This window comes from Melghirimyces profundicolus, assembly GCF_003054245.1.
GTDB lineage: Bacteria > Bacillota > Bacilli > Thermoactinomycetales > DSM-45169 > Melghirimyces > Melghirimyces profundicolus.
In genome coordinates this window covers 170,567-228,237 of record NZ_QBKR01000003.1, presented here as the reverse complement: position 1 = coordinate 228,237, position 57,671 = coordinate 170,567, and the positions used below count along the sequence as shown (strand labels likewise).

General features: G+C 54.8%; 45 protein-coding genes and 1 pseudogene (2 of these 46 running past the window's edge). 15 read left to right on the top strand and 31 right to left on the bottom strand.

Going from position 1 to position 57,671, the window contains the following annotated elements:
* From galT to C8P63_RS03710, 7 genes are all read right to left on the bottom strand, one after another.
* Window positions 1–847 carry the 5' portion of a galactose-1-phosphate uridylyltransferase gene (gene galT, locus C8P63_RS03740; protein ID WP_108021985.1) on the bottom strand. 137 nt of this gene lie to the left of the window's left edge, so the window shows 847 of its 984 coding nt (coding positions 1–847); the start codon lies at window positions 845–847; its stop codon lies beyond the left edge, outside the window.
* A gap of 102 nt (window positions 848–949) precedes the next feature.
* Entirely contained in the window at window positions 950–2,224 is a 1,275-nt protein-coding gene (locus C8P63_RS03735; RefSeq protein WP_108021984.1) for a family 1 glycosylhydrolase, read from the bottom strand.
* 39 nt (window positions 2,225–2,263) lie between these two features.
* On the bottom strand, window positions 2,264–4,012 hold the full coding sequence (locus tag C8P63_RS03730; protein WP_108022014.1) for a glycoside hydrolase family 2 protein: 1,749 nt from the start codon (window positions 4,010–4,012) through the stop codon (window positions 2,264–2,266).
* Window positions 4,013–4,268: 256 nt separating this feature from the next.
* Window positions 4,269–4,937, bottom strand: coding sequence for a YesL family protein (locus tag C8P63_RS03725; RefSeq protein WP_108021983.1), 669 nt, complete (start codon window positions 4,935–4,937; stop codon window positions 4,269–4,271).
* A gap of 34 nt (window positions 4,938–4,971) precedes the next feature.
* Complete coding sequence (locus tag C8P63_RS03720) at window positions 4,972–5,811, bottom strand: carbohydrate ABC transporter permease (RefSeq protein WP_108021982.1); 840 nt, start codon at window positions 5,809–5,811, stop codon at window positions 4,972–4,974.
* A 26-nt stretch (window positions 5,812–5,837) separates the two neighbouring features.
* Window positions 5,838–6,806: a carbohydrate ABC transporter permease gene (locus C8P63_RS03715; protein ID WP_108021981.1), complete on the bottom strand. Its 969-nt coding sequence runs from the start codon at window positions 6,804–6,806 to the stop codon at window positions 5,838–5,840.
* A 50-nt stretch (window positions 6,807–6,856) separates the two neighbouring features.
* Window positions 6,857–8,134 (bottom strand): ABC transporter substrate-binding protein, encoded by a 1,278-nt coding sequence (locus tag C8P63_RS03710; protein WP_108021980.1) that lies wholly within the window; start codon window positions 8,132–8,134, stop codon window positions 6,857–6,859.
* Window positions 8,135–9,088: 954 nt separating this feature from the next.
* Between C8P63_RS03710 and C8P63_RS03705 the strand changes: the two genes are divergently transcribed.
* Window positions 9,089–9,760: a glycoside hydrolase family 43 protein gene (locus tag C8P63_RS03705; RefSeq protein WP_108021979.1), complete on the top strand. Its 672-nt coding sequence runs from the start codon at window positions 9,089–9,091 to the stop codon at window positions 9,758–9,760.
* Window positions 9,753–10,163 (top strand): family 43 glycosylhydrolase, encoded by a 411-nt coding sequence (locus C8P63_RS19960; RefSeq protein ID WP_170109478.1) that lies wholly within the window; start codon window positions 9,753–9,755, stop codon window positions 10,161–10,163. The genes C8P63_RS03705 and C8P63_RS19960 overlap by 8 nt, the downstream gene beginning before the upstream one ends.
* A gap of 154 nt (window positions 10,164–10,317) precedes the next feature.
* On the opposite strand, the gene C8P63_RS03695 is transcribed toward C8P63_RS19960, so the two are convergent.
* Window positions 10,318–10,584: a hypothetical protein gene (locus tag C8P63_RS03695; RefSeq protein ID WP_108021977.1), complete on the bottom strand. Its 267-nt coding sequence runs from the start codon at window positions 10,582–10,584 to the stop codon at window positions 10,318–10,320.
* A gap of 534 nt (window positions 10,585–11,118) precedes the next feature.
* On the opposite strand from C8P63_RS03695, the gene C8P63_RS03690 reads away from it, so the two are divergent.
* From C8P63_RS03690 to tapA, 3 genes are all read left to right on the top strand, one after another.
* Window positions 11,119–12,507 (top strand): amino acid permease, encoded by a 1,389-nt coding sequence (locus tag C8P63_RS03690; protein WP_245920658.1) that lies wholly within the window; start codon window positions 11,119–11,121, stop codon window positions 12,505–12,507.
* 380 nt (window positions 12,508–12,887) lie between these two features.
* On the top strand, window positions 12,888–14,057 hold the full coding sequence (locus C8P63_RS03685; RefSeq protein WP_108021975.1) for an iron-containing alcohol dehydrogenase: 1,170 nt from the start codon (window positions 12,888–12,890) through the stop codon (window positions 14,055–14,057).
* A gap of 616 nt (window positions 14,058–14,673) precedes the next feature.
* Entirely contained in the window at window positions 14,674–15,687 is a 1,014-nt protein-coding gene (gene tapA / locus C8P63_RS03680) for an amyloid fiber anchoring/assembly protein TapA (RefSeq protein WP_108021974.1), read from the top strand.
* A gap of 113 nt (window positions 15,688–15,800) precedes the next feature.
* Here the strand turns inward: tapA and C8P63_RS03675 are convergent, their stop codons facing one another.
* The 5 genes from C8P63_RS03675 to C8P63_RS03655 all read right to left on the bottom strand — a co-directional run bounded on the left by C8P63_RS03675 (window position 15,801) and on the right by C8P63_RS03655 (window position 27,802).
* Window positions 15,801–16,670 (bottom strand): aldo/keto reductase, encoded by an 870-nt coding sequence (locus C8P63_RS03675; protein ID WP_108022013.1) that lies wholly within the window; start codon window positions 16,668–16,670, stop codon window positions 15,801–15,803.
* Between the two features lie 126 nt (window positions 16,671–16,796).
* The gene (locus C8P63_RS03670; protein ID WP_108021973.1) at window positions 16,797–20,342 is read right to left on the bottom strand and encodes a UvrD-helicase domain-containing protein; all 3,546 of its coding nucleotides are present in this window, start codon (window positions 20,340–20,342) and stop codon (window positions 16,797–16,799) included.
* Window positions 20,339–23,572: a PD-(D/E)XK nuclease family protein gene (locus C8P63_RS03665; protein ID WP_170109477.1), complete on the bottom strand. Its 3,234-nt coding sequence runs from the start codon at window positions 23,570–23,572 to the stop codon at window positions 20,339–20,341. The genes C8P63_RS03670 and C8P63_RS03665 overlap by 4 nt, the downstream gene beginning before the upstream one ends.
* Window positions 23,573–23,792: 220 nt before the next feature.
* Window positions 23,793–26,675, bottom strand: coding sequence for an AAA family ATPase (locus tag C8P63_RS03660; RefSeq protein WP_108021971.1), 2,883 nt, complete (start codon window positions 26,673–26,675; stop codon window positions 23,793–23,795).
* Complete coding sequence (locus tag C8P63_RS03655) at window positions 26,672–27,802, bottom strand: metallophosphoesterase family protein (RefSeq protein WP_108021970.1); 1,131 nt, start codon at window positions 27,800–27,802, stop codon at window positions 26,672–26,674. The genes C8P63_RS03660 and C8P63_RS03655 overlap by 4 nt, the downstream gene beginning before the upstream one ends.
* 218 nt (window positions 27,803–28,020) lie before the next feature.
* On the opposite strand from C8P63_RS03655, the gene C8P63_RS03650 reads away from it, so the two are divergent.
* The 4 genes from C8P63_RS03650 (at window position 28,021) to C8P63_RS03640 (ending at window position 32,259) form a co-directional block, all read left to right on the top strand.
* Complete coding sequence (locus C8P63_RS03650; protein ID WP_108021969.1) at window positions 28,021–28,317, top strand: hypothetical protein; 297 nt, start codon at window positions 28,021–28,023, stop codon at window positions 28,315–28,317.
* Window positions 28,314–28,445 (top strand): M1 family metallopeptidase, encoded by a 132-nt coding sequence (locus C8P63_RS19700; protein WP_146172103.1) that lies wholly within the window; start codon window positions 28,314–28,316, stop codon window positions 28,443–28,445. The genes C8P63_RS03650 and C8P63_RS19700 overlap by 4 nt, the downstream gene beginning before the upstream one ends.
* Window positions 28,446–28,668: 223 nt before the next feature.
* Window positions 28,669–31,053, top strand: a complete 2,385-nt coding sequence (locus C8P63_RS03645) for a M14 family metallopeptidase (RefSeq protein WP_108021968.1) — start codon at window positions 28,669–28,671, stop codon at window positions 31,051–31,053.
* Window positions 31,054–31,344: 291 nt separating this feature from the next.
* Complete coding sequence (locus C8P63_RS03640) at window positions 31,345–32,259, top strand: LLM class oxidoreductase (RefSeq protein ID WP_245920657.1); 915 nt, start codon at window positions 31,345–31,347, stop codon at window positions 32,257–32,259.
* Between the two features lie 403 nt (window positions 32,260–32,662).
* Here the strand turns inward: C8P63_RS03640 and C8P63_RS03630 are convergent, their stop codons facing one another.
* The 6 genes from C8P63_RS03630 to C8P63_RS03605 form a co-directional block, all read right to left on the bottom strand.
* Complete coding sequence (locus tag C8P63_RS03630; RefSeq protein ID WP_108021965.1) at window positions 32,663–34,117, bottom strand: sugar porter family MFS transporter; 1,455 nt, start codon at window positions 34,115–34,117, stop codon at window positions 32,663–32,665.
* Between the two features lie 54 nt (window positions 34,118–34,171).
* Complete coding sequence (locus tag C8P63_RS03625) at window positions 34,172–34,909, bottom strand: GntR family transcriptional regulator (protein ID WP_108021964.1); 738 nt, start codon at window positions 34,907–34,909, stop codon at window positions 34,172–34,174.
* A 6-nt stretch (window positions 34,910–34,915) separates the two neighbouring features.
* The gene (locus tag C8P63_RS03620; RefSeq protein ID WP_108021963.1) at window positions 34,916–35,476 is read right to left on the bottom strand and encodes a glucose-6-phosphate isomerase family protein; all 561 of its coding nucleotides are present in this window, start codon (window positions 35,474–35,476) and stop codon (window positions 34,916–34,918) included.
* 30 nt (window positions 35,477–35,506) lie between these two features.
* A complete protein-coding gene (locus C8P63_RS03615) occupies window positions 35,507–36,292 on the bottom strand; it encodes a glucose-6-phosphate isomerase family protein (protein WP_108021962.1) in 786 nt (261 codons plus the stop codon).
* A 154-nt stretch (window positions 36,293–36,446) separates the two neighbouring features.
* The gene (locus C8P63_RS03610) at window positions 36,447–37,385 is read right to left on the bottom strand and encodes an ROK family protein (protein WP_108021961.1); all 939 of its coding nucleotides are present in this window, start codon (window positions 37,383–37,385) and stop codon (window positions 36,447–36,449) included.
* A 47-nt stretch (window positions 37,386–37,432) separates the two neighbouring features.
* Window positions 37,433–39,247: a class I mannose-6-phosphate isomerase gene (locus C8P63_RS03605; RefSeq protein WP_245920656.1), complete on the bottom strand. Its 1,815-nt coding sequence runs from the start codon at window positions 39,245–39,247 to the stop codon at window positions 37,433–37,435.
* A gap of 390 nt (window positions 39,248–39,637) precedes the next feature.
* Here C8P63_RS03605 and C8P63_RS03600 point away from each other — a divergent pair, with 390 nt between their 5' ends.
* The 3 genes from C8P63_RS03600 to C8P63_RS03590 all read left to right on the top strand — a co-directional run bounded on the left by C8P63_RS03600 (window position 39,638) and on the right by C8P63_RS03590 (window position 42,689).
* Window positions 39,638–40,219, top strand: a complete 582-nt coding sequence (locus tag C8P63_RS03600) for a hypothetical protein (RefSeq protein ID WP_108021960.1) — start codon at window positions 39,638–39,640, stop codon at window positions 40,217–40,219.
* A gap of 40 nt (window positions 40,220–40,259) precedes the next feature.
* Window positions 40,260–40,775, top strand: coding sequence for a hypothetical protein (locus C8P63_RS03595; RefSeq protein ID WP_108021959.1), 516 nt, complete (start codon window positions 40,260–40,262; stop codon window positions 40,773–40,775).
* A 207-nt stretch (window positions 40,776–40,982) separates the two neighbouring features.
* Complete coding sequence (locus C8P63_RS03590) at window positions 40,983–42,689, top strand: S8 family serine peptidase (RefSeq protein ID WP_108021958.1); 1,707 nt, start codon at window positions 40,983–40,985, stop codon at window positions 42,687–42,689.
* Window positions 42,690–43,873: 1,184 nt separating this feature from the next.
* Here the strand turns inward: C8P63_RS03590 and C8P63_RS03580 are convergent.
* On the bottom strand, window positions 43,874–44,407 hold the full coding sequence (locus C8P63_RS03580) for a class I SAM-dependent methyltransferase (RefSeq protein ID WP_245920655.1): 534 nt from the start codon (window positions 44,405–44,407) through the stop codon (window positions 43,874–43,876).
* Between the two features lie 382 nt (window positions 44,408–44,789).
* On the opposite strand from C8P63_RS03580, the gene C8P63_RS03575 reads away from it, so the two are divergent.
* From C8P63_RS03575 to C8P63_RS03565, 3 genes are all read left to right on the top strand, one after another.
* Window positions 44,790–45,341, top strand: coding sequence for a MauE/DoxX family redox-associated membrane protein (locus C8P63_RS03575; RefSeq protein WP_108021956.1), 552 nt, complete (start codon window positions 44,790–44,792; stop codon window positions 45,339–45,341).
* Between the two features lie 16 nt (window positions 45,342–45,357).
* A complete protein-coding gene (locus C8P63_RS03570; RefSeq protein WP_108021955.1) occupies window positions 45,358–45,912 on the top strand; it encodes a TlpA family protein disulfide reductase in 555 nt (184 codons plus the stop codon).
* A gap of 571 nt (window positions 45,913–46,483) precedes the next feature.
* Complete coding sequence (locus tag C8P63_RS03565; protein WP_146172102.1) at window positions 46,484–47,074, top strand: hypothetical protein; 591 nt, start codon at window positions 46,484–46,486, stop codon at window positions 47,072–47,074.
* Here C8P63_RS03565 and C8P63_RS03560 read toward each other — a convergent pair.
* The 11 genes and pseudogenes from C8P63_RS03560 to C8P63_RS03515 form a co-directional block, all read right to left on the bottom strand.
* Window positions 47,065–48,402, bottom strand: coding sequence for an MmgE/PrpD family protein (locus C8P63_RS03560; RefSeq protein ID WP_108021953.1), 1,338 nt, complete (start codon window positions 48,400–48,402; stop codon window positions 47,065–47,067). The genes C8P63_RS03565 and C8P63_RS03560 overlap by 10 nt on opposite strands.
* A gap of 63 nt (window positions 48,403–48,465) precedes the next feature.
* On the bottom strand, window positions 48,466–49,800 hold the full coding sequence (locus C8P63_RS03555; RefSeq protein ID WP_108021952.1) for a (Fe-S)-binding protein: 1,335 nt from the start codon (window positions 49,798–49,800) through the stop codon (window positions 48,466–48,468).
* Window positions 49,793–51,187: an FAD-binding oxidoreductase gene (locus C8P63_RS03550; protein ID WP_108022010.1), complete on the bottom strand. Its 1,395-nt coding sequence runs from the start codon at window positions 51,185–51,187 to the stop codon at window positions 49,793–49,795. The genes C8P63_RS03555 and C8P63_RS03550 overlap by 8 nt, the downstream gene beginning before the upstream one ends.
* A gap of 30 nt (window positions 51,188–51,217) precedes the next feature.
* Window positions 51,218–52,144, bottom strand: coding sequence for a DUF6282 family protein (locus C8P63_RS03545; RefSeq protein ID WP_108021951.1), 927 nt, complete (start codon window positions 52,142–52,144; stop codon window positions 51,218–51,220).
* A 14-nt stretch (window positions 52,145–52,158) separates the two neighbouring features.
* A pseudogene (locus C8P63_RS03540) lies at window positions 52,159–53,088 on the bottom strand (alpha/beta hydrolase); the annotation flags it as partial.
* A gap of 80 nt (window positions 53,089–53,168) precedes the next feature.
* Complete coding sequence (locus tag C8P63_RS03535; protein ID WP_245920654.1) at window positions 53,169–54,095, bottom strand: glycine betaine ABC transporter substrate-binding protein; 927 nt, start codon at window positions 54,093–54,095, stop codon at window positions 53,169–53,171.
* Window positions 54,096–54,114: 19 nt separating this feature from the next.
* Window positions 54,115–54,846, bottom strand: coding sequence for an ABC transporter permease (locus C8P63_RS03530; protein WP_108021949.1), 732 nt, complete (start codon window positions 54,844–54,846; stop codon window positions 54,115–54,117).
* A 26-nt stretch (window positions 54,847–54,872) separates the two neighbouring features.
* Complete coding sequence (locus C8P63_RS03525) at window positions 54,873–55,883, bottom strand: ABC transporter ATP-binding protein (protein ID WP_108021948.1); 1,011 nt, start codon at window positions 55,881–55,883, stop codon at window positions 54,873–54,875.
* A gap of 17 nt (window positions 55,884–55,900) precedes the next feature.
* Window positions 55,901–56,554, bottom strand: a complete 654-nt coding sequence (locus C8P63_RS03520) for an ABC transporter permease (protein ID WP_281258668.1) — start codon at window positions 56,552–56,554, stop codon at window positions 55,901–55,903.
* Window positions 56,555–56,776: 222 nt separating this feature from the next.
* The gene (locus C8P63_RS18950; RefSeq protein ID WP_170109475.1) at window positions 56,777–56,932 is read right to left on the bottom strand and encodes a hypothetical protein; all 156 of its coding nucleotides are present in this window, start codon (window positions 56,930–56,932) and stop codon (window positions 56,777–56,779) included.
* Window positions 56,919–57,671, bottom strand: partial view of a nitrilase-related carbon-nitrogen hydrolase gene (locus C8P63_RS03515; RefSeq protein ID WP_108021947.1) — the 3' portion only. It continues 1,041 nt past the right edge of the window; only the last 753 of its 1,794 coding nucleotides appear in the window; its start codon lies off the right edge, out of view; it ends in the stop codon at window positions 56,919–56,921. Before C8P63_RS03515 ends, C8P63_RS18950 begins: the two co-directional genes overlap by 14 nt.

The following is a 57,671-nucleotide window of genomic DNA, read 5'->3' as shown; positions in this document are numbered from 1 at the left end:
CCCGCTCCCTGAGAGGTGGATAGAACTCGATGTGGAAATGGTAGTAATCCTCTACATCCTCCCCGGTCACCGGCCGCTGGTGCAGCACCATCATGTAGGGAAAAGGCCGGTCGAACAGGGTGTCCATCGCCCCGGTCATCCGCTTCAGAATGTCGGCGAGGGCACGCTTCTCCCCGCGGCTGAAATCGCTCAAAGCCGTCCGATGGCTCTTGCTCGCGATAAACAGGCCGTAGGGATAGTCGGTAAAAAAGGGAATGTAGGCGAGAAAATGGTCGTTCTCCACGATCACGCGCTCTTTAAATTCCTGTTCCTCCTGGTTCATATCGCAGATGAGACAGGACCCCGTCCGCTCATGATGCTTTTTGCAGTTGGAAAGCTCCATCCGGATCTTGAGCGGCATCCGGGAATAGGCGTAGATCTGACCGTGGGGGTGGGGCATCGTCACCCCCACTTCCTCCCCCCGGTTCTCAAAGATGAGCACGTATTCATGACGGGAGTCCTTCTCCAGTTGCACAAACCGTTCCGTCCACAGGTCGACCAGTTTTTCAATGTGGTCCACGGGGAGTTCCGGCAGGGTGGCCGTGTGGCTGGGGGAGTAGAGGATCACTTCGCACTTCCCCACCGCCTTTTCCGTCCGGTACAGATCGGATCCGACCGGGTCCGGTTCCGGCGGCTCCGGCATCAGCGCCGGAAAATCATTGTCGTACTTCAGTACGTCATACACGTCAGGAACTTTACCCGACCCTGGGCAAAAAGGACAATCCGTTTTCGGCATGTTGGGCCGTTTTTTCCGGTTGGATGCCACCATCGTCCAATCGTCCAACAGCGGGTTATATCGCAACTCCACGGAACGGTTCACCTCTTTTTCAATTACTTAAATTAATTAATTATTTAACTTCATTATACAGAATTGGTCTTCTTTTTTCAAAAGATTCCTTGTCTTTTTTTATCACGAAAAATCCAGTTTTCTCATCATGACCGGGGGAAATTCAGCGGAACGGACCACCTCCTTAAACGCACTGACCACCCCCAGTGGTTTTCGGACCCACAAACCACTTTCTTCTTCAAGGGACCACAGCCCCATCGGCTCGATATACTCCGCCATCGATGCGTCTCCTTCCCGGTAATCCCAATTGACGAGGTCGTACAGGGGCCACCAGGTGTAACCGATCACCGGAATCCCTTCCTCACGCAGCTCCCGTATCGCTTGAACCGACTCCGACAACCACCGCTCCCGGCTGGCCACTTTCTCGTTGGTGCTGGTCTCGGTGAGGAAAATTGGCCGACGGTAGCGGTTGTAGTAGGCGCTGATGGTGGTTTTCAACCCCTCCGTCCCGCCCCAGACCGGCTTCAGGGTGACTGTGCCGTCTTCCTCGATCACTTTGAAGACGGAAAGTTCCGGGTAGTAGTTCACCCCGACGATATCCAGGGAGATCGCGTGCCGCCGGAACCATTCCAGCTCTTCCCGGACAAGGCCGTTGGCGGCCAACCAGCCGGACAGAATGTGTCCCTCGTCCACTCTCCCCGAGATCAGATCAAAACAGAGTAGCCGTTTGTGGAACAGATGATCCGCCTTTTCGGCCAGCTCGGGACTCCCCGGGTAAAACCAGCCGGTGGCATCCACATGGACCATCACCGAATCGGGATCGACGGAACGGATTCCTCGTACCGTCTTGATGATCCCCCGGCACAGGTTTCTCATGATCGCGACGAAGCCCCTTTCTCCTTCCAGACAGGGAGGCCACCGCTTGATTTCACCGCAGAACTCCGCGTTGACATAGGGCTCATTCAAGGGGGTGTAATACCGGACCAGACCGCGGTACCGTTCGGCGAACTTCATGGCATACTCCGAGACCCGGTCCTCATAGTCCGGATGAATGAACTGGTCTTCCAGCCACAAGGGGGTACCGTAATGCATCAGATCGACAATGGGGACGATGCCCTTTTCTTGGACCATGTATTCCAACACCCGATCCATCCACCCCCAGTCGAACACGCCGGGCGCGGGGTTGACCCGATACCAGGGGACGCCGTACCGCATCATCGACACGCCCAGCTCCGCCGCCCGGTCGAGGTCCTTTCTCCATTGGTTGTAGTGATCGGTCAGTTCATACTCGTCCAACGCCCGTTTCCCGGGCCCCGATTGGGGGATGAAGGTATCTTCGATTCCTGTCGCCCAGAAAAAGGCGTTCCCTCCCGACTGTAACAGATCGTTCTTTTTCAATGGGTATCCCCCTCTCTTTGCAACAGAAAGGCCGCAGCATCAACCACGGCCTTCGTTTATGCTGCGGATCCTCTCCGGATCGACTTTTGGTTTGCGGTCGTAGGTGAGTAGCCCGTTGATCTCCTGCTCCACGTCCGTCAACTGGGTATAGCAGAACCCCTGGATCATGGGGGATTCCAGCATGGCGGAGACCACATCCCGGTAGCGATTGACGAAATCTTCGTCATCGCAAGCCCCGGAATAACCCCACCCCTCCCAGTCACTCTTCTTATAGGCGATGCCCCCGAACTCCGTCACCAGAATCGGCTCTCCCCGATACGGATAACCGGGGACATAGAGCAACCGGTTTCCAGGCATGGACGAAAGGATGCGGTCCTGATCGGCGTACCGTTCCTTCAGCACGTCTTTTCGTGCTTCGTAATCGTGAATGGTGAACAGGTCCGACCGGGTATGTTCCCACCCGTCATTGGAGATGACCAATCGCGTCGGGTCCAGGGATTTGGTCAACCAGTACAGGGCCAGGGAATGGGCTTGCTGCCTCGGATCGGTGAGCAACTGCGGGACTCCCCAACTCTCATTGAGCGGCACCCAGGCCACAATTGACGGGTGGTTGTAATCCCGCTCGATCGCTTCCTGCCATTCGGCTGTCATCCGTCTGACCGCTTGGTCGGAGTAGGTGTAGCAGTTGGCCATTTCCCCCCACACCAGCAGCCCGAGCTTGTCGGCCCAGTACAAGTAGCGGGGATCTTCCACCTTTTGGTGCTTGCGCGCCCCATTGAAGCCCATCGCTTTCGTCAGTTCCACGTCGCGACGAAGGGCTTCGTCGGATGGAGGCGTCAAAATGCCGTCGGGAAAATATCCCTGATCTAAGACCAATTTCATATAGTAAGGCCGGTTATTTAAAAAGACCTGCCCGTTTTCGATCGAAATTTTCCGCATGCCGAAGTAGCTCGTCACTTCGTCCATCACCCGGTCGTCCCGGCGCAATGTGAACGTCACATCGTAGAGGTTGGGATGTTCGGGGGACCAAAGCCTCCCGGGACCATGGACATGAAAATCGTTGAGATGGATGCGTCGCCGTGAACGGGCTTGCCGGAGAAGAACCGTTTCTTCCGCAACCGGCTCCCCGTCGAAAGAAATCCCGATCACCAACCGGTCGCCGGGACGGGGATGCTTCACCCAGTATTCGATCGCGATCTCGTCACGGTCGATATCGGGGGTCATTTTCACTTTTTCAAGGTGTGTTTCGGACACCGCTTCCAACCATACCGTCTGCCAGATCCCGGTCGTCCGCGTATAGAAGATGGACTCCGATTGTTCCTTCCAGTACTGTTTGCCGCGCGGTTGGTCCAACGCCCCTGAAGGGTCCTCCGCCTTGACCACGACTTCGTTCGAACCGTCTTTCAGGTGTGGGGTAATGTCCGCGTGAAAAGGGACGTGTCCCCCTTCGTGAAACGCTACGAACATCCCGTTCACCCATACCCAGGCCCGGTAATCCACCGCGCCGAAATGCAATAGGATCGTTTTCCCGGACATTTCATCCGGCAGCTCAAATCGTCTCTTATACCAAACGAGATCATGAAACCGGGTTTCCCCGATCCCGCTTAACCGGCTCTGATAGGAAAAGGGAACGGTGATCGTGCGTGAAAAATCCTTCCCCGCGTACCATTTTTCCCGGGTGCCCACATTGTTGTCGTCAAATTCGAACTGCCACTCGCCGTTTAAATTGATCCACAGATCCCGTCGAAAATGCGGTCGCGGATATTCGGGGCGGGGCATGCGGCTCATATCCAACCACTCCTTTTGGCTCATTTGTTTAATCGGTTCATTTGACCCCCCACCAAGAGGCAATCCGGCGAAGGGATAATAGTCCCGGTCCGCTTCGGCCAGCGCTTGCACGATAACCATCGAAATTGTATTTCGGACGGAAACCCAGTCCCTTTTTGGCCTTGTCGATCGGCCAGTAGGTCCTCCCCCACATGCCCATGAGGCTGGTCGGAGATGTGGATCAAGCCACCATCACCGCCGAGACTGATGAAACGGCCTACTGCAGCCAGGGCTTCAATACCAACCGCCAGTCGACATGCCAATCGATATTCGACAGCATCGGATGATCCCGGGGCATCAGATATAGGCAACTGTAGTACATCATCCACCCGGCGGCCCCCGCCCAGACCGTGACCAACAGCAGCGGGATCCACAAGCAAACTGCGGTCATCAAGCCGATCCCGATTAAGACCGCAATGCTGAAAAAGGGGCGTTTTCCGACCAGCAAAAAGGTATCTCGGAGGAGGCCGCCCACATCCGTCCGGTTTTGGATCACCATCAGCGGATAACAAAAGCCTTGCACCAGTGCCCCCATCAACATCAAGTACAAGAGTGCCCCGGACAGCAATCGGGTGATCAGGGTCGGTTCGGCCTGTGTCAACAAGACAAAATAGATCAGGGCCGGCGCCCAAAAAAGCCCGCTCAGCAGAAACAGGAAAATTGTCGGTTTGTAAAACCGCTTGATCCCCTGCAGAAAGTCGTCGAAATGAAAAGCATCCGCCGTTTTTTTCCTGTGAATCGTATAAAACATTCCCGCGGTGACGGGCCCGGCCGTGACGATCGGGAGGATTCCGACCATCCAGATCAACGAGACGCCGATGGTGACGCTCAAGTTCTGGTAAGCATCGAACAGCGATTTTCCGAACACTCTGGCTGCACCGCGCATCCGTCTCCCTCCATTCGGTCTGATTCTCACCCGGTCAGCCTTTAATCCCAGTCATGGTGGCACCCTTGACAAAGAACCGCTGAGCAAACAGGAACAGGACGAGTACGGGGAGAGCGGAAAGAACAGTCGCCGCCATCAGCTTGGCATATTGGATATTGAAGCTTCCTTGCAATATGGAGAGACCCACCGGCAGGGTCCGCATTTCCACACTGTTGGTTACGATCAACGGCCAAAAGAAATCGTTCCAGTTGCTCATAAACGTAAACAGAGCCACCGTCACCAGCGCTGGCTTTGCCAGCGGAAGAATGATACGGAAGAAAATTTGAAACGCTCCGGCACCATCGATCCGCGCCGCTTCTTCTAGTTCATACGGGATACCCAGAAAGAACTGGCGAAGCAGAAAGATGCCGAACACACCGCCCAATCCCGGAATGATCATGGCCCAGGGCGTGTCCACCCACCCCAGCTTATCCACAATGGAATACAAAGGGATGTACGTAATCACTGGAGGGATCATCATCGTTGTCATCAGGATCCAAAACAGGACGTCTCTTCCTTTAAAGCGCATTCGCGCATAAGCGTAAGCGGCCATCGAATCGACGATGAGGATGAAGAACGTATGCAGGGAAGCGATCAGTAGGCTATTGCCGAACCAGCGAATCACCGGGGTGCTCGCACTCCCCAATATGATGAAGTAGTTTTCAAATGTAAGCGTTTCCGGTATCCAGCGAAGCGGCCAGGAAATCGCCTGGCTTTCGGGTTTGAGCGAAGTTGACAAAACCCATACCATCGGCGCCAGCCACACAACAGCAGCGATCACGAGAAAGACAAACGTGAACCGCTGGGTCCTCCGTTCCTCCGATTTGAGAGCCATCATCTACCCTCCGATCCGTGTTCAATTTAACGGGGGCCCCTGATTTGCCCGCGATTCATCACGGCAAATTGAACCATGCTAATCAACAGCAGGGAGAAGCCCATGATAAGCGCCATCGCCGCAGCGCTGCCCATCCGGAAATCGGCAAACCCAACCTGGCGGATCAGCATCATCAGCACTTCGGTTTCTTCTCCCGGTCCACCTTGCGTCGTCATATAAGGCTGACCGAACAAGTTAAACGATTCAATCGTCGTCATGACAACACAGAACAGCATCGGGCCGCGGATCCCGGGAAGAATGATGTGGAAAAACCGTGACAACCGGCCGGCCCCGTCGATTTTGGCGGCCTCATGCAACTCCTCCGGAATATCCTGCAACCCGGCCAAAAAAATGATCATGTTCCTGCCGATCGTCCACCAAACCGTCATTACGACGAGGGCAATCCACGCCCACGGCATTTTGCTCAACCAAGGAACAGTTTCCCCACCAAATTTATTTAGATAAAAGTTAACGATCCCGGCATTGGTGTCCAGAATCCACAGCCAGATCAACGAGACGGTCGCTACCGAAAGCAGGGAGGGCGCATAAAAAACCGCGCGGAAGAAATGAGTGCCCCATGTTTTGGTATCCACCGCAACGGCCAGCACCAGCGGAACGACAATCAGCACCGGAACTGCGAAAACCACAAATTGAACCGTATTCCAAAAGGCGTTCCAAAACTCGACATAGTCGATGCTCGTCGGGTTGAGAAAGATGTTCCTATAATGCTGCAGTCCCACAAATTCCGGCGGAGTCAGATAATCCCATTCATGCAAGCTGATATAAATCCCGTAACCGATCGGAACGATGAGAAAGATAATGAAGAAAACGAGGTGCGGTGCGATAAAAAGATAAGGGGTCGCATTCTGTATCGCGGATCCTTTGGTTTTCCCATCCCCAATCGGGACATTGGTCCCGGTAAATGAGGTTGAATGTTTTTCAATCCGGGGATCCATGCCGGCCTCCTCCTTCCGTTAAAAAAAGGGAGGGAGCCCCTCCCCCATTACTACTTTTGTGCTTCCGCCATTTTCTCCCCTTTTTTGGCTGCTTGATTCAAGGCTTCCTCCGGCTCTTTCTGACCGAGGAGCACTTTGTTAATCGCTTGTTCGGTCGGACTCCAAACATCCACAAACGTCGGGGTAGGGTTATGGAACTTTAGGTAATCCACTTGTTTGGCAAATTGGCTCTGTTCTTTCAAGGCTTTGAACTCGTCGCTTTCACGTACGGAGTTGCGGGCGGGAATCTGCCCCGCTTTTGCCCAAGCCAGGCTGTTTTCCGTTACGTAATCGACAAAGGTCATCGCCGCTTCGGTTTTTTTCGGGTCCTCATCACGCTGTTTGGGAAGCACTAAATTGTGGGAACTAGCCCAGGTCGCCTTCTGGTCGCCGAACTGGGGAAGTGGCGCCGCAGCAAACTTTAGACCCTTCTGTTCCTTCAACCCGTTGATCATCCAAATGCCATTAATATGCATCGCCATCTTCCCTTGGCGAAAGAGGGTATTTTCTCCATCCTGTTGGATGTTTTTCGGCGAAACCTTGTATTTGAAGATCATGTCTTTCATTAATTGAAGCGTTTTTTCGCCTTCTTCCGAATTATAAAGGGCTTTCGTTCCGTCTGAACTGACCGCCTCTCCGCCAAACTGATGCAGATTGGAGAAGAAAATCATCTGAGCGGGCCACAACGTCGGCATCCCAAATCCCCACTGATCGATCTTTCCGTCGCCATCGGTATCCTTAGTTGTCGCTTTCGCCACTTCGAGAAACTCTTTCAGGTTGGTCGGCGGCTTGTCAAAGCCGGCCTCTTTCAACAACTCGACATTGTAATAGAGACCGATCGGGTGAACGTCAAGGGGAATTCCATACCGTTTGTCTTCATAGACGCCTGCTTCCCATACCTCAGGAAGAAAATCTTCTTTCTTCAAATCGACTTTTTCAAGGTGCCCGTCAAGAGGGGTCAGCACACCTTTATTGGCCATTCTCGGGACCTGGTCCAGGTGCATCGCCGCTACATCGGGAGCTTTTCCCGAGGCGACCACGGTGCGGATTTTGTCATAAAAATTATCCCAGGGTATGGCCTCCATTTTGACATGGATTTTTCCTTTGTGTTCTTTGTTGAACTGATCTACGATCTCCTTCATGTTTTTACCGTCCGGACCCGTGAAACCGTTCCAGAATGTCAAGGTAACCGTTCCGCTGTCCCCGGATGTTTCCCCTCCGCAGGCCGTTAAGAGCGAAATGCTCAACAGAAGTGCCAATCCCGCGTGAAGCCATTTTTTTGACCACATCAAACCTTCCTCCTTCATTTGTTTGTTTTCCCTTCAATAAGATAATTTTAAGTATTCAAATTTCAGTTCAACTAACTTCATTAATTGAATTAATTATTTGAACCTATTATATGAAAGGGCTTTCTTTTTGTCAACATAAAAGGTTCTCAATCCACTATAAAACGCCCCATTCCCTTTTTTCGCGAAGGTTGAAGGTGGTTTCATTCGTGGCCCCGCTCCTGAGCCTTGGTGAGCTCTTCCCCTCTCTTCATCCAATCTCACCGATCTTTCCACCTTTGAGTGAAACTTGTGGCGGTCACTCTCCTCCAAGGCCCTGCCTCTTGCCGAAGCATCAGCTATAAGATGCTTCAAGTTAGATGCACTGTTTAGTCCTCCAGCTGAAAAAGTGGAGAGGAACCTCTCCCTTGAAGTAGGCCCAAATGTCGAAATCCAAGACCCAGTCGTAACGCCAGTAGCCGGCGGGCCCGTTGGGGACCTGTGCCCTTCAGACCCTCTGGGATTCCGGAAGACAGTTTACAACAGGAACCTCGAGCTTTTCCGTCTATTTCACCGTTTTGGAAGGTGTTGTAGGAAGTTTGAGCAAACCGTTTTACCGGAGTCAAAGGATCTCCGTAACAACTAAGGCCGTTGATGATCAATCCGCGATCCACCACGTCTTTTTTAAATGCTTTCAGTTTAGTCTCGTCCTCCGGTAGCACAACCGGATCGCAATGGGGATTTCCGAGGTGCGCGAATTATAAGCGATTGGGAACAGGGAGTTAATACCCAAACTGGCATGAAATATTCGATCTCAGTGGGGTGCCCGATGGTTTGTTTCTTATTAGATTTTCCAAAGGGAGAAACAACGTTTAAGGGTCCCCTCTTATCGTCATCGCAGGGGGTTGATTTTTATTAATTTAATTAATAATATCAATGTGATAATAATCAAAATATTAAGGTTTAAGGGGGATGTAAATGACTATCATCAAGCAAATGGTAACGCTCTTGTTACTGGTTTCCCTGTGGTGCGTTCCGGTAGCGATGGCCAAGGGTGGGGATGGATGCCAACGTTGTGGCCCGCCAAGTGGAACCTTTACCAACCCCATTGTGGACGAGGATACACCCGACCCGTGGGTGGTTTACAAAGACGGTTTCTATTATATGACCTTTACCCATTATGGAAAGGATATTGTCGTATGGAAAACCCGTTCTCTGACCGACATGCGGAACGCGAAGAAAGTGACGGTCTGGAAGCCCCCCACCGGTACGAAATACAGTCATGGCATTTGGGCACCGGAACTTCATTGGATCGATGGTAAATGGTATATCTATTTTGCTGCGGATGACGGCTCCAACCCCAACCACCGCATGTATGTCCTTGAATCGAATACACCAAATGCTCAGGGAAGTTACACCTTTAAAGGAAAAATCGCGGACCCGAAGCACGACGTCTGGGCCATTGACGGTACGGTTATGAAGCATAACGGAAATATGTACTTCGTGTGGTCCGGGTGGGAACATGCTGACTCGGGATTCCCGCAAAACCTCTACATCTCCCCGATGAGCAATCCGTGGACGATCAGCGGAGAGAGACAGATGATTTCCACACCGACTTATTTGGGAAAAGAACGGCAACGCAGTGAATGAAGGTCCCCAAATCCTCAAACGAAACGGAAAAGTGTTTATCGTCTACTCCGCCAGCGGGAGCTGGACCCCCGACTATTGCCTGGGGATGTTGACACTCAAAGATGGTGCTGATCCCATGGTTCCAGGTAGTTGGTCCAAAAGCAAACACCCCGTATTCCAGCGGAACGACCGTGCGGGGGTATTCGGACCGGGACATGCCTCGTTCACGAAATCGCCGGATGGGACAGAGGACTGGATCGTGTACCATGCTACTTCCGGTGAAAATGACGGATGGAACAACCGGAAAGCAAGAACGCAGCCCTTTACATGGAACCGTGACGGAACACCTGATTTCGGAGCCCCGGTATCGACGGATACGGTATTGGACGTCCCCTCTGGCACCAAGGGATCCAGAGGAAAGTAAACGTTAACAAATTAATCACTTAACACCAACCGAAAAGGCCCACCAGAATCCAATTTCCGGTGGGCCTTTTCCCTTTAGACACGACTTATACATTCGTCAAAATTGGTAAAATGCTCCTTCATTCCAAATATTTTTTGTTTTAACCTTTTTTGAGTTACACTTTTAAGCTGGGGTCGTGAATTGGGTGGCGACTCCTGAATCTTGCATTATTACCCTTTGTTCCAACTTTTTTCCTGGTGGTGGAATTGTGCTCCATGGTCTCTTTGCGACACCCGACCAAGGCGTTCTGGATCGAGGGTTCAAAGGCGATGTTTCTGGTCAGCTTCTTCATCTGTCTTTCAGTGGCTCCGTTGTTCTGAGGACTGCACGCCGAGAGGGTGAGCAGGATGGTCAAAAAGGGGATCAGGTATCGTTTTTTCATCAATGGTCACCTCATCATGGTTTGTTCATAGTCATTGTTTTTCAAACGGCTTTACTTATGACCGCCGGTCACCAAAACAAAAAAACGCTTTTCGCGGGGTAAGGACTGTGTCCATCTAGTCCTTAGAAGTATTGTAAAAAAGTGAGCGGCGGCATTTAACCGAAGCCGTTGCGATGCTGTCCTGCAGGGATGTATGCACGGTCCGCTTCGAATCTTCCTGCTGCGGGCAGGGGCAAACGCCTGCGGATGCAACACAGAGAAGCTTTTGCCCCTGAACGCCCTTGCAGGCTGATCATCCGCCGGGCAGGACAGCAAAGTCGCTATTTTGTGTAAACGCTTCCCCTTTTCTCGAAACGAACATTCAATCACAACACTTCTAAAGGCCTGAAATCGAGTGGGAGAGGTCCTGGCCTCGCTTGGTTCGCTCCCCAAGGTGAAAGCGACATTCTCCGCACATCTGTACCCATATTTTGAGTAGATAAGGACATGCTAATAAACAACGCAGTTAACTACATGCAAAAAAGAGGGAACAGCGTGCGCCATCAACAGAAAAAACAGCAAGAGTTGAAGCGTGGACTGTCGGAACGCCATATCCAACTGATCGCCATTGGAGGCGCGATCGGGGTCGGTCTTTTCCTCGGTTCGGCCAAGGCGATCAAAACAGCGGGGCCCGCCCTGATACTGGCCTATGCCCTGGCCGGGTTGGTGATCTTCCTGGTGTTGCGCGCCCTGGGGGAACTGGCTCTGTACAAACCGATCTCCGGTTCCTTCACCGAGTACGCCGAAGAATTCATCGCCCCGTGGGCTGGGTTCGTTACCGGCTGGACCTACTGGTTCCTGTGGGTGGTGACGGGGATGGCGGAGATCACCGCCATCGGCCTCTACGTCAAATACTGGTTTCCGGACATCCCCCAATGGCTCCCGGCCCTGCTCGCCCTGATCGCCGTCTATGTCCTCAACCTGATCGCCGTCAAAGTCTTCGGAGAGGTGGAATTCTGGCTCTCCATTATCAAGGTGGTCACCATCGTCGCCCTCATCGTCCTCGGTTTGACGATGATCTTCACCGGCTGGGGCAACCAGGGGCAGCCGGTGGGCTTTTCCAATCTGTGGGACGAAGGGGGCTTCTTACCCAAAGGGGTCGCCGGCATCTTCTTGTCCCTGCAGATGGTGATGTTCGCCTTTTTGGGGACCGAGTTGGTCGGGGTAACCGCCGGGGAGGCGAAGAAACCGCGGGAAATGCTGCCCAAGGCCATCAACAGCATCCTTTGGCGCATCCTGATTTTCTACATTGGGGCCTTGCTGGTCATCATGGCGCTCTTTCCCTGGCACCAAGTGAGCGAAAAGACGAGCCCATTCGTCCTCGTCTTTGATAAGATCGGGATTGCCGGCGCCGCCGGAATCGTCAACTTCGTCGTCATAAGCGCCGCGTTTTCATCCTGCAACAGTGGGGTCTTCTCCACCGGCCGGATGCTTCTTACGTTGTCCCGTTCCCGGCAGGCGCCTCACGCCTTCGGACAGATCAACCGGCGTCAGCTCCCTGCCAAGGCGATCACCGCCTCGGCCATCGTCCTCCTCTTCGGTGTGCTGTTGAACTACGTCATTCCGGAGAAAGCCTTTGCCTACATCACCAGCGTCGCCACTGTCGGCGCCCTGTGGACATGGGGGGTCATCGTCTATGCCCACATGCAATACAAACAGGCGGTCAAACGGGGAGAGGCACCCGAAGTCGATTACCGTCTCGGCGGCACCCCCGTCGTCAATTGGCTGGTGATCGCCTTCCTCGTCATGGTCGCCGTCCTTCTCTGGTTCGACCCCGAAACCCGAGTGGCCCTGTTCGTGGGGCCCATCTGGTTTCTGATCATCGGCATCGCCTACCAGTTCGTCAAGGGCAGGGGCACCGTCACCCCACCGGCGGAGACCTGAGGGAAAAACGGCTTTTCGCGCAAGTTTATGCGGGAGTTCATGGGGTTTAATTTAATAGGAAGACCCACCCCCCGTTGGGATGGGTCTTCCTTCGTTTCTCCTGCAGCCCTCAATTTCTGCTTCCTGAAAATGGACATGAGCTGCAAATCGGACGATGAGGGCCTCAGCCGAAGCGTCGAGTCCGAACTATTATTCTTCTTGACAAAAAATTGTCAAACAATTAGTATAATATTTCAACTTTGAAAACGTATTCACAGGAGTCAAAACTCCTGGCCAATGACCTCTGCCGGAAAGCCATCGTGCCGCGCCTTCGGATCTCATCGGAGACCCTGGAACGAAACGCCTGGCCGGATAACCATAAATAAAGGAGGAATCATGGGATGAAACCCTTTGTCTCCCCGAAGAAAATTGTGGCGGAAGAAGGTTCGATCCAAGCGGTCGAAGAGGTCATCCGGGATCTGAACCCCAAACGGGTCCTGATTTTCGCCGACCCCGTGGTGGTGGAGGTCGGCCTGACCCAAAACCTGGAAGCGCTGTTGGGGAAAGCCGGGGTCGAGTACAAGCGGTACACGGACATCCAACCGGAACCTCCTTTGGAAGTGGGGGACCGGGCGGTGGAAACCTTGAGAGAATACCGGGCCGAACTGGTCATCGGCATCGGCGGTGGGAGCTGTTTGGACATCACCAAAGCGGCCGCGGTGTTGGCCACTCATGAAGGGTCCGTGTCCGATTACCTGAACCTGTCGGGCACGAAGACATTGACCCGACCCGGCATTCCCAAAATCCTGATCCCCACCACTTCCGGTACGGGAGCGGAAGTGACCGACATCGCGGTTTTCTCGCTGGAGGATACCAAAGACGTGATCACCCACGAGTTCCTGCTCGCCGATATGGCCATCATCGATCCGGAACTGACCTACACCCTGCCCCCCCGCGTGACCGCGGCCAGCGGGGTGGATGCTTTCACCCACGCGGTGGAGGCCTTCGTTTCGATCCACTCCTCCACCCTGACGGATACACTCGCCCTGGAGGCGATCCGGAAAATCCACGGAAACCTGCGGACAGCGGTATGGAACGGTTCGGACAAAACCGCCCGCCGGGAAATGGCCTGGGGAAGCCTGATTGCGGGATTGAGCTTTTACAACGCCGGCGTGGCCGGGGTCCATGCCCTGGCCTACCCCCTGGGAGGATTGTTCAAGATCCCCCACGGCGAATCCAACGCCGTTTTGTTACCTTATGTTTTTGATTACGTCTGGCCCTCCTGCCTCCCCAAGATGAAGGTTCTCGCCAAGGAATTGGGTCTGCCCCTCGGGGGGGTGACCGACCGGGAAGCCGCCAAATCGGTGGTCCAAGCCCTCCGGGATCTGGTGACGGACGTCGGATTGCCCACCACCCTGAAAGAATACGGCATCAAGGAAAAGGACCTGGACATCCTTGCGGAAAACGGGATTGAACAAAAGCGTCTTCTGGCCAGAAGCCCGCGTCCCTTCGATGTGAAGACGGTCCGTCAAGTATATGAAGCGGCTTATAAAGGGGAATTGAATGGTTAAACCGGCCCTCCTTGACACAAACGCGCCGAACCCCCTGTTATACCTGGGTTCTCGGCGCTTTTTTTATGGGATCATTAACTAAAAGCGTTGTGAAAAGTGAGCGGCAGCATTTACCCAAAGCCGCTCCGGCTGCACTCACAGAGCACAAGTCTCGCCTGGGTCGCTTCACTCCCCGGTCTCGCTATGCTATCCTTCAGAGATGGTTGCACTGTCCGCTCCGAATCATCCTGCTGCGGGCAGGGGCAAACGCCTTCGGATGCAACACAGAGTAGCTTTTGCCCCTGAACGCCCTTGCCGGCTGATTCTCCGCTGGGCAGGACAGCAAAGTCGCTATTTTGGGTAAACGCTTCACTTCTGAGCCTAACCATAAATCCCAACGCTTCTATATTTCCGGTATCATCTGAAAGGGCCACCATCACGGTGGCCGTTTTTCTTCAAAATAATCCGATGATCCGTTTGATTATAATCCTGTCGTAATACATCGATTCCGATGGATTAACGATCTAATACTTTTGTCCCATTTTTCACAAAAGGGGACCCAAAGCGCCAAACCCTTGCGAACAACCTTTTACGAGAGGGACAACCCCCTCGATTTCATTCATGGGAGGATTGTAGAGTGAGAAAATCATTGCGCACGGCCTTATGTCTTCTCTTTGCAATGGCGCTGTTGGTCCCCAACGTGGCGCTTGCCACCGGGAACCCGACGGGTGCCTCGTTGGAGTTTACCGCAGGAGCGAACGGGGACTGCAAGGAAATTACGGCAACCGTGACGAACAGCGGCGACGGGGATATGGAGGAAAAGTTGAAGTATGAAGTCTGGTATGCCGAGAGCGGCAATCCGAAAAAAGGGGAAAAGGTGGACGAAGGAACCTTGGATCCCCTCTCTGCCGGGAAGGATGTGGAACTCACCTACACCCCGGAGAAAAACGGGAACTATATGTTCAAGGTGTACCAAGAGTCCACTCACCCCGGAACAGGGGAAGCTTGGAGCGAAGAAATCGAGGTGAAAGACTGCTCCGGTGAAGGCGAAGAACCGGGTGACGACCAAGAGAATGATCAAGTGTCCGGAAATGACACGGAGAAGTGCATCGAAAAAATTGACGATCTCACCGAAGCCGATCTCCATGAAATCACCTTGACCGGCAAGGCGGAAGACGACAACGTGCTGATCACCGCCACCTTGAAGGATGCCCAGGAAGCTGAAGGACAATGGGAATTCTTCGTCGCCAAGCTGAATGCGACTGACCCTCTGGTGCATAAGACCCAATCCGGTCAAGGAGTCTCCCAAACCTTCACGGTTCCACTGGATGCTTTTAAAAAAGCCGGCGACTATGCCGTTGTGGTTCTCTTTACGGGTAACGTCGACGGTGAAGAGTGCCAGATCGGAGTGGGTGAGCGTTACTTCACGGTGAATCCGGAAGATACCGAAAAGCCCATTGACGAGGCCAAAGAGCAGCCCAAACAACCCAACAACCCGGATGATGTGAAGAAAATCACAGACGACATCCAAGGCGGCAAAATGCCGAAAACCTCCATCAACGCGCCGATTTCCATGGTCGTGGGCGGTGTGATGGCGCTGGCCGGACTGGCACTGCTGTTCATCCGCCGCCGTCAAACGATGATCGGCTGACCCCTTCTCCCCCGGATCCTTCCGGGGTTTTTCTTTTCTCCGGAATCGTGATCCTTCCCTCATGCCAAAAAAAGCGCCCTTCCAAGGAAAGGGCGCTTTGGGTGCGGGGAGCTTCAGAAAAGGAATTCGTCCGGATCCGGACCCACGCGGTGGTCCTGGTTGAGAGCGTCGATCCGGGCCATCTCCTCTTTGGATAATTCAAAGTCGAAGACATTGGCATTGGACCGGATGCGATGTTCGTTGACCGATTTGGGGATGGTGACAACCCTGTTCTGCAGATCCCAGCGCAGGACGATCTGGGCCGGGGTTTTGCCGCGGCGTTCGGCGATGGAACGGATCGTCTCGTCCTGCAGGATTTCGCCTTGCATCAGCGGGCTCCAAGCTTCCAGCTGAATTCCCTTTTCCCGGCTGAAGGCGTGAAGTTCCTTCTGGGTGAGACGGGGATGGTATTCCACCTGGTTGACCGCGGGGATGATATCCGTCCGCCGGATCAGCTCCTCCAGGTGGTGGATCTTGAAGTTGCAGACGCCGATGGCCCGGGCCCGCCCCTCTTGATAAAGTTTCTCCAGCGCGCGCCAGGTATCCACGTACTTGTCCCTGCCGGGCCAATGGATCAGGTACAGATCGACATAATCCAGCCCCAGCCGATGGAGACTTTCATCGAAAGCGTTCAGGGTTTTGTCGTATCCCTGATCCTCGTTCCACACCTTGGTGGTGACGAAAATCTCTTCACGGGGAACGCCGGATTCCCGGATCGCGCGGCCCACACCGATTTCGTTGCCGTAGATCCTGGCGGTGTCGATGTGACGATATCCCAGGCGCAGCGCTGCTTTGACGGCTTCTTCCACCTCTCGACCCTCTTTGGCCTTCCAGACCCCCAGTCCAAACCAGGGCATCTCCACCCCGTTGTTCAGGGTGACGGTATCGGAAAGGTTTCGGGGAAGACTCACGGCAAACTCCTCCTTTAATATGTAGGTGCCCATCGAACCCAAAGACTGATTTTCCACTCTGAATATATCATACCTGTTTTTCATCGGGGAAACCCCCGATCTGTGATGGAGAGGATGGAAGCGGGATTCCTGCCGGGCCGCACCGGTGGGAAAAAGCGTTCAATTGCCGGCGGCCCCGCAAAAATGACGGAACTCGCAATACCCGCATCGTTTGCCGGGACGCGGCGAATAATCTTCGATCCCCTGTCCCCGGAGAAAGAGGCGGGAAGTTTCGGCGAGATGTTCCTCGGCTTGCCGCACCCATTCGTCGTCCACTTCCCAGGAGAACTCCTTCCCGGGGTGCAGAAAAAACAGGGTGGCGCGGCTGACCTGCCGGCCCCACTTCTCCCGTGCCGCCAGGACGTACAATTGCATCTGGGGCAGGTATTCCCGGGCGGTCGCTTCCACTTCTTCGGCACGGATCCCATTGGTCTTGTAGTCGACCAGCTCCCAACTTCCATCGGGGGTACAATGCAGCCGGTCCACCACCCCTTCCACCTCCAGGTCCGCCAGAACCCGGACAAAGCGGGCTTCCCTTTCCACTTGGGAATACCGGTGGGCGTCCCGGTGAAACCGGCTGTTCCGGTACGCCTCGAACAGCGGCTGAAGCTCCCGTCGGACTTCGGTTCGGACCGATGGATTCACCCGGAAGAGATCCATCATCCGCTCCCAAAAGTCTTCCAGGCTCTCGTCCCCGAAGGACGGGGGGCACTCCTCGATCATCCGGTGAACCATCTCCCCTTTCCGCTGCGGGGTGAGAAGAAAGGATTCTTCCTCGTCGCGGAGCTCTTCTTCCGGCTCCTCCGTCCATCCGGCGGGAAAAGAGATTCCCAAGATGCGGCTGTAAAAGTATTTGCGCGGGCAGTTGACCAGGGTCATGATGTCGGTGACGCTGATCTCCGGCCGATCCACCGGCTGCCACCCGCGGGGTTCCATCGCCGTGGCCGCCTCACGGGCCGGGGATTCTTCCGGGGAGACCGCTTCCGGCTGTTCAAACCAACCGGAGGCCAACGGAGAGGCCGCCTCCGGCGGCTTTGGATCCCCCTCTTCCTCCTCCCGGGGATGGACCCGGAGGACGACCTCTTTCTCCCCGAGGTCCCAGTTCTCCCTTTCCCAGTCGATGCGGTCGAACCCGAAGACCCCGTCCAGCCATTTGCTCCAGGTATCGGCAGACAGGATCGGTTCCCCTTTCTTCCCCCCTTTATGCTCCTGGGGAACACCGCTCAGGATCAGACGGTGTTCCGCCCGGGTGGCCGCCACATAGAAGAGACGAACCGACTCTTCCCGTTCCAGCCGCTGTTCCCGCTCTTTCCATTTCCGCCACCGAAACGGCTCCCCCCGGACACCGGCGATTCCCCGCAACAGAAGAACCAGGCCGAATTCCCGGTCCACCGTCACGTCGGATTGGTTGACATTGGGACTCCGGGACAGGTCGGGGACAAAGACGACGGGAAACTCCAGACCCTTGGACTGGTGAATGGTCATCAGCTTGACGCTGTTCCCGTCCTCCGGTTCCACCGCCGCTTCCGTTTCCTGTTGCACCGTCTGCCACTCCTCCACCGATTGAAGGAACGTTTCGATGGAACCCCCCTGATGTTTCTGCCCGCGAGCCAGATGAACCAGCTTGTCCAGGTTGGCCCGGGCCTGTTTTCCTTGGGGGGTGGCCCACAGGACATGGCGGTAGCCGGAACTCTCCAACAACCGCTCGATCAGCTCGGCCACGGGGAGACGGCCGGCCCACCGCCGGGCCCTCGCCAGTTGATCGGCGAACCCTGCCAGCTTCTGCCGTTCCCCTTCACGGATCCCTTCGATTTCCGGCCACCGCCCGGGAGATTGCTCCCAGCCCGGTTCCCGGGTCAAGGCGAGGATGGTCCCGTCGGATACCCCGCAGAACGGGGAGCGCAACACCCCGGTCAAGGACAGCAAATCACCGGGATCGGCCAGGAAGCGGAGATAGTGGAGGACGTCCACCACTTCCTGCCGGTCGTAAAATCCCCGTCCTTTGACCACGTAAAAGGGGATCCCCCGCCGGACCAGCGCTTTCTCATACCGCTTCACATGGGTCATGGCCTGGAATAAAACCGCAATCTCCCCGGGCGGGGTTCCTTCATCCAGCAGCTGTCGGATCCGCCGGGCGACCCGCTCCGCCTCCACATCCCGGGGGTCCTTTCCCTCCGGGCATGCCTTTGAATCCGGGACGGGGAGATACTCCACCCGCAACCCGTCTTTGGGCTCCCGGTTGGCCACCGTTTCCCGGTAGTGGTTGGGGGAGGTCGGATCCCCGGACATTAAGCGGCCGAACAGCAGATTGACGAAATCGACCAGCGCCGGATCGGAACGGAAATTGTCCACCAGGTTCACTTCCCGGCCCCCTCTGGACCGGATCTCCTCCCGGGTCTCTCCGAAGACCCTCACTTCCGCCCCGCGGAACCGGTAAATGGACTGTTTGGGATCACCCACCACAAACAGCTTTCCCGGCGGGGAAGAGGCCGGATCTCCACACAACAGATCGACCAGTTTCTTTTGGCCGTCATTGGTATCCTGGAATTCATCCACCATCAGAAAGCGGATCGAATCCCGAACCCGATCCAAGACCTTCGGATGATCGCGCAACAGATGGATGGCCCGGGTCTGCAGATCGTCAAAATCGAGGGCGGAGCGCTCCCGCTTCGCCCGGACGTACCGTTGATGGACCTCGGCCAGCAGGGAACCCATCGCTTCCGACATCTCCCGCTCCACCGGCATCAGAGTGAGACCCGTCGCCACGTTCAACAGCTCTTGCACTTCTTCCTTCAGCCGGTCCCGGGGGGCGGTGATTTCCGTCTTCTTCCCCCAGTTCCCCTGCAACAGCTTGCCCAGTTCCTCCAGCGGGGAGATGAGATCCGCCGGATTGCCCGCTTCCAGGATCTCCAGGGACAGCCCCGGCCAGTCCCGCTGGAAAGTCTGGAGCTTTTTCCCCCCTTTCAGGTGCATGAGCGGATCGGCCAACATCAGCAGGGCTTCCCGACGCTCCCGCCATTCCGCCTGCAACTTCCCGGCGGTGAGATGGAGGTGGCTTCGGGTCCGGTGAAGCAGATCCCCGGGATCCCAGCCGTTCCCGGCCATCCGATGGCAGGCTTCCATCACCCAGGGAATGCAGCCCTCCACCCCCCAGTGGGAGATCCATTGTTCCAGGTGAGTCCGGCCCGGATCCGGCAACTCCGTCACCCGGGGGAGCGAAGCCTCCACCGTCTCCCTCAGCAACATCCCCGCTTCCGTCTCGTCCATCACAGAAAAACCGGGATCCACACCGGCTTCCACGGGAAAGTCCCGCAACAGGCGGGTGCAGAAGGAGTGAATGGTGGTGATCCGGGTCCGTTCCGCCTCCGTCAGCAACCGGTACCACCGATCCGCCGCTTCCGTGTCATCCCGCTTCCGGGCGTTCTCCAGACGATCTTTCAAGCCTTGGCGGACCCGATCTTTCATCTCCGTCGCCGCCTTCTCGGTAAAGGTGATGGCCACGATCCGCTCCAGGATGTCGGGATCCTCCCCGTGTTCCTCCAAGATGCGCAGAAACCGCTCCACCAGCACCCGGGTTTTCCCCGAGCCGGCCCCGGCGGAGACGATGCAGTCCGTATCCAGGGACTCCACGGCCCGGGTTTGGTCCGGGGTCATGCGAAGGCTCATGCTTCCCCCTCCTTTCCTTCCCAAGGGAGCTCCTTGTCCGCCATGCGCAGGTCATCGATCCGGCAAAGGGTGCGATGCGGGCAAAAGGCGGGACATTCCCGGGTCGGAGCCACGGCGAAATCGCCCCGCACCACCCGGTTCAACTGCCGGTCGATCAGCTGACGAACCGACTGCTGGACCTCCGACCACTCTTTTGCTTCCAGCAGGCTGCCCGCTCTGCCGATCCCGGCCCGTTCCGCCCATCCTTTCCGCCAGAGTCCCCGGTTCCGGTTGTCCGTGGGGGGAGTGCCGTCATCCCCGCGCTTTTTGGCGGTATAATAGGCCGCCCCCAGCACCTTTTCCGGATCCAAGCCGAAGGCCTCCTGCAACACCCACAGGTAAAGGAGCAGTTGCAATTGGAGCCCCGCGAGGATCTCCTCCGTTTTCGGAGCCGATCCCGATTTATAGTCGTAGATCGCATAGTGGCCATCGGCATCCATGTCCACCCGGTCCACTTTCCCCCGAACCCGGATGACGCGATCGTCTCCCAGTCTCACCTCCGCCGGGGCGGTGCGGGTTTCCGGATCCACCTCTCCCTCGACCGGCATGCCGAAGCCGAGTTCCAGAAAGCGCGGGGTGAGACCCTCCCGCACTTTTTGGCGCCACTGGATCTCATGAGCCAGGAAGTGGAGCAATTGCTGCCGGATGCGGTGGGTTTCGATCCGGAACCGGAACGGATCCCGCCGCTCCCAGTCCCCCTCCTCCGCCGCTTCGGCAAAGGCCCGCTCCGCCACGGCCAGCAAATGCTCCCGGATCTCTTCGGCCCGGCCGGGGTCGAAGGGATGGTTTCGATAGTGGTTCCAGAACCGCCACAGGATCCGGTGCAGGAGATCCCCCCGCTCCAAAGGGGAGAGCCCTTTTTCCACCGGCTCCCGGGGAGACACATTCCAAATCCATCCCGCCAAAAAGTGAAACCGGCACTGGATCAGCCCGTTGAGGCTGGTGGCGCTCCAGACCTGTTCCCGGATGCTGCGGCCCACCTCCCGCTGCAGGGGGGAGGGATCCAATACCCCGTCGAAGGGGGAGTACCCCCCGCCCCAGCGGAGACGCTCCACCCGGATCCGCTCCGCCAACCGCCGGTGTTGCGCGGGATGCTCCCGTTGATACCGCCGGACGACCTCCAGGGCATAAACCGCCTCGTCACTCCCCTCCGCCGGTCGGTTCAGCACCTCAATCGCCTTTTCCAACCCCCGGGAGAGGGTGAGACAATCCTCCCAGCGGGCGGGAAGCAGGTCCCCGGGATCCGAGATGGTCCATCGGACACTCTCCTTCGTGAACAGGGACAGAAGCTCGTCCAGCCAGGGGGACGGGAGCTGCTGTTTCCCGTCCGGTTTCAGCGCAGGATAAGACAGGACCAGCCGTTCGGTGGCCGCCCGGGCGGTCCGGTAAAAGGGAACCAGCCTCTGGGACCGCTGTTCCGCCGAGGTGGCCAGCCCCACCTCCTCCCGGCGGAGACGCCTTCGTTCGCTGTCGGGAATCAGCCAATCCTCCCGAACCGGGCGTGGCCATTCCCCCTCGGCGCATCCCAGCATAAAGACGGCTTTGTAACGATGCCCCCCGACCTGGTTGGGCGGAAGCAGATGAACGCCGCCCCGCCGTCCCGGGGACAGGCGGACCTCCTTGCGGTCCGCCGCCTGCTCCAGTTGGGCGGTGAAGGAACGCAAGTCGACGACCCGTCCCCCCAATGCGGAGGCGTCGAAGACCGCTTTCCACTCCTCCAACACCGCGTCGATTTGCTTCCAGGCATCCAGTTCCCCGGCCAGTGTCGGCAACAGTTCCGGATCCCGTCCCATCTCCCGCCAGGCTTCTTCGCGCTTGAGCGCTCCCGCCCATCGGGGAAATAAGTCCAGCCACTCCCGCCAGGTCGCTTTCAGGGGGATCTCCTCCACCCAGCGGAACAAAAGGCGCAACCCTTCCCATTCCTCCGCTTCCAGGATCGGTTGGACCCGCATGGTCTCCAGGCGTTGGTTGAGCTCCGCCTCGGTGCGCGGTTTCCCCAACAGACGCCACGCCCGGATCCAGCGGCTTTGCGTTTCCCTTCCCCCCGCCCAGGGGAGATAGGGGCTTTCCAGCAGTCCGGGACCGCTTTCTTCCCGGCCCTGACGAAGGTCCAGCGCCCCCAACAGGGTTTGCATCAAGGGGTGGGAACGAAGATCCCGGATTTTTCCCTGTTCACAGGGAAGGCCTGCCGCCTCCAAGGCGGTGGTCACCAGGGGGACATAGACATCCGGGTCGTTGCAGACCAGCGCGGCGTCCGACAGGGGGGCTTGCGATTCCTTCAACCACCCTTTCAGCCGGTTGACCACTTGCTCCACTTCCTGTTCCCGATCGGTGGCGGAGATCACTTCCACCCTTTGCTCCGCCGAAACGGGATCCGGCCGGGAGGAAAAGGCCCGCTCCTCCAGATGGAACAGAGGCGATGCTTTCCCGATCTTCTTCGATCGGGGCATTTCCTTCAGGGAAAACCCCCTTTTCCGCAGCCGTTCCACCACCTCCGCCGTCTCCCGGAACAGACGGGGCCGGTCCCGGTCCCAGGCCAGGTGCAGGGACACCTCCACGCCGGCCGTCACCAGGGAGACCAGCACTTCCTGCTGCATAAAGGTGAGATCGGAAAACTGTTCCACGATCACTTCATCCGGGAGGGAACCCCTCCCTTCCCGCCGGCTCAGGGCATCACAGAGCTGAATGTAGGGCTCCTCGTGATCCACCCAACCGTGGATCCGGAGCAACTCCTGATAAGCCTCGTAAATCAAGGCCAGTTCCCGGTACTTCTCCCCCCGTTCCTCCCACAGTTGTTTCAACCGTGCCGGGCGCACCCCCGCCCGCTTGACCTCCCCGATCCAGGCTTCCACCTTTTTCAGCCACCCCGGCCGCGCGGTCATCCCACCGAAATAGTGAAATCCTGCCCGCTCTTCCACATCGGCCACCGCCTGCTGCACCACCAGCTCCTGAGCCACCGGGGTCATCAGCCGTTCCCTTGCCAGGGACAACAGCCAGCGAACGAACTGGTCAAAGGTGAAAAATTGGAAGGGAACCTTCCCTTCCTCTCTCCGATGAAAACGCCGCCGCAAGGTCCGAACCAACCGCGAACCGGGCACCACGCAGGGAATGTTCTTTCCCCGCCGGGGCCGGTTGAAACCGATCCCGGCTTCCCAATCGGAAACCGGGTGCAAATAGATTGTTCCCGCCAATCGCATCACCCCGTCCCTGCTTTTCAATCAGACAAGCCCTGTAAACCGGAGCGGCTTCGGGTAAATGCCGCCGTTCACTCTTTCACAATACTTCTATTATATCAGTGGCGTTTCCCCGTTTTAAAAGAAAAACGACGGTGAATCCCGTCGCCGGATGACACTGCAAAGGCAGCGGGCGCGATTTTCGTCTCCGCACCTCGCCGTTTGCTACCCGTAAAGATCAAGCTGTCCCCTCACCCGGTGCCGTCAAGGGATGCCGGCTGAAGGGGATGCCTTCGGCTTCCAGCATCCGGCCCTCCCGATCCTGGCAGGTGCAGAGAAGCACCTGGTGTTCCCCGGCCACTTTGCCGAGGATGCGAAGCGCCTGGCGCAGCCGGGCTTCGTCAAAATGGACCAGGCTGTCATCCAGGATCAGGGGGAGACGGATCGAAGCGTTGTCGGAGATGAAGCGGATCAAGGCCAGCCGAAGGGCGAAGTACATCTGGTCGATCGTGCCCCGGCTCAGCTGTTCCACCGGGCAGGAAGATCCGGTCTCCGGTACGAAGACGCTCAGAGCGAATCCCTCGGCGGGATCCACCATCAATTTCCCGTAACGGCCGCCGGTCACCTCCCCGATGGCATCGGATGCCCGGGGATGAAGCTGCGGAGCGAGGTCTTCCTGGGCTTCCCGGGCGGCTTCCCGGATCTCCTCCTGCACCGTTTTCAGCACCGCTCGTTTTCGGTTCAGGGCCGCCACTTCCTCTTCGGCCTCTTCCAACGCCGTTTCCAGGTCCCCGAGGGAGAGGTCATCGATTCGGTTCAGCTCCCCGCTCAATCGGTCGGCTTGCCCTTTCACCTCGCTGAATTCGCTTTCCAGCCGGCGGACATCGGCTTCCGCCGCTGTCAATCGGTCGGAGCAGAGCCGAAGCGCTTCCTCCGGGTCTTCGGGCAGATCCGCCCCCTCCAGGGCTTTTTCCGCGGCGGCCCGCTTTTCTTTCATCTCCTGCTGCCGTTGATCCCAGGCTTCTTCCCGCCGCTTGGCTTCCCATTGCTCCCATTTCACAGCCAAATCCCCGATTCTCTCATCCAGCCGGCGCGTCTCCTGGCTTCTCGCGATCCAGTCTTTCCATACCGCCGGATCCTCGGAACCCAGCTTCTCTTTCCATCGGGTTTCCGCTGCCCTGAGTTGTTTCGCCTCTTTCTGCTGCTGTTCCAGTCCTTCTTTCAGGGAATGGACCCGGGCCTCCAGGGAGGTTCGGCGCTTACGGGCCGCTTCCGCTTCTTCTCCCAGTTCCGAGATTTTCTTCTCCCAACGGGTGAGCTCAAAGGCACCCAACCGCTCCCGGAAGGGAGACGCCCATTCCTTCACTTCGTCGGTCAGGGTGCCGATCCGTTTCCTGATTTCCAGATCCGCCGATTTCTCTTTCCACAGCTTCCACAGCTCGGTCGCCGACCCGACTTCCCACCGGCTCAGGATGGCCTGTTGCCGTCTTTGGATCTGTTCTTGCTCTTCCGAGATCCGCCGCAACCGTTGTTCCACCTCATCCAGCATGGCAGCGACCCGGTCCGGGTCGACAGGCAGGTGAGGGTCCGCTTCCATGGCATCGGAGACGTCTTTCCATTTGGCTTCGAGGCCCTTTCGTTTCTTTTCCCGGGCTTTTTGATCCTTGCGCATCCGAAGTCCCTGGAAGACCGCCACCGCGCTTCCCGCCAAGGCAAGGGCTCCGACGGGCGGGAAGACGGCCAGGAGGATCAGCGAGAGCACCGCCCCCGCGGCTCCCGCTCCCAACCAAAGCCCGCCGTGGTTCGGGGAAGCGGCATCCCGGGACAGGGCGGACTCCAACTCCTTCTTCTCCTTTGCCTGTTGCAGGCGTTCCCGGAGGGAGTCCCGCTCTGCTTCCAACCCGCTTTTCTCCCGGTCCCGTCCCTCCTTTTCGTTGCCGAGCCGTTGAAGCTCCCCTTCGTCCTTTTGGAGCGCTTCCAATTCCTCTGCATCGGTTTCTTCTTCCGGATGGGAGAGCTTCGCCCGCTCCTCCTTCACACGTTTCAATTTGTCCAGTTGGACCGGGACGGTGCCCGGGGCCAACCGGAGCAGCGATTCCTTCTCGGCCTCCAGCCTGCGGATGGCTTCTTCCGCCTCCCGGATCCCTGCCTCCGACTGCCGGATCTGTTCGGAGACGCGGGAGCGGCGATCCAGAAGTTGACGGATCTCTTCCGACTCTTCCCCGGAGAGAAGAACCGGCGGAGCCTCCTGTTCACGCTTGGCTTTCCGGTTTTCCAGTTCCGCCCGAATATTCTCCGCTTCCTTCAGATGGTCGCCGAGGTGCTTCAGCTCCCGGAGCACTTCGTTCCGCTCCCGGGTCGCTTCCTTCCATTTCTTCCATTGTTCGACCTGCTCTTTCGCTTCTCTCAAGGCTTCTGTCAACCGGTTCAACCGGTCGTTCCATTCGGCCAGCCGCTGTCGGCTCTCCCGCTGCCGTTCGTGAATGTCCCGTTTTTTCCCCGTTTCTTCCCGGAGCTTCTTCTGTTTCCTCAGAGCGATGGCGTAGGACCTGTTTCCTGTGGCCCGGACCCCGATCTTGTCGATCTCCGATTTTACCCGGTTCAGCACCGGCTCCACCCGGGCATCTTCTCCCATCAATTGCTGCATTTTCTCCAGCATCTCCTGATCCCCCGTCAGGGCCTGGGAGGAAAAATAGGTGCTCCGGGTGAACAGGTTGCGGGAAAGGCCGGTCAGTCCTTTCAGGAACTGCCGGTCCCTTCGTGCGTCCATGGGATAATCCCCCGACAGATCCCGCCCTGTCTTCAGTTCCACCAGCTGCTCCGAATCCTTCCCCCAAACAAGGGAGCGGTTCAGGCGATACTCCTTCCCCCGGAGGGAGAAATCCACTTCCCCGCCGTAGGCCTCTCCCTGCCAGGGTTTGTAAACGTCGTACCAAACCTCTCTCCTCTGCTGTCTGTAACCCTCTCTTTTCGCGCCGTAGAGAAGGGCGAACAATCCCTGGATCAGGGTCGACTTTCCGGCTTCGTTGGGGGCTTCGATCAGGTTGAGTCCTTCTCCCAGCTCAAAGGTTCGGTCCACCCAGCGGCCGAACCCCCGGAAATGAATCCGACGCAGTTTCATCCCTGTCCCACCTCCGCCATCAGGAGTGTCAGTCCCTTGTGAAAGGCTTCTTCCAGCAGATCTTTCTCATCGCGGGGAGCCGACTCGATTTTCGCTTCCATCCGGCGCACAAAGGCCCCCACCACCCCATCGGCGGCACGGAGCTGGTCCAGATCGAATCCCGGAACCGTCCGGTCGACACACTCCACATAAAAAAAGCCTTCCGCTTTCAGTTGGTCCGTGATTTCGGACGGGGAAAACTCCGACTCGGGAGAACGGGTCCCCGTCAGCACGAAACGCCGGCAATCCTTCCGATCCTCTTCCCGGATCCGACCGGCGATCCGGGCCGCCACTTGTCCGTTCGTTTCACAGCCCTCCACCTCGATCTCCTCGATTTCATACAGGCGGCTGTGAATCGGGACCGACTCCAGGCGGAATCCGTCTTCATCCACGGTGACAAGGCTGACCGTCCGCTCCCCCGTCTCCTTCCAGTTCAGGGCTTCGGGTGAGCCGGGATAACGGACCAAGGTGTTCCGGCCATTGCCCAGACGACGGGTGGAAGCCCGGTGGATGTGCCCCAGGGCCACGTAATCCATCTCCATAGCGGCGAGCTCCTCCACCCCGATGGGGAAATAGTCATCCGGCTCCAGTTGGTCCATCAAGGTGCCGTGAACCGCCATCAGCCGCCGTTCCCCGTCTCCCCGGACTTCGGGCAGGCTCGGATCCCGTTCCCAGGAATCGGCGAAGCCCTTTCCGTACAACCGCAGGTCATATTCGGCAAAGTAGTGGTCTTCCCATTGTTCCGAAAAGAAATGGACATGATCCGGCCACTTGACCGTCCGGTATACGGAATCAGCCCGGTAGGGATCGTGGTTTCCCGGCGCCACCCAGACTCCCGTCCCGGGAATTCGGTTCAGCTGATCCATGACGAAGTCGAGGGTGGAACGGTCGACATACCCGTGCTCCAGGAAATCACCCGCGATCAACAAAAAAGCCGCTTTCCGGTCCCTGGCCAGATCGACGATCCGCCGGAAGGTGGAACGGTAATCCCTCCGCCGTTCCATCAATTTTTCCGGCTCTTTCCAACCTTTCACCGGCAAATCCAAGTGCAAATCGGCGGTATGAACGAATGTAAATGAAGAAGCCATGTCGTTCTCCGTTGTCTCCTTTCCCTAACAAAGAACCGGCAAAGTTCACCAATAAAAACCATGCCGTTGATATGTAAAAGCCTTCATCTTTCCTATCATCCATTTCGCCAATGAAGGAAAAATTCCTCCCGTATCAATGAAAATTTACTTATTAAAAAGGAAATGGTAAGAGCGGGACGAAAACATTTTTATTCTGCTGTTTATTGGAGGATGGTTGAGTGAAAAAAACGTTATTCCTTCTTGGCATTCTTCCCCTATTGTACTTCGTTGCAGCATGCAGTGACGACCCCAAGACCGCCATGGAGCCGGCAACGGACTCCAAACCGGCGGCAAAAAAGAAGGAACCGCCGAAACTGGCGGAGATCCACCAACCGGAGACCCACGGTCCCGCCGGGGCGGTCTATGATATCCAAGCCACCTATGCCCCCCAAAAACATCGGATCGAGGGAACCCTTTCGGTGCGTTTTCGCAATAACACCGGAGAAACCCTTCAGGATCTACACTTCAACCGGTGATGAAAGCCGATGTGGAAGAATACCAGTTTGGCGTGGCCACCACCGGGGATCTGATCGTGACTTTGGAGAAGGAAAGCGGCAAAGACTTATCCGCCTTTTTCAAGAATCATCGTGTGGTCCGGAAGTAACTCTTATACTCCATCTCGATTGTGCCGAGGGAATCCATCTTAAAACTTTTTAAATTTTGCTGTTACCCAGCCATCCAAGGAAGAGTAAGTCCGTTTAAAAGGCATCCACCACCTCCCATCACCCAAACTTTTTTAAATATTGATTTTATTCTAACTGATAGAGAGGAAAACCGCTGTCTCCGGCGAAAGTTTAGAGACCCATAATTTTTGGGAGGTGTGATTGATGCGGAATAGAAGGGCGATCCAACGCGGGTTGTCGATCAGTCTGTTTCTGGTTCTGTTATGTGGGTTGCTTGTACCGGCGATCCAAACGGAAGCGACGGAATCGACTCCGGCGTTAGGGGAAGCGGAAGAGGCGTCGTTGGTCCGGCTGGTCCTACCCGACCGGGCCTCCGTGAACCGGCTGGCGGAGTCAGGGGTGGATTTGGCGGAATATCTGAAAGAAACCCCGCAAGGGGTGGAAGTGGATGCCGTGTTGACCCCCACCCAACGGAAGGAATTGGCCGATCGGGACGGGGTGAAGGTGAAGGAGACCCTGTTCAGCCGTGAGGATTGGGAACAGCGGGTCGAAGAACGGGACCGGGTGGTCAATAGGGAAAACACGGTCACCGCCCAGGCAACGGATACGGTCAAAATCCTCCGGGCTGATTATTTCCAGAACGATACCGGACAGTTTTTGTCGGTGGAGGCCAAAACCAGCGACGGAACCGCTCCGGATGTCAGTCTGACCGCGCATTGGGATGACGGGGCTAGCGCCGCCCTCCAACGGTTCGAAGATGCCGGGGTCTACCTCTACCACCGGATGCTCGTTCCCGTGGAGGAGCGGCCGGACCGGGTGAAAGTGACCAGCAACCGCGGCGGGGAAGCCGAAGACGCGGTGAAGGAGTGGCTGGGTGAGAAACCCAAACCGGAAAAGCCCCACTATGTCAAGGATTTCATCAGCCACTACATGACGCCCACCGAAGTATACGAACGCATGGAACAGCTGGCGGAGGAATTCCCGGAACTGGCGGAGATCGTGGAACTTCCGAATAAGACGCAGGGCTACCGCCGCAAATCCCAGGCTGTTCTCGGGAACGAAGCCGACCGCTCGGTGGTGGTGACCTCCCGGGCCTGGGGGCATGAAGGGGGGAACGATCTGACCGTGGAGTTGAAGGATCCCGGCAGGCCGGACCAGCCCTTGACCGTGGAAGCCCGGGATCAGGGGATCCGGGTCACTCTGGCCACCGACGGATCGGGTGCAGTCACCACGACGGCTACCCGGCTGGCGGAGGCGTTGAACCGGGAGGCGTCCCAACTGATCTCCGCCCATACCTACCGGGGAAGTGCCGGGGAGGGGATCGTCGAGCCCCAGGGGCCGGTCCGCCTAGACAACCACCTGTCCGCCCCGGATGAGGTCTCCCGCGACCCCTTCCGGGTCCGGGCTCTCCGGATCGGGAAACACCGGGACGGTTCCCGCACCGGGGTGTTGGCCTACGCCCAGGAACATGCCCGGGAGTGGGTGACCCCTCTGGTCACCGTGGAGACCGCGGAGCGTCTCCTCCGCAACTACGCCCACGATCCGGAAACCCGCAAGCTGGTGAACAATCTGGACATCTTCATCATCCCCTCGGTGAACCCCGACGGGGCCCACTACAGTTTTTACGATTACAACTGGCAGCGGAAGAACCTGCGAAACCGTTGTGATGATGCTCATTCCGATCCCGGCCACCGGCACGCCTGGGGAACCGACGTCAACCGGAACTATGGTGTGGGCTCCCTCTTTGACGGATTTACGGGGGCATCCACCAACTGCCTGAGCGCCGTCTTCGCCGGGAAAGGGGAGCTGTCCGAAGAAGAGAGCCGGAACGTGATCCACCTGGCCGACCGCTTCGACAACATCAAGTTTGCCATGAACGTCCACAGTTACGGCGGATACTTCATGTGGTCTCCGGGAGCTTACAAGGCGGAGGGGCGGGAACCGTTGCCCCGGCCGTCCCTGGGAGAGGAAGCTTTCTTCTGGGGATCTTCGGAACGGATCCTTTCTGCGATCAAGGAACACCGGGGCACGGTCATCCTCCCCGGCCGCACCGGACCGGTGGCGGATGTGCTTTACTCTGCGGCGGGGAACTCCGCCGACCACCTGTGGTATGAAAAGGGGATTTTCGCATGGAACTTCGAGGTGGGGGCCGATCGGTGGAATCCGGAAACCCGGGAGTGGGAGTCTGTCGGATTCCAGCCCCCCTTCGAGGAAGGGCACGAGGAAGCGATGGAGTTTTCCAACGGGCTGATCGAACTTTTCCGTGTCGCGTACGACTACGGAAAAGACCGCAAAGCCCCCCGTTCCAAAACGGTTCCCCGTCCCGGCAGCTACGGCGAACCGGTGGAGGTCCAATTTGAGACCAGCGAACCGGCCACCATCTTTTATACGACTGACGGAAGCCGTCCGACTTTTGAATCCGACCAATACCGGGCCGGCGGTCTGAGGGAAGGTCCGGAAGCGATTCGGATTGAAGAGACCACCACTTTGAAATGGTTCTCCGTCGATGCGGCGGGAAATATCGAGGGGAACTACGATCCCCACGGTGATAAGGATCACTACCGAAAAGCCCAATTTAAAGTCCGGTAAGGATCCTCTCAGCCCAATGTCACCCGTCCGATGAAAAAAATCCACCGGGAAAGAACGTTTGACAGAACAGTCCATCATTTCATGAACACACCCCGGCCGGGGGGGATCCGGTCGGGGTGTGTTGCCGCTCCCATTGTTCCCCGGACCCCGGTTCACAGCAGCGGATCATCCGGGCCAATCATCTTCTGCACATTCATGACTGTAAACCGTCCTGGAGAGACTAATGTTTACCGGAAACCTTGTTTCATGAAGGAGTCAACGATGTGGCATGATCACAAGGGGTACAGGAGGATGTTCAAGGAAAATAACCTGACCCTCGGCTTATTCTTCCCATTGGAATCGTATCAGGGCAGTATTCCCGAAATGAATGTGGAACAGCAGATCAAACGGGTGAAAAAGGCGGAGGAGCTGGATTTTGCATCGGTTTTCGTAAGGGATGTTCCTTTGCACGATCCCCATTTCGGAGATGTGGGGCAAATTTATGACCCCTGGGTTTTTCTCGGGTTTTTGATTGCCCATACAAAAAAAATCGCCCTGGGCACCGGAAGTATCATCCTGCCTCTGCGTCACCCGCTCCATGTGGCGAAAGCAGCCGCTTCCGCGGATCGGCTGTCGGGGGAACGTCTCGTTCTCGGGGTGGCAACCGGGGACCGTCCCATTGAATTTCCGGCGTTTTCGGTCGATCCGGACCAGCGGAGCCGTTTATTTCAGGAGTCGGTCATGGTGATGAAAACAGCATGGAAGGAAAACTTCCCCCATATTCACGCATCCAACGTCCATATGGAAAAGGGAAACTTGCTCCCCAAACCGCACGGGTCGGACCTTCCGGTCCTGGTCACCGGCCATTCTTCCCAGTCCCCCGAATGGATTGCTCAGAACAGCGACGGATGGATGTATTACCCGCGGAATATCAGACTCCAAAGCGAGCTGATCAAACATTGGCGTTCGTTGACCAAAGAATTCAAGCCTTTTGCCCAGTCCCTGTATGTGGATCTGACCGAAGACCCGGATCAAGCCCCCACTCCCATTCACCTGGGATTCCGGATCGGGCGCAACCTTCTGGTGGAGTTTCTGAAGCGGTTGAAAATGGCCGGCGTCAATCATGTCATCTTCAACTTGAAATACGGTCAACGTCCGGTCGACGAAGTCATGGAAGAGTTGGGTGATGAAGTGGTTCCCCGCTTTCCCTCCATCAGGGATCATTAAAACAGCACACAGGGATGGGGGGCGCGCCCCGAGCGGGAAAGTGGAGTGCATACGGTAACACTCCGCCAACGTTCAGCCGTGAACCCCCAATCCATGCTGAAGCCTTCGCTTGTCTGGTGTTGTTGGTAAACCCATGAATCATGCCAGGACGACGTGAAAAGCCGGAAGAAGAGTGCCCCACAATGGGTGTTCGGCCGCATTTGCGGCTCCGACAGAAATGAACCGCGCCCTTTACCGGGTGCGGCTCTTTGTTGATTTGGACCTCCCTTATTCACTTCGTTTGTCTCCTTTGCAAACCGACGGATCCGCTCTTCGATCCGGTCCCGGAAACGGCATGGAATTTGGATCGGCATCTCCATCACCGCCCTGACCGGCATCTTTCTCCTTTTGAGATTGTCGTCTGTTATTTCCGCGTCGCGGTCGTCTTCACCGTCCAATCGGTGCCTCTTTTACTCCACAAGCGTTCGATTTCTTCCAGCGTTTTGTGCTTCGTTTCCGGCACGAATTTCATGGCGAAGGGGATGCAGAGCAGGCAGAAGATGCCGTAAACGATAAACGGAAACGCTCCGTTAAACTGCTGCTGCAGGAACGTGTTTTCATTCAGCATCGGGAAGGTTTGGGAGACGACGATATTGGAGAGCCAAAGCACGAAAATGCACAGACTCATCACTTTGCCCCGGATCCGGTTCGGGAAAATTTCGGAAATGAGAATCCAGGCGATCGGTCCCCAGGAAAAGGCAAAGCACACAATGTACCCGAAGATCGAAAGCAACAGGCCGACATTGATCGCTTGCATGTAGATCATGACTCCGACGGTTGTCATGAAGACGGCCATCCCCACCGAACCGGCCACCAGCAGCGATTTTCTTCCGAATTTATCGATGGTCATCACCGCGATGAAAGTCGACAGGAAATTGACCACACCGATCAACATGCTTTGGAAAAACCCGGCATTTTCACCCGATCCGATCCGAAAATCGTTCAGGATCTCCGTGGCATAATACATGATCACGTTGATGCCGGAGACCTGTTGCAGGATGGCCAGTCCGATTCCCACGAAAATCGCGGGCCTCCAGGCTTTCTCGAGCAATTTCCCCTCTTCCGCCTTGCGTTCTTCCTGAATGGATTGCTCGATTTCGGCCAACTGCCCCTCCGCTTCTTTGCGGCTACCCGTTATTTTCGAGAGAACCCCGAGCGAACGGGAACGGTCCCCTTTCAGCGCCGACCATCGCGGGCTTTCCGGAATCGCCCACAGCAGAAGGAAAAACAGCAGGGCCGGGAGAACCTCCGAACCGAGCATATAACGCCATCCGACATCGACACCCCAGCTCTCATCCCCCAGGGTTGAAATATAGTAGTTGACGATGTAAATGATCAGGATCCCCAAGGTGATCGCCACCTGATAAAAACTGGTCAGCACACCCCGGATGCTGGGCGGAGAAATTTCGGAAATGTACATCGGCACGACAATGGAAGCGAAGCCGATCCCGATCCCCCCGACGATCCGGGCCAGGATGAATATTGCGAAATTTGGGGGTATGGCGGAAAAAACCGCCGATACGGCAAACAAAACGGCCGAGATAATGAGGGTCTTCTTGCGGCCGATGGCGTCCGCCGTCCTGCCTGCCGTCATCGCTCCGATCAGACAGCCGAGCAAGGCGCTCGACACGGCCCAGCCGACCAACGCCGGAGACAGGCCGAAATGCTGTTCGATAAATCCGATGGATCCTGCGATGACTGCCGTATCATAACCGAACAGGATACCGCCTAATGAAGCGACAGCCGCGATCATCACGGCATAACCTTTATGGGCTTTCATGGTGTTCCCCTCCTTGATGCAGTCTGAAACCGGTTTCATTTGATTGATGCCGGAACCGATGGTTCCAGCCGCTTTGTATTCGGGTTGGGTTTCTCAACTCTGCCGGCCCTTCATTTCCAGGTGAAATTTGTATAGCTTCGAATGATAATGCGCCCGGGTGTATTCGATCACCTCCCCGTTCGGATCAAAGGATTCCCGCGTCCTCAGAAGCAACGGAAAGTTTTCGGCGACATCCAGGCCTTTGGCCCGTTTCCTGTCGGCCCAGGCGACTTCAAAGCATTCCTTCACATGGTGAATCAGTATCCGCCGCTCCGCAAACAGCATGTAGAGCGAGTCCATGTTTTTCAGCGCGTTCTCGTCGAGCGGCAGGGAAGCCGGAAGATACGTTTCGAAGAAAACGACGGGAATCCCGTTGGCGGTCCGAATCCGGGTGACCTTGTACACCCTGCTTCCTGCAGCGGTCTTCAGCTTGTCCGCCAATTTCTCATCCGCCTGCAGAACCGAGACTTCCTGGCTCAAAGTGCCCGGCTCGTAGCCTCTTTCCTTCATTTCATCCGTAAAGCTTTTCACCTGAACCAGGTGTTCTTCCAACAGGCTTTTGCCCAGAACGACGGTTCCTTTTCCCCGCTGCCGGTGCAAATAGCCCTCGTTCACCAATTCGTTAAGTGCCTGTCGCACGGTGATGCGGCTCAGTCCGTACCGGTCTTGCAGTTCTTTCTCCGTTTCGATCTTTTCACCCGCCTTGTATTCCCCGTTTTTGATTTTTCCGATCAGGATCTCCTTCAATTGATGATAGAGCGGAGGCGCCCCCTTGGAATGGTCCAGCTTCAATGTCCGTCACCCCGTTTCGGTCGCCGCCTTGCCGCCGGATTCTTTTACTCTGGCGGTGAAGCCCCGGTCCGCAATCGAACCGTAATCGTGTCCGGCGTCCGAAGGCCAGCAGGCTCCGACAGCGAGGACCTCGCTTCCGGTGTTGACCAGCCGGTGGGCAATATGCCCCGGAACGTAATGAAGCGATCCCGGGAACACTTGCTCCGCCGTCGTGACCCCCTGTTCATCCATCAGAAGCAACAGGCCGCTGCCGCGGATGCCCCAGTAATACTCCGCCCGGTCCCTTTTTTCGTGAAAATGACCTTTGGTCATGAAATACTCGTCGCCGACCTTTCCGGGATAAAGATAGCTGGTGCCGAACAACAGGCCGCCTTCTTTCCCCGGCTGCTCCTGCTCCAACACTTCCACTTCGTAGACCACGGTTTCGGGATCCATGGAGCTGTAGGCTTCCTCATCGGCAAAAACGCCCTCTAAATGCTTCAGCTTCCTGACGGTTTTGGAAACCTTTTTCCCCTCCAGATTCCCCGTCGCCCAATTGACCTTTGCCGCCGGCTGTTGAATGTTCATCGGATCATCCTCCTTCAGGTGATCAAACGTTTAGGGGGTAAAACTGCGCCACTCCTGTTCTTTCAGATGCGGCTTGGAAACGAACTGGAATTGATCGGGATTCTGTTCAAATTGCCGATAGATGGGCGTCTCTTTGTCAATGCCGAACCGGGCGTAGTCGGCGGGCCGTTTTTTCACCAGTTCCGTCGGCTTGTAGTGATCGTTATGCTCCCATACGATCCGCCCCTCTTTGTCCAAAAGGGGATACCAGGCGAGCCCCTGCCGGGCACGAATCTCATCGTATTCGAACCCGTATTCGCGGTCGCACCAGGCGCCGAAGGTCAACGGGAGTTCGGGATTGGCGCTGATGGTGGCATGGGCCCAGCCGGGCGGCACGATCACGACATCGCCGGGTTCGGCATAAACCGCGAAACACCGGCCCGGATCGTCTTTGGCCGTCTCCTGCATGTAAATAACCGCCTCGCCATCCCATATTTCATAAATTTCCGGCGGCGACCACCCGCTGTGGGAGGAGATTCTATGGATGTGACCCTGGCTGCGGATGGGCTCGCTACCCAGTTTTCCCGCGGCATAGGTGACGATTCCGAACAGCAACATTCGGTTTTCGAGCTCCTGCCGGTGTTCTTCTTTGCCAACATCCATCGCAATCGAGTAGACAATCTCCGGTCCGCTGCATCCGGGGTTACGCAGGCTTTTTCGGATGGCATCCAAATGACGGTGCTCCGGTTTCGGACCGAATAAGCCACTGCCGTATTCGAAATTCATCGTCGATGGATTGACTTTGACATCAATGCCCGGATCAAATACTCTGCTCATGCGATTCACCTCGTCAGAAGCGTTGTGAAAAAGTGAGCGGCAGCATTTATCAAACGAACATGAAATCACAACGCTTTCAGGGAATGTTGGTTGCCTCTGAAGGGATGATTCGGAACCTTTCCGGGCGGCTTCCCCTGTGTGGGGCCGCGCTGATTCACGGCAGGTCCCGCACCAGGGCGTCCAGCCCCAACAGCACTGAAATCTCCGGGTTTTCCGCCACGATAAACTTCACTTTCCCCCACGGGGTCCATGCCCGCCGGTGGACTTCCGCTTCAATCCGCGGCAGAAGGAGATCCTTCGATTTCATCAGCCCGCCGCTCAGAATGACCGTTTCCGGATCGTAGGCGTGAATCAGGTTGACGATGCCGGCGCTCCAGTGTCCGATCAGGTCGTCCAACAGCCGCCGGCTGAAGGAATCGCCCCTCCCGGCGCATTCGATGACCGATTTGTAATCGATCACCGATTCCCCGGCAAGCAGACTCTCCTCAAAACCTTCCCGCTCCCTGGCGATAATCGGCAGAGCCCAGTTGGATGATTCCGCTTCCATGCAGCCGATGCTGCCGCAAGTGCACGGATGGCCGTCCCGGTCCGTGCTGATGTGACCGCCCAGGCATCCGGCCTGGTGATGCTTGCCGCGCAACAGCCGCGAATTGATGTAAGCGGCCGTACCGATCCCGGTCCCGAAAATGACCATGATGGCATCGCTTTCATTTTTGGCGCTGCCGTGGGTGATTTCACCCAGCAGCGCGGCCTTCGCGTCGTTGTCGACCGCCACCGGCAACCCGAAAGCCTCCTCGGACCATTTTTGAAAAGAAAAGTTCACGGCATCATCGTATTTTTTGTTGGTGGACAGGACGGTCTTGCGGTCCACATCCACCAATCCCGGGAATGCAATACCGACCCCTGCGCAGTTTTCAAAGGGGAGCGATTGTTCAATGAGCAGATCCGCCACCGTTTCTTTCACGGTTTCCAGCACCGGAAGCAGCCCTTCCCCCGAATGGGAGCGCACCTTGCGGAACGCTTTCACCTGCCCGTTTTTCAACAAGCCTGTCTTGATATAAGTTCCGCCGAAATCCAGTCCAATCGAATACATCCTGATCCCTCCACCCCTTATTGATCCGGGTCAAGCCCTGTGCCGGATCATGTTCTCACATAGGCTTTGATCGTGACGCATTCTTTGCCCTCCGAAGGCCCGTGGGGACGGATCGTGTATTCGCCGACCGCAGCAGGAACGATGAACGTTTCGGCATAGTGGACGACAAAAGGTTCAAAAGCACCCGAAGGGCTTTCCACCACCGCTTCCTCCCCTTCGACCAGATTCAGCACGTTCACGATCCCGCCGGTGTGATGCGGCACCTTTTTGCTGAACCAGTGCCTCCGCGTCTCGATAAACTCCCGCTCATGCAGTCCGGTCCGCTCTTCGCGCCAGCCGTCTCCCCTTGCCACCTCTTCCACGCGGTTGATCAGATTTTTTTCCACCCATGGAGTGGTCCGGTTCCATTGGATCACTTTCTCACCGTGTTCAATGTGCACGGGCCGCGGTTTGCCATCCAGGTCCACACGCCCCCAATCCCACAGCTTGAATGTAAAAATATACGGAGTGGCGCTGATTTCGAGCACCATGCTGTTTTTGCCGGAACAGTGCACCGTCCCTGCCGGGATCAAAAAATGGTCATGCTTCTTTGCCGGAAAACGGTTGACATATTTTTCATCGGGAAATTCGATCTCACCGTCTTGGGCCCGCTTCAAGTCGCTGACCATCTCCTCCGGGTCAATCCCTTCCTTCAGACCGAGGTAAACGACGGCATCCTCTTCCGCATCGAGGAGATAGTAGCTCTCATCCTGCGTATAGTGCATGCCGAACTGCTCCTGGATATACTCGGTCAGCGGGTGGACCTGCAGGCTCAGGTTCTGCCCGTCCATGGTGTCCAAAAAATCGAAACGAATCGGAAACTCCGTGCCAAACCGGGCATGAACGGGATCCCCCAGCAGTTCCACCGGATAGCTGTACACCAGATCGACCGACGGCACTTCCACCCGGATTCCACCGTACAGAAGATACAGGCTGTTTTCCTCCGGCACGCAATCAAACGCCCAGGCAAAATTGCGTTCACTCCGGTCCAGATCGCATACTTCCTTCATCCACTGGCCGCCCCACACCCCGGGCTTGAAATACGGGACCACACGGAATGGCCGGGCCACCGTCTGCTTGAGTCCTTCCCGGAACGCTTCTCTGGTGATCATTTTCGGATGATCACCGAGGTTCGTGTCAAGCAAGTAGTCCATCTTCGGAAGGAGCTCTTTTTTGAGCCGGTCAGCCACACGCCATTCGAAAAAGTATCCCCTCTTATACTTCCGAAGAGGATCCTCCTCCCGGTTGTCCGCTTTCCAGTTGCCCATTTCCCCGCTCTCGTAGCGTTTCTGGATTTCCCACCGGGCCAGGTCGGCGTAAATCAGGATGTGTTCGGAATTCCCGTTCGCGTTGTTGCCGGAGCTGTGGTTTGCACCCGGGTTTCCCTGAGTGATGATGCTGGCGCCGACTCCGTAGACGAGGATGATACCGTTTTCAATTTCCGCTATTTTTTTCTGACAGTCCCGGAGTTTGGACACATCGAAAAATTCCTCCAGTGAAGCATGAGACATCAAACCGAACACCCGGTCTTCGGTCAGGTTCCTTTCGATCATCCGGGTCACCTGCTCCGGCGGGTAAGACACCTCGTCCGCGTGAATGGTCAGCACGGGCTGAAGGCCTTCTTCAAACGCCCTGCGGATTTCCGCCTCGCGCACCCCCGGGTAGCACTCAACGGTGACGACCGTTTTCCGCTTGCGTCCAAGCCTGCTCCGGATTTCCCGGATGATCGACGGATAGCCTTGCCAGGCCTGTCCTTCAACTCCCTCGACCCGAACAAAAGGTTCCTTGTCATAGTTGGACTTTCCCACTCTATACCGGTTCAACTCGACCACCTCTTCTAATGGAGAATAGGGACAAACCGTACCGATTGAAAGTGAAGGACCTCCGTGCTCCACTCACCGGATCCTGGTTGGATACGTTTTTAGTTATAATGTTATAACATTATATCTTATACAAAGCATAAAAGAAATCAACGAAAATGTAAATGGGATTGCGCATGGAAAAAAGAGGGAGATAAGCCGGCGGGCAATTTTTCCGGTTGATTTCAGTAACCATTAAAGCTTCTATATTGTTCCAAAATGATCAGAATACAGGATATTTTGTATAACGAAAGTCCTAAAGAAAAACCAATCTTTCCCCTTATATACGAAACGGGATTTCTCCCCTTACACTCGAAACTGTAGTTAAACTTGCAAAAAAGGAGCGATTGTTAAGTGAAGCGCATTCTTCTTTCCCTGTCTACAGCAAGCCTGTTGGCCTTCGGTTTGGCAGCTCCCACCACGGTATTCGCCGACGATCATCTCGATGTGAAAGACGGCGTCAACGACACCGCGGAAGAATTGCAAAACGGAGCCAACCAAGGTGCGGATCGAGCCAAGGAAAAGGCCAACCAAGGCGTCGACGAAGCCCAGAAGCAAATCGACGATGCCCAGGACAAAGGCAATCAAACATCCGACGAAGCCCAAGAGTCGGCCAATCTGACCTTCGAAAAAGCGCTGAACCTGTTCAACCAGGAATGGAACTGGGCCGCGGATTATCTTCAGAACAGCCAGGAAACGCTGGCACTCGTGATTGAGCACACCCAAGGCAAATTGGACGAAACCAAAGGGAAAGCCGAGGACAAAGTGAATGCGGCCAAGGACAAAGCCGAGAATAAAGCGAACCAAGTGAAAGAAAAAGCGGAAGAAGAATCGGCCCCTTACAGTGATGCCGCCGAAAAACAGGTGGATGACACCAAAGATGCCGCAGAACAGCAAAAGGAAATCATCGGGGGAGACGACCCGTCTGAAGAGTGATTCAAATGCTTGAAACTGACAGCGGAAAGGAGAGACCACGTTGGCCTGCAGCATGTGGAAGCGAGCGGGAATGCTTTCCCTCATCGTCCCGGCGCTGTTGATCGCCGGGGGATGTTCCGAAAGCCCGTCGGATGCGGGATCCGCTGAAGAAGCCTCGGGCGGACAAAGTGAGCAAGCCGCCGAACAGACCGGCGCATGGGCGAGTGCCACCCGGGATGCCATGACCTTGGCCCGTGAAGGGATTGAAACGATCGGTCAGGGATTCTCCTCCTGGACGGACGACCCGCAACAAGGGGGAAAGAGGGTCAAGGAAGGCATCCAAAAACTGGATAAAGCCTCGTCCCAGTTGGAACAGACCCCTCCCCCTTCCAACGAGGGAAAAGAGCTTCACCAACAAGGGAAAGCATTGATCCAGGAATATATTGCACTTTCCGAACAAGGTCTGAAAGCCGCTGAGGCGAAAGACGCACAAAAACTGAGCGACATCGCCAACCAGCTGAAAGATCTGAATCAAAAGCTGAAAGAATGGAACGCCAAAGTAAAGGAAATCGGCTAGCATCAACCCGGCCAACCCGGTTTTTCCTTTCAGCTGCGTGGTACTGACGAAATGGAGATCCTTCCGGTCAGAACCCTCCGCCACGAATCGGCGGAGGGTCTTAATAAAGCAAAACGGAACAGATCTTCTATTATTTCAGCAATATTCCAATTGATCGACATCGTTTATAATAGAAGATGATTTTACACGAGGAGGGATATATGTAAGTTGAAAATTCTCATCCGAATCACCCTTTGTCTATTGCTGGCATGGTTTGTCTTGGTGCCGATGCAAGCGGGCGCCGCCGATCTTCCGGAGATCGACCCGATTCTGAAAAGTGCGGACAAACTGAAAGCGGTCCAGAATGATCTCCGTAACGTCCGAGTCATCCTCACCTACGACGACCGGCCGACCTCCGAAGATGTCGCCGCTCTCCGGGATCGGGGTCTGAAGACCCACACCTTCGACCACCTGCCCATGATCGCCGTACAAGGTCCCTACACCGCCATCCAGGAGCTTTTCGATCAAGACCACCTTCGCTCGATCTTTGCCGACAAGAAGCTCGACTACCTGTTGAAAGACAGCGTTCCGTACATCGAAGCCGACCGTGTCTGGAGCGAGCTCGGCTACACCGGTAAAAACGTGGGGGTCGCCATCATCGACTCCGGAGTGGATGCTCTCCATCAAGACCTCTCCTACGGGGAAAAGACCGTTCAAAATGTGAAAATTCTGTCCAACAACTTCTTTACCGATGAAATGATCGTTCAGGAAAACCTTCCGAACACCGACACCACCAGCGGCCATGGAACCCATGTCGCAGGGATCATCGGCGGTACGGGTGCCGCATCAAACGGCACCTACAAAGGAGTGGCCCCGGATTCCAACCTGATCGGCATCGGTGCCGGGGACGCCCTTTTCATCCTCTATGCGCTGGAAGGCTTTGACTACGCCATCGAAAATCAAGAGAGGTACGGGATTGACGTAATCAGTAACAGCTGGGGAACCACCGGGGAATACACCCCGAACGATCCCGTCAACGTCGCCAGCAAAGTCGCCCACGACAAGGGGATGACGGTCGTCTTCGCCGCCGGAAATGAAGGGCCGGAAGAAAACACGCTGAACCCCTACTCCGTGGCTCCCTGGGTGATCGGGGTGGCCGCAGGGACCAAAGACGGGAAACTCGCCGATTTCTCCTCCCGCGGAATCCCGGGGGACAAGCTGTATCACCCGACCCTCACCGCTCCGGGCGTGGACATTGTCTCCACCCGGGCTTCCACCGGTTCCACCATCAACGCCCTGACGGCCGCCACCGACGCCACCTACATCCCGCCGCAATACATTCCCTTCTACACCACCGCGAGCGGGACCTCCATGGCCACGCCGCATATCTCCGGTGTGGTCGCCTTGATGAAAGAAGCCAACCCGGAACTCACCCCGGATGTGATCAAAGACGTGCTGATCAGGACCGCCCGCCCGATGGAAGGATATCAAGAGTATGAGGTGGGGGCCGGTTACGTCGATGCTTACGATGCCGCCGCTCTGGCCAAGAAGGTCAAGGTGAAGGCCCCGAAGGGGGGCGGGACCGAAAAAGAGGTTCCCACCTACAGCGTGACCGAAACCTGGTCCGGTGAAATCGGGCCCAGCGCGGACGGCACCCCGGTGGAAGACAAAGATGAAAAGATCCTCACCATCGACAAAAAAGCCGTCTCCGCCACCGTCCGCATCGATTGGACCAACCCCGCCACGGACTTGGACCTTTATGTCTACGGCCCGGATGGCAGCCTCGTCGGCAAATCCGCTCAGGGAGTGACCGATTTTGAAGAGACCACCATCCTGGACCCGGCTGCCGGTGAATACAAAGTGGTGATCGAAGGTTACCTCTCCACCGTTGAACCCTATGAAGGCACCGCCACCATCGATTACGCCTTGCGCTGACAAACCCTTTGAAACAGATCCCCCGGCGACGGACGCCGGGGGGTTTTCATGGACTCAAAAAATCCGGGCGTTCTCCATTCAGGGTCCTTGCGGCCATCCATCGGGACGACTCCCTCTCCCCTCCAGAAGCGTTGTGAAAAAGTGAGCGGCAGCATTTACCCAAATCCGCTCCGGCTGCACTCTCACAGACCACAAGTGCTATTTTGGGTGAACGCTTCCCCTTTTCTCGAAATGAACATGAAATCACAACGCTTCCAGGATTCCGGGACCGTTTTAATATACTTCAGGGGTAAAAGTCCCCCCCTTATTTCGGATGGGGGTCCAGTCACCAAGCCTTTCGGGTTATCAAAACCAAGACAGCGACGATGAGGTGGAAAAGCTATTTTTATTAATTTAAATTTTATTATGAAAAATTGAAATAATATCACCGATTTATTACTACAATGAAACAAGGCCAAAACGTGAAGGAGGGATCGGTATGGATCCGGATTGATTCGCTGGGGAGAACCATTGAAGAACGCCTGAGGCGGGGGTGGCGACCCTTCTTTTCCTGCACCTTGTGGGAAAGGAGGTGATTCCGATGATGGAAACCATCATGCTGCTTGCGCTTATGGCACAAGTCGTTCAACTGTGTTTCCTAATCTGGTCACAAAAAAAATGACCCGCCTCGCAAACGGCGCGCCGGCAAGGGATATAGAAACGGGATCGGCAACAATCGTCGGTACAGTTTCAGTGATTGGGGAACATACACCGAAAAGAGAGGTTCAATGTGAGAAACCGCTATCATGGACCATTCATCAAACGGATTGTCAGGGCGATCCACGGACTTCATCAAGCTTCTCCGTTCGCCGGAGGAACCAAAAAGGTCCCGTCAGGGTTTGCGATCGGGTGATGGATTGGAGATGGTCGTCATTCTTAACCGCTTCGGCGAGCCTTTCAAGAGCATTCTTTTCTTGAAATTTCTCCGGTAATCCCGCTGACGGATTTTACACGCCTGTACGATTGGATCGGTATGACGGTTTTTTATGCCGTCCTCGGCTTCTTTTCATATTTCATTGAGTTTGGTCTTTATGACAAAGGGAGACGGCGCAGGAACAGGTTTAAACCGACTTCGACGGAAAGATACGTTCAGGGAGTGCTGTTCGGAGCCCCCCTTCTTCAGGGGGGGCTTTTTCATTGATATGTCATAAAGAATTGGCCCACCCGCCATCTCCTCCGGAGTGTTGTGCACAGAAAAATAATTCATGGTAAAAAAGACCTTTCCGGAACCGTTTCAAAACTTGGCAATGAAAATGATGATGCTGAAACAGATGGAGATATTCCTTTTCATTACGGATATACTCTCCATGATCAAACCAGGTCATCAAACGGTTGGAGAGTGGTTTATCAGCAAATAAGCAGGGTTCAATCACGATAATTGTACCTGTTGTTTTTAAAATGCGTCTAAACTCCTTCATATAGCGGTGAATCTCTTCTGAAGCAATGTGATGTAACACCGCAACGATCAAGATATAATCCATGCTTTTATCTTCAACAGGGAAACGATGATGTTTAAAAACATCAAACGTGTACTCGGGATAAAGCTTTTTTGCGTAAGCAATACGTCGATGGTCAGGATCGATGCCTATGTAACCTTCAGGAGAAAAGATCGGGCAATTGGCTCCGGTACCTGAACCAAAATCCAGAATATGACCCTCTTTAACAGGAAAGTGATCCAAAAGTAGATCATGAATATATTTTTTGGTAAACCATTTGGGACGGATCAACCGATGGTATAGGTATGGAGATACTTGGTTGTTAATGCCTGTTCACTGCTTTCCTGTATGAATTGATAGGTTAATTTGTCCCGGTTTTTATGAAAACATGCATCATAACACCGGATCAGTGAACCATCATATCGGATGCTGTGAATTGGGGCAGACTGTCATAAACTCTTCAAAGAAGGCACCATCTGTATAACCGGGTCATAACCTATGGGTGGAGGGACGAAAGGACTCTCATGGGGTTGAATTCAGCAAGAAACTGCGGTGAACGAGGATCAATGAACCCCATACGAAAGTCCTCTGACAAAAATCATGATCGGGAGAAGGGAAAAAGGGAATGGAAGAAATGATTTACAGTGTTCTGACCATCTATCTGTGTTCCATCTTCCTGTTCTCGTCGGTCTTTAAATTCCTCCGTCTCCCATCCTTTGTGGTATTGGTCGAAGCCTATGGAGTCCTCCCATCACCCTATGACCGGATCTTCGGTTATCTGTTGCCGCCGATGGAGTTGTTGGGAGCCGGTCTGCTTTTGTTCCAAAGCACGGCTGTTTGGGGAAGCTTTCTTCTTATGGGACTGCTTTTGTGTTTTGCCTGTGCGATTGGGTCCGTGATTCGGTCGGGGAGAGTCATTTCTTGCGGCTGTTACGGAAGTTTTATGGAAGCACAAGCAGATGGATGGGCGCTCACCAAAATTGGGTTCCTTTTTGCCTTATGTACTGTGTTGGCTTGGGGTCACCATTTCTCGGACACGATCCACTTCCGGCCACCTTTGATTACCGTCGGAGTTACTGCAGCTCTTCTTACCCTGTTGGTTCAAAAGGTGTGGTCATCTCATCAAAAGGCATTGTCTAAACTCAAATACCTTCAGAAACGCTCTTCGGCCCGTTAACGAAAGGAGGAAGACAATGAATGAGGTGTTGCTGTACTCCAATGTTCTGTTGTGGGTGGTTGTGCTGTTGATCGGGTTTACCCTCTTCATTCTCTTTCGCCAGTTTGGTGAAGTGTATTTGAGTACCGGAGAAAGTATCGCCCGGGATGGTATTGCGATCGGAGACCACGTTCCTTTATTAAATAACCGGAGAACCTTGAACGGACAAACGGTCCGCGATCAACCGGGCAAGCCCACCCTGATGCTTTTTTTGAGCCCCACCTGCGAGGCCTGTAAAGATCTGATACCCGATTGGAACCAAGCCTTTCATGAACGTAACGATATCCATTTTCGCGTCATCGCTGTCGGGAACAAAGAAAAGACGGCGGAAATGGTGAAGACACGAAAATTGGAAGGAGAGCTGATCCCCGACGAGGATCACAGTATCCTGGAAAAACACCGGGTCCGGGTCACTCCGTTCGCTTTTATCCTGGATGAAAAAGGGGTGGTGCGCGGCAAAGGACTCTGCAATGGCATGGAACATATCCATGGGTTGATCTCGTACCTGAACAGCGATTTTGTCAGGGTATAAGGGGAGAGGTGACAAAACCCGTGAACCAGCTTAAAAAAATCGAAGGATTTAGCCGCTTACTTGCGGAGAACATCGCCCGATTGGTGGATAGAAAAGGTTTTTTGAAAACCATATCGGTGGGTGTATTCGGGGCCTGTATGGACTTTGCCATGCGGCCGGCAAATGTCTTCTTGACCGCTTCTCCACGTTGGTGCCAACTTTCGTGGCCGGGACCTGGGTGTAATCCCCCTTTTGGTCGCTTCTGCAGCGGGTGCCCCGGTCCAAGCGGGAACAGAAAGTGTCCTCCCGGATATAAAGTTTCGTATGCCTCTTGGAACCAGACGGGGTGTTGGTGTCGAACCACTTCCATGGGTACCTGGGTCTGTTGCGATTGCACCCTGGGTCGTAATCCATACATCCATTATTCCACGGACTGTGCTTGTAGCTTTTTTGTTCCGTATTAGATACCGTTTTCTTCGGAGGTGAAAACATGGCGACATCCGCGGTTTTTCATCACAGTGAGGTGATCATCGCCGCCTTCTTGGCCTTCATCGCAGGAATCACAACCTTCACATCAGCTTGAGGGATCAATGTGACCCTGGCGGTCCATCCTCTTGGTGAGAGGATCCCCATCCGTATGTGGTTCAAAAGAACGGGAATGTACGCCCTGTCCATCATTTTGTCGGGGGCTTTTTTTGGTTTTCTGTTCACGGATGTGTTCTTCCTTCTTGGTGTTCTGTTACCTGATCCGGTAAAAGTGTCTTTGCTGTCCGGTCTCGTGCTCTTATACGCGCTTCATGAACTCCGATTCCTCAAGTTGAAAATTCCACAACGGCGTTGGCAAATTCCCGGAAGCTGGGTAAGCCGACGAAACGGCATGGATATGGTGGTGTGGGGAGTCATTCTGGGAGCAGGGATTTTTACATATATCCCTCATAGCAGCTTCTACATTTTGTATCTGTTCCTCGGTTTTTTCCTGAATCCTCTCTACGGAATATTGCTGGGAGCCCTCTATGGCTTTTCCCGTATGATTCCCTCCTTGATCCTGGGGATCGTGCCCTATGTGACCCGGTATAATCGAAGCCTCGATCTAGCATTATCAAGGACAGTGACTGATCTCAGCCGCGGCTTGAACTTTGTCGTATTGGCGATCACCTTCTTCTATTTGATTTTTCAATTATAGAGGCGTTGTGAAAAAGTGAGCGGAGAGGTCAACTCGCGAATATCGTCAACCTTCTCCAGTTCACAGATCAGCTCAAATATCTTTCCACTCTTCCTCTCACCCATCCAAGGTTTCATGAGACACATAAACTTTTCCCGCTTTTCCGTCGCAGTTAAAGGAAAGTCATAATCCCCTTTCGCTTGAACCACGCCTGAACGATATAAATCCCCTTTTGACGTAAGGATCTCAACCCGGCTACATGCTTTTTGCGGAAACTTTCGGTCCAGATCATTGTCGATTTGAACCTCGATTTTATCCATCACATCCAAAATCTCTACATCATCCAGTTTATTTAATACCTGATCCGGACCCACCTCGCCAAATACCAAAAATGCCGCAATGGGAAAGGGAAGGTTATATTGAGCTTCTTCGGTACTTTGGGGGGACTTTGTCGATAAACGGGAAGACTCCGTAAAAGTGTGGACCACGACCTTATCGATCTCCTGATGGGTCATTTTTTTCTCCCCGAGTATTTCTTTCACTCCTTCGATGGCTGGCTGCGCCCAACGGCAGCAAGCATAGGTTTTGAAATACAGATGTTGTATGTGATGAATCTCACCCAGAGTATGCACCTGTTCTAAGCCGGGTTCTGTCGAAAACAGCGATGGGACGCCTGTAAATCCTTCTTTGGCTAAATAGACGGAACTGACCCCGGTCATACTGCCCCAGGCGATGGCATCCTTTACCATGGAAGGGAAATGGATGCACCGCATCATCGGTGAATAGGTGGAATGATACTCCGCGATACCCAGTGCCTGCTCCGCAGCGGACGTAGTTAACCCAAGAATGTTAGCAACCCCCGCAGCGGCGCCCAAGGCTCCCCAAGAACCTGTGCAGTGATATTCCGGCCTCCATTGATGGGCCACAATCCCGGCCCGGATCCCCACTTCATATCCGATCAGGAGTGCAGTCAGAAACCCTTTCCCATTGACCCTCTCTTCCTCAGCCGCCGCCAGTACAGCGGGAAAGACGACTGCCCCGGGATGACCCTTGGTTAAACGATGTCCGTCGTCCAAATCGAGGGCGTTGGCCGATGTGGCATTGACCAGTGCGGCACCTGCGGGCCTTAATTTCCCCGGAAATGCAATCAGACTACTCTGCCCATTCTTCCATTCCGTGCAGGCGAATTTTCTTGTGATCCGAGCCGCCTCGGTTTGAGCACCGGCCACGGTGCAGGCCAGGATATCCGCCAAGGCTTCCTTTAAGGCTTGAAGAGTGGCCGGACTTACATGATCCAATGTCCCGTTGAGAATATATGATCCTAAGGGATGTTCTCCGGATACAGACATTTTTTCCCCCCATACACATCACAAAAAAAGGACAGCATCAACCAGTTCCCCCATATCAGGGTTCTATCGATCTTTCTCACTCTCCGGCCGCCCTAAGGGCCTTGCCTCGCTTAGCAATTCCACGAGATGAACTGCACGCATTCGCTCTTCCAGGCACTCTCTTTTGATGCCAAGCTTCATCTGCAGCAGACAACCGGGATTTGTGGTAACGAGCGTATGGGCACCGGTCATTTTCACCTTGTCCATTTTATGATCCAGGATCTTCATGGATTCATCGAATTGAAGGATGTTGTAAATGCCGGCGGATCCGCAGCATCGTTCCGATCCCTCCATTTCCCGGTAAACGATACCCGGTATGGATTTCAACACGCGGAGCGGAGGTTCGACAACGTGCTGCACGTTCAACATATGACACGAGGATTGGTAGGTGACCACTTCCTTGACCGGTTTGGTAAAGGTCAGGGTATCCAGTTCAACCAGTACTTCACTGATGTCTTTCGTCCTTGCGACAAACCCTTCCGCCCGTTCCTGCCAATCCGGTTCGTCCTCGAATAATTCCCCGTATTCAATAAGTCTCGCACCGCAACCGCCGGCATTAATCACGATATAGTCAACATCTTCCCCTTCGAAGGCCTTTTCGAAGGCTTTGATGTTTTTCTTGGCCAATTCCTTGGAGATCCCCTGTTTTCCGGAATGAGCATGCAGCGCTCCGCAACACGTCTGCCCGTCAGGAATAACCACGTCGGCACCGGCCCGGGCCAACAGATCGATCGTCTTGGCATTGATCCCGAAAAAGAGGCTGTCCATGATGCAACCTGTAAAAAAACCGACTTTGGCTCTTCTTTGGCCGGCTGTTTTTACGACCTTTGGACGGTGCATTCTTTCAACCGGAGAGGGTAAATCAGGCAATATCTGTTCAAATTGTTCCAGATGAAGCGGAGCCGCCTTTGTCAATCCGGTCATCCGCCCCAAGGTCTGCAAACCGGATTTTTGATAAAACCATGAGGCATGACCGATGGTGTTCATCCAGGCTTTGGATGGAAAAACCTGTTCAAAAATGAGTTTTTCCACCACTTTTTGTATTTTCGTTTTCGGTTTTTGTTCGTCCAACACTTGTTTGGCGCCTTCCAGTATTTTTCCGTATTGGACATTAGTGGGGCATACGGTGGAGCAGGCGTTGCATCCCAAACATTTGTCAATCGGTTCTTGCAGTGCTTCGATGTCGACCTTTCCCTCAGCGAATTGTTTGATGAGATGGATCCGGCCCCGTGGTGAATGAGTTTCCTTCTTCATGGACTCATAAGTGGGGCAAGCGGGCAGACAATAGCCGCATTGAACGCAATCGAAGGTTTTTTCGTAATGAATTTTTTTCTGCCGGTCTTTCAATCGATCAACCATTCCGCAACACCAACGAATCTTGACCCGGTTCGGGGAATATTTTTCCCGGATTCAGAATGTTGTTCGGATCCCAGGCCCCTTTGATCCGATTCATCATCTCCAAACCGAGGGGACCCAATTCTTTTTCCATAAATGGTGCCTTCATCGTCCCGATCCCGTGTTCTCCCGACAGGGTGCCGCCTAAATCAATCGCCGTCGTGAAAATCTCGCCGACCGCTTGCTCGACACGGATCATTTCCTCGGTGTCCCGTTGGTCGCAGATGATATTCGGATGCAGGTTGCCATCACCCGCATGACCGAAAACGACGAGGTGGATATCATATTTTTCTTTGATTTGCTTCAGACGGTCGATCATCTCGGGGATTTTGCTCCTCGGGACGGTGGCATCCTCGGACACTTTTGTCGGCTTGACCTTCACGATGGCCGGAGAAACCAATTTTCGCGCCAACCAGAGTTGATCGGCCTCTTCCCGGGTTTGGGCGACCACCGTTTCCCGCGCGCCGACCTCCCGTATGATCCGCTCGGTTTCGCCCATCTCCTTCTTGAGAGTTTCTTCATGTCCGTCAAGCTCAATCAACAAAATGGCTTCCGCATCTACAGGCAACCCGATCGGCCGATAAAGTTCCACCGCAACGATCGAAGCCTGATCCATCAGTTCGATTTTGGCCGGTAAGATCCCCGATGTCAGGACTTTCGAGATCGCTTTTCCGGAAGTGACCAAATCGTCGAATACAGCCATCATCGTTCGAGTAGCCGGAGGTTTTGGAATCAGTTTTAAAATCGCTTCGGTGATGACGCCGAGAGTCCCTTCCGAGCCAACGATCAACTTGGTCAGATCATAACCGGTAACGTTTTTCATCGTTCGTCCGCCGGTACGGATGAGGTCGCCTTCGGGAGTCACCACCTCGAGGCCCAGGACATAATCCTTTGTCACGCCGTACTTTAAACCCCGCGGTCCGCCCGAATTTTCTGCGAGATTTCCCCCGATCGTGGAGACATGGGAACTGCTGGGATCGGGCGGGTACATTAATCCGTACTTCTCCGCGGCTTTATTGATGTCGGAAGTGAGGACCCCCGGGGAAACGATCGCCACCAAATCGTCCGGATCGATCTCCAGTATTTCCCTCCATCGGGACAGGTCCATCACAATTCCTCCCTTGACCGGCAGCGGACCGCCGCTCAAAGAAGTTCCCTGACCCCTCGGGTAGACAGGCACCCGGTATTCGTTGGCCAATTTGAGCACCGCAATTACCTCGCTCACGTCTTTCACCTGAACGACCGCCTGAGGAAGATGGTTTCCGAAAGAGGCGTCGTAGCTGAAACTGTGCAAATCGGGCAGATCCGTGAGGAAACGGCCCGGATGAAAGATCTGTTTCAGCTCTTTCATCCATACTTCATCCAAAGGAAATCCCCCCTTTCACTCTTCCATTGATGTGGTCTCCCCGACCGCTTTTCTTGCGGGAAGATTGAGCAGCTCTTTCGGATTGATCGAGACCATCCGTTCGATATCGTATTCCGGGATCCCGTTGTCCAACATCTTCTGTATGAACTCTCCCAACGCTTTCACAGGAGCTGGATTGTGGGCCTGTCCATAATCAGTCACCATGATGCACGAACCGGCACCCAATTCCTGGATGTTTTTGGCCATGGAACCCGGTGAAATGTCATAAAAATCGGGCCCGCATGCCAGATAACACTTTTCCAGAATACACCCCTGTCGGACGAGAATTTTTTGTAGGTCCAATGGAATCCTGGCAATTCCGAGGTCCGCATGTTGGATCAAGATCTTCTGGACCCCGATCTTGCCCGCCTCCCGCACGAGGATCTCAACTTCATGGGGAGCCAAGTGTCCGGTGGCCAACACGATATCTTGTTCAGCGATGAGATGCAGAATTTCAAAGACCTCGGGCCAAAGCTTCCCTTCATCGTCCACCACCCGGATACCGCGGGACAGATGGGGCAGGGATTTTTCACTGTGAAACAGTTTCCCGGTCGATCGGCGGCTGTAATATTTTTGATGCTGTTCGGCTGAAATCGTCGGCATCCATATGATCTTGGCCCCCATCTGGATCGCGACATCCACCACCGCCGGAGACAACCCTCCGCTGAAGGCGTTACAGACCAGCCCTCCATAGATGTGGAGGTCCGGATGTTTTTCCCTGAGCAACGTCGCACGATCGTAGGTTTGACCTTCATGGGCTTTCAAAACGACTCCGGCCATCTCCGCACGCCGGACATCCTGGATCAGCTCCCAGTCGGTCTGTTTTCGGGGAAAGATGCTCGGCGAACTGTGTACATGCAACTCAATCGCACCTTTTAACAACGGGTGAAAAGTAGAATCCATCCTCATCCCTTCCACTATGACACGATGGACTGTGCCAGCGAAGTATGACGAAAGCTTCCATCGAAAAACATGATCAGTTTCTCCATCATCTTCAGGAACTCTTCATGGTCGGAATACATGAAATCATTGTGTTTGCCGTTGATCGTATACAACTCTTTGGGTTCGCGGGCGGCCTCATAAAGCGAAATGGCTTCTTCATAGGGGTGGAGCAGATTGTCCGAACCATGGGCGATGAACAGCGGCACCGGGGAGAGGTCCTTCACTTGTTTTTCCACATTCATCCCGATGATGCTTTCCGTGAATTGCAACCGGGTCTTCTCGCCGAATCCTTTGACCGAAGCCAATTCTCTGGTCACGTAGGACTCTGTCGCCGGATCCAACGGATAGTGAATGAACGGATCGGCCAAGAGGGATTCTCCTTCGGTTACCCTGCGATTTCGGTCTTCTTCCAATGTTTCAAGAATATTACGCCAATACTTGTAGGTGTGTACCGATTTTAACCAACGTTCGCCGTTGTAAAATCCGTTTAACGCGGCTACCGCTGAAACGCGCTTGTTTTTCACCGCAACCTCAATCACGTTGGAAGCACCCATCCCCCAGCCGATCAAACCGATCCGGTTACGATCAACATGCTCCTGCAATTGCAGGAACGTGATCGCGTTGTCGATGTCCTGGACTTGTTCGGAAAGGATTACCCTCCCCTTCTTCCCTTCGCTGTCGGCAAATCCACGGTAGTCAAAGCCCAAACAAATGTAGCCCTCCTGCGTCAGACGTTTCGCAAACATCTTGGGATAAAATTCATTAAAGCCGTTGTAACCGGAGTTGGGAATGATGGCCGGCCGTCTGTCCCCTTCTTTCATGTCATCCGGCAAGTAAAGGGTACCCTGCAACTTACAGCCTTCACTGTAAAAAGAGATCTTCTTTTCATTCATGAACAATGGACCTCCGTTGGCCGTGGTTTCGCGAACAAGCCCATTCTGCTGACTTCAGAGGTTTTCCGGTTGAATGCCTGCCCACACTCATTTTATTTTTGAATCAATTTTTCCGAGACCAGCCATTCCCTGGCGACTTTTGTCTCGTTTTGATGGTCCACGTCCACTTTGTAATTGAGTTCCATCATATTTTCCGTTGTCAGACGTCTCGCCAGATCATTCAACAATCCTTCTATCTTTTTATTTTTACTTAAGACATCTTTTCGAATGACCGGTGCCGCATGATAGACGGGGAAGAACTTTTGATCGTCTTCCAACGACACCAAATTAAACCCTTTGATTCGTCCATCCGTTGCAAAACCCACGGAGACGTCCACTTGCTTCTCTTTTAGAGCATTGTATAAGATCCCGGAATCCATCTTTTTAACACGGTTGGTCGGAAATTGAAACCCATATTTCTTCTCGAGGCCCTTCATGCCGTCCTGACGGGAATAAAATTCCGCATTGGTTGCAAACCTCAAAGCCTTCGGGTTCTTCTTCACGTACGCAGCCAGATCGGAAAGAGACCGGATGTTCAGCTTTTCGGCTTGATCCTGCCGCATCAGAATTGTATAGGTATTGTTTAACTCCGCCTGCTCCAACCAGACCAGGTCATTCTCCGCATCCAGCTTTTTCACCTTTTTAAAGGCCGCAGCCGGATCGGTTTCGGCCGGCTCCTTCAGAAATACCATTAAGGCGGTACCCGTATACTCCCAGTACATGTCGATCTGTCCGTTTTCCAGAGCGGACCGTGCCACGCTGCTTCCCATGCTGCCCGCTTCTTTCACCTTGTACCCCTTTTCCTTCAAATAAATGGAAGTAATCTTGGTCAGGAGATGTTGCTCTGTAAAGTCTTTTCCGCCAACGGTGATCTCACCGGATTGGGCACCGTCCCCCATACTGCTGCCGCAAGCGGTTCCCATCATCATGAGAGATACGATCATCAATGCAAACCATAAGCTTCGCCAAGTAAAATTCAAGGGTGTGAACCTCCTTAAATCAGTCTGATTCCCAATGCAACCCTTTTGGAATGATCCGTTTTTCCAACTTGCCCAGCAAAAAATCAATCGTAATCGCCAACATCGTTACAGGAACCGCACCCGCCAGCATAATGCCGGTATCGTAAAGAGAAATCCCCGTGAAAATGAAATCGCCCAATCCCCCTCCGCCGATGAGAAAAGCCAGAGCGGCCGTTCCGATATTAATGACCGTGGAGGTTCGAATTCCCGCCAGGATCGCGTAAGAAGCGTTGGGAAGTTCCAGCTTCCACAGGATTTGAGACGGTTTCATTCCCATCCCCTTGCCCGCATCGATCACCGACGGGTTGACACTTTCGATCCCCGCGATCGTGTTTCTCAGGATGGGAAGCAACGAATAGAACCACAGGGCAAAAACGGCCGTTTTATATCCCAGTCCTAAGTACGACATCACCAGCGCCAGCACAGCTAAACTGGGGACCGTTTGACCCACGTTGGCGAAATTGATGACGATCCAATCGAATTTCTTAAAGCGGGGCCGGGTGATGAAGATTCCCAGGGGAACAGCGACGAGGACCGCCAAAAAGGAGGACAAGCCGACCAACTTCAGATGCTGTCCCAACAGATAGATCAATTCGTCCGGGTTATCGGCGATAAACCGGAATGAGCCCGCAACATAAGCCCAGCCGATAAAACTGATAATTACCAGAAACAGCCCTGCCCGCACCACGTTTTCCCATTTCTTCTCCGGCATCGGTACCTCCCCTCCCTATTTCGAATTTATTGGACGATGGATTTGAGTTGTGCGGGATGCACCTCCACCAACCTTTCAAAATCGGCGATGGTGATGTTGCCAAAAGCGTTTCCTTCTTCGTCCACAACCGCCGCGGCTCCCGTGGGGGAAGATAACAGAACAGACAGGGCATTCCTCAGGTCTGAGTCCCGACGCACCGTAGAACCACCACAAGCTTCCTTGTAACTTTTCTGTTTTTTTTGACGGACAGCTGCCACCCGCTGAAGCAAATCGTCGACAGTCAGGAGGTTTAACCGTTTCAACGTCCGGTCGCTCCCCACAAATTGGCTGACAAATTCATTTCGGGGATTGGACAGGATTTCGTTGGGAGTCCCGTACTGCATCAACTCTCCGGCATTAAAGATGGCGATGGCATCCCCGAGTCGGATCGCCTCATCGATATCATGGCTGACAAACAGGATGGTTTTTTTGACGGTTTTTTGTATCCGCAAGAACTCGTTTTGGAGGTGCTCCCGAATGACGGGATCAAGAGCGCCAAAAGGTTCGTCCATCAGCATCACCGGAGGGTCTGCTGCCAGCGCCCTGGCCACGCCAATCCGCTGCTGCTGGCCCCCGGATAACTCCCAGGGATATCGATTGCGATATTCATCAGGGTCCAGCCCCATCATATCCATCAGCTCATTATAACGATGTTGGATTTTCACCCGATCCCAGCCCAACAGCCGGGGAACGACGGAGACGTTCTGTTCAATTGTCATATTGGGAAACAACCCGGTCTGTTGGATGACATATCCGATCGAACGCCGCAACTGGATCGAATCGAGGGACTGGATGTTCTCTCCGTTGACTTCGATCAGGCCTTCGGTCGCTTCGATCATCCGGTTTACCATGCGGAGGAGAGTGGTCTTGCCGCAGCCGGAAGGGCCGATCAGCACACAGATTTCCCCCTTCTCCACCGACAGGTTGACCCTGTTTACCGCTTTTACTTCTTTGTCTCCGCTTTGGTACACTTTGGTCACATTATTGAACTGGATCATCCAACTCACCCTTCCTGTTACTTCGAATCGGCAGTCCGGGGCGAAATCCATCTTTGGATTTGTCCGAGCAAAAAGTCGGACCCAAGAGCCAGTACAGACACGGAGAGCGCTCCTGCCTGCACCATGGTGGTGTAACTGGTAGAAATGCCCCGGGAGATATAATCCCCCAGCCCGCCGGCCCCGATATAGGCTGCAATGGCAGCAATCCCGATGGTTAAGATCACCGCCATTCGAACCCCTGCCATAATGACGGGCAACGCCATTGGGATTTCCACCCGAATCAATCGTTCCCTTGTCGTCATCCCCATCCCCTTCGCCGCATCCCGAATATTGGCGTCCACATTTTTCACGGCAACATAAGTGTTCCGGATAATGGGAAGCTGAGAGTAGAGAACCAAGGCACAAAAGGCTGGTAAGAAACCGATCCCATGGTTGATGATGGATAAAATGGGGATCATGATACCGAACAAGGCAATGCTTGGAATGGTCATGATTACCCCTGCCACAGCTAAAACGAGATTGGCCAGCCTTTCTTTCTGGCTGATGTAGATTCCAAAGGGCACTCCGATCAGAATCGAAAGGCCCACGGCCAGCCCGACCAGTTGGATGTGTTCAAGGGTCTTTGCCAGCATCTCACCCCAATGCTGTTGGAAAAACTCCAGCAATTCCACATGGCTGTCCTCCCCTCGGTCTCTAAAATCTTTTCTTGCTTACACCAAAAGATATAAGCAAATTCAATACCAACCCCTACAATCCTTGTGATTGATTGTCAGGTCAGAAGAAGGAAAGCCTAGCTGTATACCGGGGCTTTCCCTGTCTTGAGGCTGAACTCCATTGTGCTGCTGACCCGCTTTGCAAGAATTCTCGATGCTTGGCCTCTTCGATTATGGAGGTCAAATAATTTTTACAATTGTAAACATTATTTGACCCTTTGATGTTGAAAAAAATTCACCCTCCGCACCCTGCCCGGAAAGATGGAAGGGTTTTGGACGGGAATAAAGAATGCCCGTCCTGTCATCTTTGGTAAAAGATTTTTTACGCAGAGCCATTGGACAAGAAATCTCCCTGACCTATTCCTCCCGTCCCGCTTAACATGGGGTAAACCAGCGGTTTATAGAAAGGTGTTCTCCTGGAACGATTCACTCGTTCTTGATGAAACCAGCTGTCAGATTGGATCGTCGGAAAATGTCCCCACAACACTTCTTCTCCTTTTCCGGAAGCAACAACCGGTTGATCCAGCCCCTGAACATGGTCCAGGGTGAAAATGGCACTCCGCCCCCCATAGCCACATGTTGTGCCGACAAAATTGGCTACGACGGTACAAGCCTGTGCACTCCTTGCAATGGTGGACCACGCTGTCAGAACACCTTGTGGGTATTTGATGGCAGGTGCCGGGCCGGGTTCGGCTGTCCGACTGAAATCGCCGCACCAAGCGGATGGAACGGCGACGATCTCAGCCCTTTTGACCGCCATCACCCCCGCCACTTCCGGAAAACCCGCATCATATCCAATCATGAGGCCGATCCGGCCCAACTCTTCCGTGGAAAAAACGGAAATTTGATCCCCGGGAACCGCCCAATGTCGGTCCGACGGTCCTAAATGGGTTTTTCTGTATTTCCCTGATATCTTCCCTTCGGGTGTCACAATCACCGCCGAGTTATAAAGTTTCCCCTTCTCTTTTTCGATCAGCCCGAATACGATGTGGCACCCATGGGTATGAGCCAGTTTTTGCATCTCGAAAACGGTGGTGCCTTTCATCCCTTCTGCCAGACCGTCGATCTGTTCCAG

Bases quoted from the DNA above. Each gene is read 5' to 3' on its own strand.
- C8P63_RS03720 (WP_108021982.1), bottom strand. From the start codon at position 5,811: ATGGCTCTCAAATCGGAGGAACGGAGGACCCAGCGGTTCACGTTTGTC.
- C8P63_RS03570 (WP_108021955.1), top strand. From the start codon at position 45,358: ATGAATGAGGTGTTGCTGTACTCCAATGTTCTGTTGTGGGTGGTTGTG.
- C8P63_RS18950 (WP_170109475.1), bottom strand. From the start codon at position 56,932: ATGGCTCTGCGTAAAAAATCTTTTACCAAAGATGACAGGACGGGCATT.
- C8P63_RS03525 (WP_108021948.1), bottom strand. From the start codon at position 55,883: ATGATCCAGTTCAATAATGTGACCAAAGTGTACCAAAGCGGAGACAAA.
- C8P63_RS03620 (WP_108021963.1), bottom strand. From the start codon at position 35,476: ATGAACATTCAACAGCCGGCGGCAAAGGTCAATTGGGCGACGGGGAAT.
- C8P63_RS03640 (WP_245920657.1), top strand. From the start codon at position 31,345: ATGTTCAAGGAAAATAACCTGACCCTCGGCTTATTCTTCCCATTGGAA.
- C8P63_RS03550 (WP_108022010.1), bottom strand. From the start codon at position 51,187: ATGAAAGAGCTGAAACAGATCTTTCATCCGGGCCGTTTCCTCACGGAT.
- C8P63_RS03545 (WP_108021951.1), bottom strand. From the start codon at position 52,144: ATGGATTCTACTTTTCACCCGTTGTTAAAAGGTGCGATTGAGTTGCAT.
- C8P63_RS03695 (WP_108021977.1), bottom strand. From the start codon at position 10,584: ATGAAAAAACGATACCTGATCCCCTTTTTGACCATCCTGCTCACCCTC.
- C8P63_RS03660 (WP_108021971.1), bottom strand. From the start codon at position 26,675: ATGAAACTGCGTCGGATTCATTTCCGGGGGTTCGGCCGCTGGGTGGAC.
- C8P63_RS03675 (WP_108022013.1), bottom strand. From the start codon at position 16,670: ATGGGCACCTACATATTAAAGGAGGAGTTTGCCGTGAGTCTTCCCCGA.
- C8P63_RS03670 (WP_108021973.1), bottom strand. From the start codon at position 20,342: ATGAGCCTTCGCATGACCCCGGACCAAACCCGGGCCGTGGAGTCCCTG.
- C8P63_RS03730 (WP_108022014.1), bottom strand. From the start codon at position 4,012: ATGAGCCGCATGCCCCGCCCCGAATATCCGCGACCGCATTTTCGACGG.
- C8P63_RS03705 (WP_108021979.1), top strand. From the start codon at position 9,089: ATGACTATCATCAAGCAAATGGTAACGCTCTTGTTACTGGTTTCCCTG.
- C8P63_RS03555 (WP_108021952.1), bottom strand. From the start codon at position 49,800: ATGGTTGATCGATTGAAAGACCGGCAGAAAAAAATTCATTACGAAAAA.
- C8P63_RS03630 (WP_108021965.1), bottom strand. From the start codon at position 34,117: ATGAAACCGGTTTCAGACTGCATCAAGGAGGGGAACACCATGAAAGCC.
- C8P63_RS03655 (WP_108021970.1), bottom strand. From the start codon at position 27,802: ATGGCTTCTTCATTTACATTCGTTCATACCGCCGATTTGCACTTGGAT.
- C8P63_RS03725 (WP_108021983.1), bottom strand. From the start codon at position 4,937: ATGCGCGGTGCAGCCAGAGTGTTCGGAAAATCGCTGTTCGATGCTTAC.
- C8P63_RS03530 (WP_108021949.1), bottom strand. From the start codon at position 54,846: ATGCCGGAGAAGAAATGGGAAAACGTGGTGCGGGCAGGGCTGTTTCTG.
- C8P63_RS03710 (WP_108021980.1), bottom strand. From the start codon at position 8,134: ATGTGGTCAAAAAAATGGCTTCACGCGGGATTGGCACTTCTGTTGAGC.
- C8P63_RS03715 (WP_108021981.1), bottom strand. From the start codon at position 6,806: ATGGATCCCCGGATTGAAAAACATTCAACCTCATTTACCGGGACCAAT.
- C8P63_RS03615 (WP_108021962.1), bottom strand. From the start codon at position 36,292: ATGAGCAGAGTATTTGATCCGGGCATTGATGTCAAAGTCAATCCATCG.
- C8P63_RS03610 (WP_108021961.1), bottom strand. From the start codon at position 37,385: ATGTATTCGATTGGACTGGATTTCGGCGGAACTTATATCAAGACAGGC.
- C8P63_RS03685 (WP_108021975.1), top strand. From the start codon at position 12,888: ATGAAACCCTTTGTCTCCCCGAAGAAAATTGTGGCGGAAGAAGGTTCG.
- C8P63_RS03645 (WP_108021968.1), top strand. From the start codon at position 28,669: ATGCGGAATAGAAGGGCGATCCAACGCGGGTTGTCGATCAGTCTGTTT.
- C8P63_RS03575 (WP_108021956.1), top strand. From the start codon at position 44,790: ATGGAAGAAATGATTTACAGTGTTCTGACCATCTATCTGTGTTCCATC.
- C8P63_RS03560 (WP_108021953.1), bottom strand. From the start codon at position 48,402: ATGTCTGTATCCGGAGAACATCCCTTAGGATCATATATTCTCAACGGG.